The organism is Tatumella sp. JGM118 (genome assembly GCF_018257515.1).
Taxonomy (GTDB): Bacteria; Pseudomonadota; Gammaproteobacteria; order Enterobacterales; family Enterobacteriaceae; genus Tatumella; species Tatumella terrea.
This window is the reverse complement of sequence record NZ_JAERJR010000021.1, coordinates 1-48,556: the sequence shown is the minus strand read 5'-3', so window position 1 is coordinate 48,556 and position 48,556 is coordinate 1. Positions and strand designations below refer to the sequence as shown.

Sequence of the window (48,556 nt, the reverse complement as noted above, 5' to 3'; positions counted from 1 at the left end):
CGCTGCGCGGTACCTTCACTCACTCATTTGTCCTTGACGGACCGGTCATGATTCGCTCCTGCTCAGCATGACCTCTCGCCGCGTCCCTGCGGCTCGTCCTGGACGCATTCATTCGCTCAGCGGTGCGATGTCGCGGTAAGTCACCGGGTTGGTAGCACGGAGCAAACCGGAGGATTTTTTCTCAGGTTTGTGGGTAAGGAGTCTGGCTGTTGTTTTTTATTTCAGACAGGAAATATTCCGTTCGCTCAGCAGTGCGATGTCGCCCGACAAATGGTGCAAACATCCCTGGTAAAGCGGATTATGTTTTTTTTCAAAAGAGTAAACACAAATACAGGTGCCCGGATAGCAGGTTTCAGAGCGCTATCAACAGCGCAGGATGACTGGCAGTCAGCCCGGAGTAATAAATGAGGAAAGAACGAGGATCTGTGTCAGACGGAGGTATTAAGACCCGGGTCTTAAACTTTCTACAGGCGTAAAAAAACCCGCCGGAGCGGGTTTCTTCGAATATGGTCGGCGAGAGAGGATGATTCCCCTTCGGGCCGTTGCTACGCAACGTTGTCTCGCTTCGCTCGGCTCAAACCTCCTTCGGAGGTTCTCATCCTGTTAACTACAGGCGTAAAAAAACCCGCCGGAGCGGGTTTCTTCGAATATGGTCGGCGAGAGAGGATTCGAACCTCCGACCCACTGGTCCCAAACCAGTTGCGCTACCAAGCTGCGCTACTCGCCGATGGGGGCGAATATTACTGCTGGCCCCGGTCATCGTCAACCGCTTTTTCGTTACCGGCCATGCGTTTGACTAAAAAGCAACCGTCCGGCCGGTAAAATGACCGGTTCCCCTTTATCTGGCCTGCCCTGCACCGGCAGGCATCTGACACCAGTTATTCTTCGCGTTAATACCACCGTCGGGGGAGGTGTACCCCAGGCAACCTAGTATCGAATCATATAACTCCGTATGCCGGTGAATAACCCCGTCTTTTGCCTGCTGTTGCAGTTGAGCAAAACGTTGCCGGTTAGCTTCATCGGCCAGATATTTATCGGATGCCCACACCAGCAGAGGGACGCGAAATTGTTCCGGAGGTGCCATTTCACGTGGCGTCCCATGGAAATGAGTATTACTGCTGATAGATTCCCCGTGATCGGCCGCGTAAAAGACTATCGCTTTTTTGTCCCGTAACTGGTCCAGTACATTATCCAGCATGTAATCGACGTACAGCACAGAGTTATCATAAGCGTTAATCAGCTGATCTTTGGAACAGAAATCATCAACCCCGATACATTCCGGCGTAAACCGGGCAAAACTCCGTGGATACCGTTGAGAATAGAGGTAATGCGACCCTTTGGTATGAAGGATCACCAGATGCTTACCTCGCGGATGACGGTCCAGCGACTGCCGCAGTTTCGGGATCAGTAACATATCGTCGACCGGCTTCCCGTTATTCTGCGGTTCTGACCCTATCTGCTCACGAAACGCCATCGTGTCAACATTGGTCAGTCCGTAAAACCAGACCTCACTCTGCATGGCATATAAATCGGAACTGAAGCCCAACTCCTTCAGTACAGCAAACACATTCTGCTCTTTCAGCGTTCTGCCGGCATCATTTTCCGCGCCACCTTCACGGACAAACATACAACGTAAAGAGAGCTTGGTCGCGGTATCGCATGACTCCCCACGGAAAGCAACGAGGTTCTTCTCTTTCGACAATAAAGGCGTGGTGTCGCGCGAATACCCGAGGATCCCCATATGATCCCAGCGGGTCGTTTCACCAATCACAAACACGACATACGTATCGTCCAGACCCGCCGGCGGTACGTAAGTAAATTTACGGGCCGGGTCAAAGAGTTTTTTGCCGGTCATCTGCTCATCGAGTTTTGACCAGCCAAACAAACCGCTGGCAGTCAGCCAGTTCACAGGCAAATAAGAGTGAGCCACCATCCCGCCATAACTGGGTAAGTCGATGTTAGTGATGTGTTCACGGTTTTTATATTGTTTGTCCAGATACCGGAGGGGTAGCCACACCAGGGCAATACAGACCAGTAAACACATCACCGGTTGCAGGCGTTGCCCGCGCTGCGCCAGTTGTGCGCTCAGGCACCCGGCCAGCCGGCTGTACCAAATCAGAAACAACGGGAGCAGACTGCCGGCAATCAGCCAGAAATAGAAATAGTAACCGACGACCTCTTTTGAGAGATCGGTGTCCGTGGTCAGGACGGAGGCGACGATGCCGTAGCCGATAACGACGTTAAAGACCATCATATAATAGGCTGAAGCCACCGAGACCAGGACGATCAGCGAGGCACTCACCCTGAAAAACACTTTCCCGCCCAGCGATAACAGGCGAAAAATCACCACGCAAACCAGTACCGCAGCAACCACCTCTGTCACTGCGGAAATACCGGTCAGAAATTTAAAATTTTCTGTTAATCCCTGAAATCTTCGGGCAAAAACTGACCAGTTCAGAAAAAGACCGATATAAACTGCCAGGATCAGAGATAACTGCCCCTGGCTCAATTCTTTGATTTTATTCATTTAAAAAACCCGACCTCAATCACTATAAAATTGCTTACCTCCCTCAGAGTGCTGATCGCGCCAGGAGTTCGACATATTTTATAATATACAGTCACAGGCAGAATTTTCCTGAAAATAATAGAAAATTTAATTAATTAGCTTATTTAACGTTTAAACCTGTCAGCTGCGCTTGCAGAGGCCTTCCCGGGCATTCTATAGTCAGTAAGAGTATGATGATTTACAGGTGAACTATGCCCTATTCATTGGAAGAAAAAGCAAAGAGATTTGCCTGTCATGCCCACGCTCAGGCAAAACAACGACGCAAATACACCAATGCCCCCTATATTGTTCATCCGGGCGCGGTGGCTGACCTGGTCCGTACTGTGCGGGCGGATGAAACCATGCTGGCCGCAGCATGGTTACATGACACACTGGAAGATACACCGACCACGCGTCACCAGTTACAACAGCTGTTCGGTCACGAAGTCGCGCTGCTGGTCGATATGCTGACGAACCCGCCTTGCCGATCGCCGGACAGGGTGCAGCGTACCCAATCGTATCTGCAACATACCGCCAAAGCCTCTCCCCGGGCACAGACCATCAAAATTGCAGATATCATCGATAACACCCGGGATATCGTGGATAATGATCCTGAGTTTGCACCGGTCTATCTGGTTGAAAAACAGCTACAACTCAGGTTACTCCGTCACGGTGACCCCTTACTGTGGCAGCAGGCTGATCAACAGATACGGCAGGCGATCCTCCGGCTGAGTGCTCCCCCTTTCAATGTGCCCGCCCGGTGGTTTCGTCACCGTGCCAGTCAATACCTTTCCGCCCGGGCACCAGGGACACTGTCTGAGCAGGAAGAGCGAAGATAAAGAAAAAGCAGATAGCATGCTTTTTCTGCGATCTTCTCCGTTGGCGGGAGTGCTGCTTTGCACTATCCTTGTGGATCTCTCTGCTTGTAAATATACAAGCTGTCGAATAACAGGAGTCTGTTCCTTATGACGTCAGGTATTTTCCGTGTTACTAAGCAGGCCGGATTACTGCTTACAACATTGCTTATGGTTTTTCAGCTCAGTGGTTGCGGTGATAAAGAAGCCGAATCCCGCCAGGCCTTTAGTAATTTTCTGCAAAATACGGTGATGCGTAGTGGCACTCAGCTACCTACCCTGAGTGAGAGTCAGAAGAAAAGTTTCGGAAATTTTGCCGGTGATTACGCCATTCTTTACGGTTTTTCACAGCAACTGAACAGGGCGATTAATGACGGTATCCGTCCGGTCACCGATGAGCTCTCGGCTATCCGTGTTCCGGCAGATTATCAGTCACACCGGGATACGTTACGTCAGGCGGCGGGGGCATTAAATGTCGTCACCCAGCAGGTGCAGAATGCCCGAAATCTGGCCGACAGTAGCCGGACATCGATGAAATTACCCGCCGATCTGCAGAAAGTTTACGATGCGGCCTATGCCAAAGTCGTTACTCAGCCGGCGGAAAACGTCCTGCCTCTGCTGCCACAATTACAGACGCTGGCTCAGACGGTGGTGAACACCGGAGACTTCCTGCAGGCACAGAACAACAACGTCAGTTTTGCCGGTAACAGTGTTCAGTTTTCGTCTCAGGATCAGGTGAAGCAGTATAATGCGCTGATGAGCCAAATCACCGGGGCGGCTCCGGTACTGAACCAGCTGCAACCTCTTCTCAGCAATAATCAGTAATTCTGCCGGACGTCAGAAGTGGCGAAACTGACTTCTGGCGTCTGATATCCCGGACGTTCTGTCCTCCCGTTTCAACATCCTGCCCGCGATGCACTATCGGATTCGCCCGGAGGACCGACGGAGGCCGGCCAGGCATCCCCTTCCGTCCGCATATCGTGACCAGACCACCACTTTCAGTCCGGTTTGGCTGTGAGTCAGGACTCTCTCCGTTTATCACCGTTAGACTCTCAGTCAGACCGTCGTGGTCAGGTGCTCTGTTTGCTCTGGCGCAAGGCCGCACAGGTTTATCTGCGGCGGAAACGGCCGTATCAGGAGAGCCTTTCGCGGCCGGCAATATCGCCCCGAAAGCACCCGGCGGCCGGGGTCATCCTTATCGCACACGGCGATATTTACCCGGATAAAGAATATTCGCAGAATCCTGCATATCATTACTGTCATCAGATATTTTCGTGTATCCTTGCCCGCTGTACAGAAGGAGTCAATGATGAAAGAACCTGAAAAAGCCGAGATTAAGCGTCTGAGCGATCAGCTGGATGCCGTGAATCACAAATCCCAGCCATTACTCGAAGCGGGTGATATGGAGAAACTGGGAGAACTCCAGAAAGAAAAACAAAAACTGGAAGAAGAAATCGCCCGTTTGCGTAACGTTCGCGTGAAAAAGCTCAGTTCTGAAGCACAGAAGCTACAGAAACTCACCTTCAGCCGCGCCATTACTAAAAAAGAACAGGCGAATCTGGGGGCTCTGAAGAAATCAGTCCGTGGTATTGTCATTGTCCATCCGATGACGGCTCTGGGTCGTGAGATGGGTCTGACAGAAGTGACCGGCTTTGCCAAAAGCGCGTTCTGACCGGCCACTGCCACTCATCAAAGAGGGGCGGTAATTCCCAGCGCGTCCATAAATTGCTGTTCAAGTGCCTCCAGCAACTGATAGCGACGCCGGTATTCTGCCCTTTTCTTACTGGCAACCTCCTCCAGTGGCTTGCGTATCACCTTCATGGGTAACGTGTAGAGCCCCCCACTCTCCCGCACTCCTCCCAGACTTTCCCAGAAACTGCTGTAGCTGGAAAAAAATTTATCCTGCTTGCTGCGGCGATAACGCAGGCTTCGGAATACATGGCTATGTTCGCTGACGGCCATAATCGCGGATACACCACAGGCAGCGGCCAGCAGTGAAACAGCCTCGATCAGTAAACGTTTAGGGAAGATACCGCAGGCATCCCGGGTCGCCTGGCGAACCCGTTCTGCCGCACCTTCCCCCGGCGGTCCCTGTAATCCGCCGATAAAGAGTACCGGATGTTCCCCGTGGGAGATCAGTGAAAAAGTGACCATCGCTACGATCTGCTGCTGATAGTGCAGACAGAGCATCACCTCACCTTCGCGGTCAAACTGTGCGGGACCACAGTTCAGCATAAAGTGGTGACCCTTATCCGTCGTCCATTCAAGTAACGGGCGGGCTGTTCGTTGCAGCAGGAAGTTTTGCAGGCAGGGGTTTTCCAGAGAACACAATAATTCATAGTGACTCACGATCGCGGCCGCGCGGTGCCGGACATCCAGACCCGCCTGCAGATAAGGACGGTGGATCTTTGCCGGCAGCAGTCCCTGACGTTCCAGTAACTCAGGGAAACTGTCAAAGCCGGTCAGGGCACGCAGATAACGATAACTGACAACGGGATAACAACCGCAGCGCAGCAAAAACTTCAGGCAGAAGGATTGGCTTCTCCATGCCCGGTCCGGTTGGTATTTGCCGTTAATTACCGACCAGAGTAATGAAACATTCGATTTTTTTAGTGATTCGGTAACGAGGATTGACATAGGGGTGCCTGAAGTTCAGAAATCTCCGCGGAAGACTAGCTGACAGAGGCTCAACGATGTTGCAATCGACCGGAAGACGATCGGCGAGAATGGCAGAAATGAAGAATGTGTTGAGAAGCGGTTTAACTTGCGGGCTGAAATCAGCAAAAACTACCGGCAGTGAAGACTGCCGGCAGATAGCGGGCCGCTGATGCGGCCATCACTCATTAACAGGATTATTTTGCAGAAGCAAAACGGGCCGCAGCCTCGTCCCAGTTAACCACGTTCCAGAACGCTTTGATGTAGTCAGGGCGTTTATTCTGGAACTTCAGGTAATAAGCGTGCTCCCAGACATCCAGACCCAGGATTGGGAAACCGGAAGTGCCGGAAACCGCTTCACCCATCAGCGGGCTATCCTGGTTCGCAGTAGAGACGACCGCCAGCTTATCACCCTGTTTTACCAGCCATGCCCAGCCGGAACCAAAACGGGTCGCTGCGGCTTTCTCAAATTCAGCCTGGAAGTTTTCAACGCTACCGAAATCTTTCTCGATGGCCGCTTTCAGTTCGCCCTGCAGAGTCGTTCCGGTTTTCAGACCTTTCCAGAACAGGCTATGGTTAGCGTGGCCGCCGGCATTGTTACGCAGTGCGGTTTTCTTATCTGCCGGCACCTTGTCCAGTTGAGTGATCAGTTCTTCAACCGGCAGTGAGGCAAATTCGGTGCCTTCCAGCGCTGCATTGGCGTTGTTGACGTAAGCCTGGTGATGTTTAGTGTGATGGATTTCCATCGTTTCCTTATCGAAATGCGGCTCAAGCGCATCATAAGCGTAAGGCAGGGATGGCAGTGAATAACTCATGTTCAACCTCTCCATTCTAATGTAAGGACAGCACACCCGGGAGGATGCACTGCATAAGCACTGGCTTCCATTATAGTTAAATAATTGATCGGGAAAAGGAGAATCACGCCTCACCCGCAAGTAACGGATTGTTTTCAGTGCAAAAAAAACTGCCGAAACCTGACGATTTCAGCAGTTTTTGATAACAATCACGGATTTCAGTGCCCCAGAGCGGTCAGTGATTTGTCCAGCGCACCTACCAGCCAGTCAATGTCAGCCACCTGGAAAGCCAACGGCGGACGCAGTTTCAGCACATTCCCGTACGGTCCGGCGACCGAGGTCAGCACACGGTGTTCACGTAACTGTTCGATCAGATTCAGTGCCAGTGCTTTATCCGGAGTTTTACTTTCGCGGTCTTTCACCAGTTCAAAACCGATAAATAACCCGGCACCACGAATATCGCCGATGCATTCGTGTCTGTCCATTAGCTTACGCAATTCAGCCAGCAACTGTGCCCCGACGACACGACTATGTTCCTGTAACTTTTCTTCCTCAATCACCTGCAACACAGCCTGTGCTGCGGCCATCGCCACCGGATTTCCTCCGAAGGTATTAAAGTAAGGAATATCATCACTGAACGTCGCCAGCACTTCACTCCTGGCCAGTAAACCGGAGACCGGAATACCGTTCCCCATCGGTTTACCGGTCGTGATGATATCCGGCACCACATCATGACGACCGAAGCCCCAGAAACTGTCACCGGTTCTGGCGAAGCCAGGCTGAACCTCATCCGCAATAAAGATACCGCCGTTACGATGTACGACATCCACCGCCTGTTGTAAAAATCCACGCGGGTTAGGTAATACGCCATCCGAGGAGAAGATAGAATCGGCCAGGAAACCGGCAAATTTGATACCGTGCGCCGCCATGTCATCGATCTGACGCTGAATTTCGGCGGCAAACCAGGCCCCTAAATCCGGCGCATCGACACGGTAATCATCCGGCGGCGAGACCAGCCGTGTGGTCGCGGCCAGTGGTTGTCCGCTCCCCAGCGCCGGTGAGGCACCTGACGTCAGGTCACTGGTACCGTGGTAGGCTTCTTTGGTCACGATAATACCGGTGCCGCCACTAAATGAACGCGCTACGCGGATGGCCAGGTCATTGGCTTCAGAGCCGGTACACATGTACATGGCTTTGTTAATTTCTGCAGGCGCGGTCGCCAGTAAGGCTTCACTGTAATCCAGAATAGTTTCATGCAGATAGCGTGTATGGGTATTCAGCATTTTCATCTGCCGGGTCACGGCATCAATCACTGCCGGATGACAATGCCCGATACTGGCGACATTGTTATAGACATCCAGATATTTATCACCGTTCGCATCCCACAAATATTGCCCTTCCCCGCGCACCAGATGTACCGGTTTACGGTAGAACAAGCGGTAAGAGTCACCGAGGACTTTACTCCGCTTCTCTGTCAGGCTGCGGGTATCGGCATCAAGCCCGGCAGCATGTTCTGCACGGAAGCTGTTGGTATCCATGATGGTGGAACGAGTGGCCATAAAAACTCCTGTCACAATAATCAGCGGGAATACGAATGAATGAAATCTCAATAACCCCATCATGGCTGATTTTCAGAAAAATGCAACAAAATACACAAACGCAATAAAATACACACCAAAAGTGTGCAGGCTGCGCTACACTGGAACAACTGGTATTATCCGCCCCCGGTTTTATTGAGGATTTTTTATGTTGCAGGAAACGCGATTACACCGAATTCGTTCATTAATCAGTACCCATCATCAGGTCAGTACTGAGCGCATCATAAAAGAACTGGGAGTTTCCCGTGAAACCGCCCGGCGGGATATTATCGCGCTGGAAGAACAAGGCATCGCCCGCAGAGTGCATGGCGGTATTGTCGCCATTGATGCGCCGGCCGAAGCGCCGCTGACGCTTCGCTACGCTGCCCGGGAAAAAGAAAAACGCAGTATTGCCCGCTGTGCGGTACAGCAGCTACATGCCGGGCAAACTCTGTTTCTGGACTCCGGCAGTACCACCACCATGCTGGCTCAGGAACTCAGGACCATGTCAGGCCTGACCATTATTACCAACAGTCTGCAGGCGGCGCTGGCACTGACGGCCACAGAAAATGAAAATCAGCTGGATCATGAGGTGATCTTACTGGGCGGGACAATGTCTGCCGGAACGCAACAGACCCGGGGCGGGCACACGGTCAATGAGATCCACCGTTATCAGGCCGATGTGGCACTGCTGTCACCGGTCGGTGTGGATGCCGTGAACGGAGCCAGCAGCTTTTCCCCGGCGGAAGCGGCCATTGCCACCGCAATGACCCGACAGGCAAGACAACTGATCCTGCTGGCCGACCATAGTAAACTGGGCACCACTAGTCGCTATTGTTATGCCCGTCCGCAAGAGGTCCATCTGTTAATCTCTGACCCGGCAGCCGCCGTCAGCTCAGCATGGCCGGATCTCACCCGCACACTGCAACAGGTGATTTGCGCTTAGTACAACCGCTGCGGATGGGTGTACACGGTGGCCCGTCCCGGCTTACTGAATCCGACCAGTGTCAGTCCGCAGCGTTCGGCCACCTCAACGGCCAGTGTTGTAGCCGCAGAGACAGCAAACAGCAGTTCTGCACCACACATCGCCGTTTTCTGTACCATCTCATAACTGGCCCGGCTGGAAACAATGACCGCACCGTGATGCCACGACTGCTGGCTGCGATAACCCAGCAGTTTATCCAGTGCCACATGTCGCCCGATATCTTCACAGCCCTGTTGCAGCGAGCCATCTTCTGTCATCCAGGCCGCCACATGAGTACACCCCGTCTGCTGACCGATCGGCTGAAATGCGGACAACTGCGCCAGTCCCCGGTCCAGGGCCTGTAAATCAAAGCGCTGCGTAAACGGTAAAGGCGGAACCGGTTTGCCGATATGCTGTAACTGTTCCACACCGCAGACCCCGCATCCTGTCCGCCCGGCCATCGCCCTGCGCTGTTCTTTCAGCGCCATAAAGCGGCGGGCAGACAATTCAATCTGTACTTCAATGCCACCGCACACCGGGACAACGTCCATACCGTAGATCTCGGCGGGGGCGGAGATAATGCCTTCCGACAGGGAAAAACCCAGCGCGAATGCCTGCAGATCGAGGGGGGTTGCCATCATCACCACATGAGAAATGCCGTTATACACCAGAGCCACCGGCACTTCTTCCGCCAGAAGATCCCCGTGAGCCGCCGGGTGGGCACTCTGCTGAATAGCGTCACGGGTCCAGACCGGATGGCGTTTTAGCCCCTGTGCAGGAGGGAGACCGGGGTCAGAGGGCTCGGGAAGAGTGTGCATAAGATCTGTTCCGCAGATGAGTACTTTTTTATAAGAAGATTTACTGTATTTAGCACACAACTCCGGACGGGTGTTAGCCGTAAGAGCGGAAATCCGGCGTAAAAAAAAGCGAGCCAATGGCTCGCTTTTTCCTGTTTTCGCTGTAAAAACTTACTGTAACAGGGAGATGTCCGCTACCTGCAGGAACAGATCACGTAACTTCGCCAGTAACGTCAGACGGTTAATCCGTACGTCTTTCTCTTCAGCATTGACCATCACTTCACTGAAGAAGTTATCCACGGCTTCACGCAATTGGGCCAGCTCGATCAGGGCTTCCTGATAACGGCCTTCCGCAAAGTAAGGCTGCAGTTTGCTGGTCAGTGCGCTGACATAGGTCGCCAGGGTGATCTCGGCATTCTCTTTCAGCAGGGAGGCCTGCACGCTATCGTTCAGTGGCTCATCCGATTTTGCCAGGATATTAGAGACACGCTTATTCGCCGCGGCCAGAGCCGCAGACTGCTCCAGGGTACGGAAATGCGATACAGCACGCATACGGGCATCAAAGTCTGCCGGACGGGTTGGGCGACGCGCCAGTACCGCTTGCAGTGTATCAACACTGTGGCCTTCTTCCTGATACCAGGTGCGGAAACGACCCAGCATAAAGTCGATCACCTCATCCACCACATTGGCATTGGTCAGCTTATCGCCATACAAACGTACCGCTTCTTCTGTCAGTGTCTGCAGATCTAAGGGCAGGTTTTTCCCGACAATAATACGCAGTACACCCAGTGCCGCACGACGCAGAGCAAACGGATCTTTATCCCCTTTCGGATGCTGACCAATACCGAAAATACCGGCCAGCGTATCCATCTTGTCGGCAATCGCCAGCGCACAGGAAACCAGTCCCTGCGGCAACGCGTCGCCGGAGAAACGTGGCTGATATTGCTCATTCAGTGCCAGAGCGACATCTTCAGCTTCACCGTCATGGCGGGCATAGTGCATGCCCATCACACCCTGAGTATCGGTAAATTCAAAGACCATATTGGTCATCAGGTCACATTTCGACAGCAAACCTGCACGGGTCGCATGACTGACATCCGCCCCGATTTTTGCAGCAATCCAGCCAGCCAGTGCCTGAATGCGATCGGTCTTATCACGCAGCGTCCCCAGCTGTTTCTGGAACAATACCGTTTCCAGACGAGGTAACTGATCTTCCAGACGCAGTTTACGGTCGCTGTTAAAGAAGAACTCGGCATCGGCCAGACGCGGACGCACCACTTTTTCATTACCGGAGATAATCTGCTGAGGATCAGACGACTCAATATTGGTGACAAAGATAAAATTAGGCAGTAACTGGCCGTCAGTACCATAGACAGGGAAGTATTTCTGATCCCCTTTCATGGTGTACACCAGGGCTTCCGCCGGTACGGCCAGGAATTTTTCTTCAAAGGTCGCGGTCAGTACCACCGGCCATTCAACCAGAGAGGTCACTTCTTCAAGCAGGCTGTCATTCAGGTCTGCCGTGCCACCCAGTTTTTCCGCCGCGGCTTCTGCACCGGCCTTGATAGCCGCTTTACGGGCATCGTAGTCCGCCATCACCTTACCGCGTTCCAGCAGGATCTGCGGATACTGATCCGCACTCCCGATACTGAATTCAGCTTCACCCATAAAACGGTGACCACGGATGATCCGATCTGACGCAACCCCGAGGATCGTCGCCGGGATCAGTTCATCACCCAGCAACAGTGTCACGGTATGGACCGGACGTACAAACTGTACGTCACTGTCTGCCCAGCGCATCAGCTTCGGCACCGGTAATTTACTCAGCACACCGGCAACCATCGCTGGCAGCAGAGAAACCGCGCTCTCGCCTTTCACTGCCGCCCGGTAGAGTAGCCATTCGCCTTTATCGGTTTTCAGTCGTTCGGCCTGATCGACCGTAATGCCATTACCACGCGCCCAGCCTTCGGCCGCTTTGGTCGGTTTACCGTCCGCATCAAAGGCGGCCTGGATAGCCGGGCCGCGTTTTTCAACTTCACGATCGGCCTGTGCCGCGCTCAGCGCCGCCACTTTGACGGCCAGACGGCGCGGAGCCGCAAACCATTCAACCGCACCGTGTGACAGCCCTGCGCTGTCGAGTTCAGTCGTCAGTTGTGCGGCAAAGGATTCCGCCAGCTGACGTAAGGCTTTTGGTGGCAGCTCTTCGGTGCCGATTTCCACCAGAAAGGTTTTTTCTGTCATCGCTGCCTCTTATTTATTGTTATTGCACATCGGGAAGCCCAGGGCTTCACGGGAAGCATAATAGGCCTCAGCCACGGCTTTGGTCAGGGTACGGATGCGCAGGATATAACGCTGACGCTCTGTGACAGAGATGGCTTTACGTGCATCCAGCAGGTTAAAACTGTGCGCAGCTTTCAGAATACGTTCATAGGCCGGCAGAGGAAGCGGTTTTTCCAGTGCCAGTAAGGTCTGAGCTTCTTTCTCATACTGCTCAAAGCAACTGAACAGGAAAGGCACATCGGCGTACTCAAAGTTATAGGTCGACTGCTCCACTTCATTCTGGTGGAACACATCACCGTAGGTCGTTTTACCGAGCGCGCCATCACTCCATACCAGGTCGTAGACACTGTCGACACCCTGAATGTACATCGCCAGACGTTCCAGACCGTAGGTAATTTCTCCGGTGACCGGTTTACACTCAAGACCACCGACCTGCTGAAAATAGGTGAACTGCGTCACTTCCATACCGTTCAGCCACACTTCCCAGCCCAGTCCCCAGGCACCCAGAGTCGGGTTTTCCCAGTTATCTTCCACAAAGCGGATATCGTGCACGCCTGGGTCAATACCCAGGGCCTGTAACGAGCCGAGGTACAGTTCCTGCATATTTTCCGGAGATGGTTTAATCATCACCTGGAACTGATAGTAGTGTTGCAGACGGTTAGGGTTCTCGCCGTAACGTCCGTCCGTCGGACGACGTGAAGGCTGCACATATGCCGTCGCAATGGGTTCTGGCCCCAGAGCACGCAGACAGGTCATAGGATGCGAGGTACCCGCACCGACTTCCATATCCAGAGGCTGAACAATGGTGCAGCCTTGTTGCGCCCAGTAATCCTGCAAGGTCAGGATCAGGCCCTGAAAGGTCTTGGTATCAAACTTTTGCATGTTGAGTTCGCACACTATTTGGCCGGATGAAAAAAAGTGGGTCGTAGTATACCCTTTGACCGGCAGATGTGCAGCCGGAAATCAGCGCAAGGCAGGTCCCGCGCTGAATTGCCTCGTCACCGCTCTGCGCGCCAACGGCTCCCACGGCCCTCCGGGGACGACGCTATCCGGGGTTATCTGCGCTAAGGCGTAACGCCGTACGCCGGTAATGACGGGCCGATGAAAATCCCGCGGCCAGTGCGGCTTTCTCAATACCTTCCCCTTGCTGAATGCGCTGTTCTGCCACCGCGACCTGTAACTGTTGCTGATAGGTATGCACGGTGACCCCAAGATGCTGACGAAACAAGCGTGTCAGGTGACGACCGCTGACATGGGCCCGTTGCGCCAGTTGCATCAGAGACCAGTGTTGCTCCGGGTGCTGGCTGATAAGATCCTGGGCCCGATGGATCGCCGGGTGCAGATGATTACGATAGCGTAACCAGGGGGACAACTGCGGATCATTACCGGAACGACGAAACCACACCACCATTTCACGGGCGATGTCCAGAGCCTTCTGCGGACCGAATAACCGGTTAACCAGATGCAGAGCGAGATCAATTCCTGTGGTGATCCCTGCACTGGTCCAGATGCCGCCATCTTCCACAAAAATACGGTTATCCAGCACACGTGCGGCAGGGGCGCTTTCTCTCAGCTGCGACAGTAGCTGATGATGAGTGGTACACAGAACCCCGTCCAGTAAACCGGCGCGGGCAGCCAGTAAGGCCCCGGCGCAAATACAGACCAGCGTTATTTCCCTGCGCTGGATTGCGGCCCGCTGACGTCGCAACCAGAGACAGGCCTCCGTCGCCGCAGGCAACGTCAGCTGGTGCTGCGAATTTTCGAGCCCGGGAACGATCAGGATGCTGCCGGAGGGCAGACATTCCGGCAGGGGGAGAATATTGCCAAGAGTCATCCGGGTTGAGCTGAACACCGTCGCCTCAGGCCCCGTGTAATATAACCCGACATCCGGGCCCGCCAGCCGGAGTGTTTCAGCGGGTCCGGCCATATCGAGCGTCATCACTCCGGGCAACGTTAAAAACCAGACCGGGATTGTCACAGGCAATACCTTATCGTGATGGCGAATATTATTTCAGCAAAGTCCCTGCCGTTGCAGGCATTCCTCTACCGTCAGGACATCGGCAAAGCGCCCGTTCAGTACCATACCGGTGTGCTGCCTGATTTCATCAGCAGTATACGCCTGGCCCTGCCATTGCATAGCAAAGGTTAGCGTAGCTTCACTGATAAACTGTACGTCAAATCCCGAATCGCGCGCGGCTCTGGCCGTGGTTTCGCAACATTGCTCTGTCCGCATTCCACAGATAATCAGCCGGTCGATGGCTTCCTCTGTGAGCCAGTCAGATAAAGAAGCGGCGGCTAAAGCACTATGAACGTGCTTTTGTACCGTTTTTGCAGCGGTATGAGTTAAAAAGGACATTCGTTTCACATAACCGGAGTCCGGGGCAAACACCCCTTCGCTGACATGAAAGATATCCACGACAGGGATCCCCAGTCTCTCACAGCCTGAAATCAGCCGGCAGAGGCTGGCAGAAAATGCCGGAAAATCGTCGTCTGACCACTCATCGCGGTGTAAAAAAGAGTCCTGAACATCAATCACCAGTAACGCACTTTTCATCACTATCTCCCGTCAGCCATCATCCGGTTAGCAGTATCGGCCTGTAGTATCTCTCTGAATGGTGAGCCTGATAAGGTCGGATCAGGACAGGCTGATGCCAGCCAAAGACAAGACGATGCGACAGCGCGATTAGCCGCCTTCGGTAGCCAGTGGGTTCGCCACGGCCGGGGGTCAGTGTGGATAAAACTTGTTTTTGAGACAGACCCCGGGAGTGCTGCGACGATTTCTCTCTCCGGCGCGGCTGATCCCCCGGGGGGACCATGATAATGACGGCTCCTTCATACCGGCCAGCATTCCCGCCAGGGAATGCTGGCTCCGAAAAGTAACAGAGCCGCCGGCCATTCCTGCAGGCGCTCTGCATCACAAGAGTGATCCCCCGGGATACCGTGGCTCCCCTGTCGAAAACCCTTGACTCCGGTCAGTCCGGGGAATGGCTTTGCCGGGTAAAGTTGTTTCCGGATATATTATTTATCGTCCGGACGCTACCATCGGTGAAAGATCATTCCCGCCTCTGGCTTATCCGCGGATAAACCTGGCGGGCCAGAGGGCACTCCCCCGGCTAAAATAACACCGCAAACACAATTTAAAACAATAAGATAACCAACCATTAACCCGGAGTTCCCGGATAAATATTCTGACTTTCTGGCGACATCACAGTGGTTTCTGCTGGTTATTCGACAATCGGGTATCGCCTTCTATACTTAAATCGTTCTGAAGTTTAACGAGTGCGGTTAACAAACTTCTGCGGCATCAGGCTTCGGAATGCCGTTTTGTTAACCGTTCGATTAACATAACCGGAGGGAAATATGGTTCAGAAGATAACTATCCATGCTCAGTCACAAACTCTGCCCGGCAGCGATGAAAAACTGGAGCCTGCAGCGGTCTTTATACGGGATGATTATAAAGGCAGCGGAAAGCTGGCGGGTAAAGTTGCCCTGGTCACCGGGGGTGACAGCGGTATAGGACGTTCGGTTGTGCAGCATTTTGCCCGCGAAGGCGCGGACATTGCCCTGACCTATTTACCGGATAGTGAAGAAGAAGCGCAGGATGCAAAAATTGCACAGCAACTGGCGGAAAAGGAAGGCCGTAAATGTGTGACTTATCCGGTCGATCTGCGTAAAGCGGAAAACTGCCGTCAGCTGGTCGACAGCGTGGTCAAAGAGTTCGGTAAACTAAACATTCTGGTGAACAACGCAGGGACTCAGTATCCGAACGAAGATATTACCACCCTGAGTGACGAAAAATGGCTGGATACATTTGATGTGAATATTCACTCAGTCTTCTTCCTCACCAAAGCGGCTCTGCCACACCTGCAGGAAGATGACAGCATCATCAACACCACATCAGTCAATGCCTATGTTGGCCCGGAAATGCTGCTGGATTATACCGCCACTAAAGGGGCGATTGTCAGTTTCACGCGCGCGTTGTCAAACCAGATTGTCGCGAAGGGTATCCGTGTGAATGCTGTGGCCCCCGGCCCGGTCTGGACCCCGCTGCAACCCGCGACGCTCGGTGACTATAACAAGGATCTGCTGGAAGACTTTGGCCATGAAACCCCGATGGGCCGTGCCGGTCAGCCTTCTGAGCTTGGCCCGGTCTATGTATTCCTGGCAAGCCTTGATTCTTCCTTTATCAGTGGCCAGGTACTGCACCCTAACGGCGGTATCATGGTCGGCGGCTAAACCCTAAACCGTCCCCCTGTCAGCGCAGCGCAGTCCCACGGCTGCCTGCGCATCGAATAACGTTGTTTTTATAAGGACTGCCGCAGCCTGCCGGCGGCGGTCTGACGCCCTGAATACAGAGGATACTATGTTATTTAAACAATTAACTGACAGCTGGCTGAGCATGCCTTATCACCATGACTGGCTGGAAAAAGAGAGCCGTCGCCTGATGGCGTTTTACCGCAATTCAAAACATCCTAAGGGCGGGTTTGGTGCGCTGGATATCCATGGCAATCTGCCTGTGGATGCGCAACCGGAGAGCATGCTCACCGCCAGGATGACTCACTGTTTTTCCATCGCCTCCCTGCAGGGCGAACCGGGGGCCGGAGATCTGGCCAAATGGGGCATCGATGCATTACGTGGTGTGCTGCGTGATAAAGAGTTCGGCGGCTGGCTGGACGGGATCCCGGAGCAAACCCCTGACGGGCGTAAACAAGCCTACCTGCATGTCTTCGTCACCCTTGCGGCATTAAGTGCCACATTAGCCAATATCGAAGGCGCGCAGGAGCTTCTGGATGAAGCTAAAGACATTATGGATAACCGTTTCTGGTCAGATAAAGAAGGCAGGTTGCAGGAAAGTTTTGCCCGCGACTGGAAGGACCCGGAGGCTTATCGCGGGGGCAACAGTAATATGCACGCCACCGAGATGTTTGTGCAGCTTTCCGATGTCACCGGTGAAAGTAAATGGCGCCAGCGGGCACTGTCTATTGTTACCCATATCATTCATAAACATGCCAAAGATAACCACTACCTGCTGGCCGAACATTTCGACGAGAACTGGCAGGAATGGCACGACTACAACAAAGATAAACCGACCGATGACTTCCGTCCTTACGGTATCACCCCGGGGCATGCCTGTGAGTGGGCTCGTCTGTTGCTGCACCTGGAAGCGGCACTGTTGCGGAATAATGAACACACACCGGACTGGTTACTGACAGATTCAAAAGGCTTATTTGAAACCGGCCTCAGATACGGCTGGTATGTGGATGGTCAGCCAGGGCTGGTGTATACCCATGACTGGGACAAGAAACCCGTGACCCACAACCGTCTTCACTGGACCGTGGCGGAAAGCTGTTCTACCGCCGCCAGTCTGCTGAAGCGTACCGGTGACCTGACCTATGAGCGCTGGTATCGCACATTGTGGGATTATATTGCCAATTATCTGATCGATCAGAAAAACGGTAGCTGGTGGCACGAACTGGACGCCGAAAACAAACCCTCTTCCGTGGTCTGGTCCGGGAAACCCGATATCTACCACGCATGGCAGCTGACACTGAACAGCCGCTTACCGCTCGCACCGACACTGGGTACCGCGGTAAAACTGGGACTGGACAGGCTGTAGCCCCGGGAATATTCCCCCGCCTGACACCGACGGGGGAACCATTATTATTTTTTCGCTTTTCGAACCCGTTCGGCCAGGCCTTTCAGGATATAACGCAGTACCTGATCCCCGCACTCGCGATAATTTTTATGCCCTTCTTTACGGAAAAAGGCACTCAGCTCATTTTCTGACATCGCAAAATCCACAGATTTCAGAATGTCATGTAAATCTTCAGTTTTCAGCTCAAACGCCACGCGTAATTTTTTCAGCATGACATTATTGGTCACACGCTTCTCCACTTCAGGGGCAGGATAGCGCGGGTCACGACCACGGCGGTAGAAGATCAGGCCATTCAGAAAATGTGCCATGATCTTATCGTTACATGCCAGGTAGCCCGGCTCACCTTCTTTGGTCAGATAGCCACTCATTTCCTGCAGGCTGACTTCTGCCCCTCCGGAAATAAGAATTTCCAGCATTTTTTCATCACGAAGGTCGAGCATATAGCGAACACTACGCAAAACGTCATTGTGCATCATGGTATTAATTTCCTGAAATCATCGGACCGGTCTCCCGGTAACTGCCTGTTTAACTACTTCTGGCCAGGCATTATACAAGTCTCACCGTGCGGGTCGCCTGTTAGTTGATAAAAAAGCCGGATTAATACCCCGAAAGCCTAAAAATCGCGGCGACGGGGATCGCTATCGGGGCGCGAACGGCGCGCCGGGAATGTCTCCGGACAGTCTCAGTCGGCCACCGGTACCCTCTGGTCATTACCTCCCTGGCACGGCTCTGACTGCGGCGTCGCCCTCATTCCGCAATAAAGCGAAGCATTCATTTTATCCGGCAGGATTCAGCCGCCGGTCAGCCATTATTCCCTCTCTTTTCCGGCCCGTATTCCCTGACAGCAGCGTCTGATTTTTTGCATTTCAGGGCAGATGCCGGTATAACTTCGCCCATCTTACGTTAGACATCTAACCATTCAGAAGGCTATATGCAGACACCCTCCACCCCCGCGCCTCTGAAGCGCACCATGAAAGCCCGCCACCTGGTGATGTTGTCACTGGGCGGAGTGATCGGGACCGGGTTATTTTTTAATACCGGTTACATTATCTCTACCACAGGCGCGGCAGGCACACTCCTCGCTTATCTTATCGGTGCGTTGGTGGTCTGGCTGGTCATGCAATGTTTAGGGGAACTGTCGGTCGCCATGCCGGAAACCGGCGCATTTCATGTCTATGCCAATCGCTATCTCGGCCCTGCCACCGGCTATACGGTGGCCTGGCTCTACTGGCTGACCTGGACGGTCGCCCTCGGCTCCAGCTTTACGGCGGCCGGTTTCTGTATGCAGTACTGGTTTCCGCAGATCCCGGTCTGGATTTGGTGCCTGGTCTTCTGTGTGCTGATTTTCGGCCTGAATGTGGTCTCTACCCGCTTTTTTGCCGAAAGTGAATTCTGGTTCTCTCTGCTCAAAGTCTTCACTATCGTACTGTTCCTGATCCTGGGCGTCGCCGCCATGACCGGACTGCTACCGATGCATGACGGAACGCCGGCCCCCGGCCTGCATAACATCACGTCTCAGGGCTGGTTCCCGCATGGCGGACTGCCGATCCTGATGACGATGGTCGCGGTTAACTTCGCCTTTTCCGGAACCGAACTGATTGGTATTGCGGCCGGGGAAACCGAATCCCCGCATAAAGTGATCCCGATAGCTATCCGCACGACCGTGGTACGACTGATTATTTTCTTTATCGGCACCGTGTTTGTGCTGGCGGCCCTGATCCCTATGCAGCAGGCCGGCGTCGAAAAGAGTCCCTTTGTCCTGGTGTTCGAAAAAGTCGGTATTCCCTATGCCGCAGGGTTCTTTAATCTGGTGATCCTGACCGCTATTCTTTCGGCCGCCAATTCCGGCCTGTATGCTTCCGGCAGGATGTTATGGTCACTGGCAAATCAGAATACACTGCCGCAGTGCTTTGCCCGGGTGACAAAACGGGGAGTTCCTTTAACGGCGCTGTCGGTCAGTATGCTCGGCGGGATCCTGGCGCTGGCTTCCAGTGTTATCGCGCCGGATACTGTTTTTGTGGCCTTGTCCGCAATCTCCGGTTTCGCCGTCGTCGCCGTCTGGCTGAGTATCTGTGCCTCGCACTATGTTTTCCGCCGCCGTCATCTGCAGCAGGGTAAACCGCTGAGCGATTTGCGCTATCGTGCCCCCTGGTATCCTGTCGTACCGGTGCTGGGTTTTATTTTATGCCTGGTCGCCTGTGCAGGTCTGGCCTTTGACCCTGACCAGCGTATAGCATTATGGTGCGGCATTCCTTTTGTCGCCCTTTGCTATCTGGCTTATTTTATTACCCGCAAGCTGAGCCGCGCTAACGTCACTCAGCCTCAGGAGCAGTAACATGCGACCCAATGATCCTTTATCCTCAGTGCTCCGTGAGCAGCCTTTTTTACTGCTCGACGGCGCGATGGCTACGGAACTGGAACACCGTGGCTGTCAGCTGGCAGACAGCCTGTGGTCGGCCAAAGTCCTGCAGGAAAACCCGCAACTGATAGAACAGGTGCATTACGATTATTTTCAGGCGGGCGCCCGCTGTGCGATTACGGCGAGCTATCAGGCCAGTCTTCCCGGATTTGCCGCCCGGAATATCTCCGCGATAGATGCGCAGGCACTGATGCGTCTGAGTGTGACCCTGGCGGCTAATGCCCGTCACCGCTATTTATCTGAGCACCCGCAGGCCGGGCCGTTGCTGGTCGCCGGGTCTGTCGGCCCTTACGGGGCCTATCTGGCTGACGGTTCGGAATACCGCGGAGATTACCAGTGCAGCCTCCGGCAATATCAGGACTTCCACCGGCCGCGTATTGCCGCATTGATCGAAGCCGGGGCGGATCTGCTGGCCTGTGAAACGCTGCCCTCTTTTGACGAAATCCGGGCACTGGCAGAGCTGCTGAACGAGTATCCCCGCACCACTGCCTGGTTCTCGTTTACCCTGAAAGATGCACAGCATCTGAGTGACGGCACACCCCTGAGTGAGGTGGTCGCCTTTATCGAAGGCTTTCCCCGTATCGTCGCCATCGGTATCAATTGCATTGCCCTGGAGAATACGACCGACGCCCTACGCCATCTTCATGCCCTGACGCCACTGCCGCTGGTGGTGTATCCGAATTCCGGTGAACACTATGACCCGGTCAGTAAGACCTGGCATCATCCGCCTCATGGCTGTGCGACGCTGAGTGATTATCTGCCGGCATGGCGGGAGGCCGGCGCCCGGGTGATCGGCGGTTGCTGTCGCACCACGCCAGCCGATATTGCTGCATTACATCGTTTACAGACCGCCTCTGTGTAACGCTGACCCTGCCGCCGGCCAGGCTACCCCTGATGCCGGCGGAGAAAACGCTGACGGACGGGCCGCAATACCAGCAACGCCAGGAATGCGGTGATGATATCCAGAGCTATCGCACTCCCGAAAACCGGCAGCCAGCTATGGGTATGCTGATGAAGTAAGGCGGCCAGTGGCCCCCCTGCGACAGAACCAATCCCCTGAGACATATACAGGCAGCCATAATTCGTCGTGCTATGTCGGGTGCCGAAAGTATCCGTCAGCGTCGCCGGGAACAGGGAAAAGATTTCTCCCCAGCCCAGAAAAACCACGCCGGAGAGTAACACAAACAGCACAGCATCCTGCCGGCAGAGCAGCCAGAGCGTCATTGCCACCGCCTCAAGCGCAAAGGCGATAAACATCGTTTGTTCCCGGCCAAATTTATCAGAAATAAAGCCAAACAGCGGACGGGTCAGACCATTGGTAAACCTGTCGAGGGTCAGTGCGAGGGGCAGTGCTGCCATCCCGAAAACAACGACCTGACTGACACCGAAATCACGGGAGAAGATGGCCATCTGCGAGGTCACCATCAGGCCGGACGTCGCCATAAACGTCATCATGCAGAACATCAGCCAGAAAAGCGGCTGGCGCAGCATTTCCGGCGCCGTAAACTGTTTCTGCCCTTGCACGGCGGGGTGTGCGGCTTCGGTGCTATCGCTGGCCGGCGGATGTTTCAGGCCCTGACTGGCCAGAAAACCGACCATAGCAAACATCAGGCCAAACACGGTCAGGGTAAAATTAAGCCCCCGGGTATCCAGCAGATGCGAGACGGGAAACGTTGTGACAATCGCCCCCATCCCGTAGCCTGCCGCAACAATACCGGCCGCAAACCCCCGTTGCGACGGAAACCACTGTACCACCAGGCCAACGACACCCACATAGACAATGCCGGTCCCCAGGCCGCCCAGCCCTCCGTAGACCAGATAGAGCATAGCCAGTTGATGCACCTGCGCACTCAATACCCAGCTTAATCCGGATAACAGAGTACCGAGCGCAATCAGCCGTCTGGCACCAAAATAGTCGATCAGCTTGCCCTGAAAAGGGGAAAAGAAAGTCTGTAAGATGATCAGCAGCGAGAAAGTCACCTGCAACTCAGGCAGCCCGACCGAAAACTGCGCCATCATGGGTTTGGTCAGCAACGTCCAGACATACTGCGGGCTGGAAATCGCTGCCATACACAGCAGTCCGTAGCCCAGTTGCTTCCACTTTTCGTGGGTGGCCGCCCCCGCAACCCCGGCTAACTCAGAAGTATCAACGCTCATGGCACTCTCCGTCATTATTGTCATTATCCCCGTGAAATAAGCAATTTATGTGCCATCTGCTCTTGCTGAGGTGTCCGGCGGCAGAGAGATTCAGGCCCGCCAGAGAGACATCCGGGTGGCACGGACACAGGAAATGGCCCCCCCTCCTGCCCGACAGCGACAAACAGACCAGCCATCCGGTGTGCAGAGAGTGAAGGGAACAATTCAGGAGGAGATAACACAGAGTCAGACAGGAAAAGAATTGAGAGTGAGTCCTGAAGGCGGATAGCCGGTGGCTATCCGCAATAACGATTACAGGCCGCCGCTGACCAGGCCATCGATATGCACCTGGGGCACCCCCTGAGAACACAATTCGATGCGCCCGCGAACACCATAGACCTCGGCCAGGCTTTCCGGGGTAATCACCTCCGCCGGCGCACCGCTGGCCACAATCCGTCCGGACTTCATCATCACCACATGATCACTGTGACGCAGGGCAATATTAATATCATGCAGAACAACCACCGTAACCATATTACGCGCCCGGGTCTCTTTACTGACCAGACTCATCACATGGTACTGATAATTGAGATCCAGGGCGCTGAGCGGCTCATCGAGTAACAGCAGGGACGGATTACGTACCAGTGACTGGGCCAGCCCGACCATCTGTTTCTGGCCGCCGGATAACTCATCCATATATCTGAGTGCCAGCGACGCAATCCCGACCTGATCCAGTAACTGCAGGATACGTTCCGGCGAGACATCCGCCCCCTGCTGGCCCGTGGCTCTGGCCGATACCAGCACAGATTCCAGGACCTGCAAATGGACTCCGGAGGGCAGGCTCTGCGGCAGATAGACGACTTTTTCGCCGCGTTCTGCCAGGGATAACCGGTTGATATTTTGATTATCCAGCCAGATCTCACCCTGCGCCCGGTTTAAACCGGCCAGGGCGCGCAGCAAGGTAGACTTACCACAGCCATTCGGCCCCAGTAATACCGTCACCTTACCCCGGGGAATGGCGGCCAGTGACATCTCACTGATCACCGGATGCCGGCGATAACCGGTAGTTAACCCCTTGATACTGAGGGAATCACTCATAAGTTCCCCCGATGACGCAGAATGATAACGATAAAGAAAGGCACGCCCACCAGCGAGGTGATAATACCGATCGGGATAATGACGCCGGGAACAATATTTTTCGATACCACGGAGGCCAGGGATAACACCAGGGCACCAATCAGACCACTGGCGGGCAGATAAAAACGGTGATCCTCGCCGACCAGTTGCCGGGCGATATGCGGTGCCACCAGGCCGATAAAGCCGATAGGTCCGACAAAGGCCACAGCCAGCGCAGACGCCAGGCTGATGCGGATCAATGACGACATCCGCAGACGGGCAACATCAATACCAAAACTGGCCGCCCTGTCTTCACCCAGACGCAGCGCGGTCAGTTGCCAGGCACTCTTCAGGGCCCAGGGAAGCAATATCACTATGGCTGCAGCCAGGATCCCCAGTTTCGGCCAGGAAGCGCGTCCCAGGCTACCCATGGTCCAGAAGACCAGCGATTGCAGAGTATCTTCACTGGCGATAAATTGCATCATGGCGACCAGCGCATTAAAGGTAAACACCAGGGCAATCCCGAAGAGCACCACGGTAGTGCGTGTATTCACTGTGCGGCGGCTGACCAGATTCAGAATAAATGCTGTCAGAATGGCAAAAATAAACGCGTTTCCGGTCACCAGCCAGGTGCCGGGGATCCCGGGAATCCCCACCCCCAGCACCAGAGCCAGTGCAGCCCCGAACGAGGCGGCGGAGGAAACCCCCAGTGTAAAAGGACTGGCCAGCGGGTTATTGAGGATGGTCTGCATCTCACTTCCTGCCATTCCCAGGGCAAAACCAACCACCACGGCCATCAGGGTAAAAGGCAGACGGATATCCCAGACGATCACCCGGGTCGCCGCATCGACACCGGCAGGATGTACCAGTGCACGTAACAGTGTCATCAGGTCAAAGTGCGCCGGTCCGATAGTAAAGTCGAGGATGACACTGCAGCAGATTGCCATGACTAAAACCAACAACAACACGACACGTTTACGGATCAGTTTCCGATATTCGGCACCGATACCCCCACGTTCACGGGTAACAGATTCTGTCACTGTACTCATTAATCCTATTTCCACGTTCCGGAACTAACGACATTGTTTTGTGCGGCTTATTCATTCACCGTATCGGGATTACGGCGGTAAACCTGTAAAGCCTGGCAGTCAGCCTGCTCTGGACCACCCGCGACAAAATATAATAATAATCATTCCGAATGATACCGCGAAACCGAATGAATACAACGTCAAACAGTTTACACAACATGAATAGCCGCAATAAAAAACCTGTTTTTGCCGCCCGCCCGGGCCAGAAAAACCCGTACCGGAAACATCTCCCGGCAGATAGTTACTCCCGGTAACATACCGCAGATACCTGCCGCTAAAATTATAGTTAATAATTATTATGATATAGATTCTCATTCAATCACCTCCCCGGCCCTGTTATTTTCTGCGTACCCCATGGCAACGAGGGAGAAACAATTCAGGAAAGCTAATGAATAACGCGATCAAACGCCGTCATACTCTCATACGCTATGCCCGCCAGTGTGTCACCGCCGCGGTGTGTTTCTCCCCGCTGGCCGCGATGGCGACGGATTACCCGCTGACCGTACAGGATATGGATCACCAGACTGTGGTGATCAGTCATGAACCGAAACGCATTATTCTGCAGGATGGCCGCGATATTATGGCGCTGGCCCTGCTCGACCGGGCAGACCCGTTCGCGCGGGTCATTAGCTGGAATAATCTGATCAAAAAGCAGGATGGCCAGGAGTGGGCGGTTCTGAAAGGAAAGTGGCCTCAGGCGGCAGCTATCCCGGATATGGGGTTCTCAGACCAGGGGGAAGTGAATACTGAAACCGTGATCTCCAGCCACCCGGACCTGCTGATTGCCCAGTTGCGGGCCAAACCGGCACTGGAACAAACCGGGGTTCTGAAACGTTTCCGGGAATTGCATATCCCTGTGCTGTTCCTGGATTATGAACTCCACCCGATTCAGGATACGGTGCCCAGCATCACGTTACTGGGGAAAGTCCTCAACAAAGAGAGTAATGCCAAAGCCTTTACTGATTTTTATACCGAGCACCTGAACCGGATTGAGTCCGTGGTCAGCAAAGCACCGAAAAAGCCGCTGGTCTTCATCGAACCTATCGCCGGTAATTCAGATAACTGCTGCTTCACCCACGGCACCAATGGCTGGGGCGGATTAGTGGCTGCCGCAGGCGGGATTAATATCGGCTCAGAGTTGCTGAAAGGGGCATCAGGCTTTATTAATCCTGAAAAAATCATCGCGATGCGTCCTGACTGGTACCTGATGACCGGTTCAAAACGCGGCGCGGCAGGGAACCCGGTATTGCCGTTCGGTTACAATACCCAAATCACACAGATCAAAGCCAGCTTTGACAATCTGTTAAAACGTACCGCTGTCGCGACGATCCCTGCGGTCTCTGAAGGGCATGTCGGCGGGGTGTATCATCATTTCTACAACCATCCGTGGAATATTATCGGGGTTGAGATCCTGGCACACTGGTTCTATCCGCAGCAGTTTGCTTCGCTGGATCCGACCGCCGATTACCACTATATCGTGACCCATTTCACGCAGTTACCGAATGATCCGGTCAATCTGAGTTATTCACCGGTCAGTCAGTAATCCCTGCCACGGGAAGCCCGTATCGGGCTTCCCTGCCCGGACATCCGCCCGATGTTCCGCCACCAGCAAGGCTTCGGTATCTTTTTCCAGCGCACGGAAAATATGCGGCAGATCCCCCGGGTAACACAGGTAGTCACCTTCATTCAGCTCCACCGGATTATCCGCCAGTCCGACTAATGCCCGCCCGCGTACCAGAATAATATGTTCAACCGACCCCGGCAGATGTGGCTCTGACAGCCTGTCCTTGCCCGGCTGAACCTGCAGGGTATAAATATCGCGTCTGGCCCCGGGCGGACAATTGGCCAGCAGGATCGCCTGGTAACTTGCCTGCCCGGAATCGACGGCCATCCCTTCTCCCTTTCGCAATAACCGGATAGCCGTACCGCCGTCTTCCAGTAACCGGGCAAACGGCATATCCAGTGCCATGCATAAGGCCCAGAGTGTTTCCAGGCTGGGATTACCGGTGCCGGATTCCAGCTGAGACAGTGTGGACTTGGCAATTCCGGCTCTGCGGGCCACTTCAGCCAGTGACAGACCGGATCTCTGCCGTTCCTGGCACAGATTCCGCGAAATAATCGTGATAGGGGGTGTCATATCGCCTCACCGTTCGTTATAACGAACGAAACGTTCTTGTTGAAAAACACTGACCGTGTGTTCATTATAGTGTATTAACGTTCATTTTAACGGTATCCCTATGCTGACTCCACTCTATTCCGCCTTACCCCGTGATGTTGTTAAAGCTATTTTTCTGGTCTGTCTGGCTGATGGTGTGGTGGCAGTCTCTTATGGTTCACTGGCAGGCAGCCTCGGGTTCCCGGTATGGGTACCTTTAGCGCTTTCCATGATCGTCATGGCGGGCGCGTCTGAATTTATCTTTATCGGTATCGTGGCCGCCGGAGGGAGTCCTCTGGCGGCAGCGGCGGCCGGCTTGCTGGTGAATGCCCGCCATATTCCGTTTGGTATTGCCGTCAGTGATTTGACCGGACGCGGATGGCGGGGTATTGCCGGCAGCCATATGATGAATGATGAAAGTGTCGTATTCGGGTTATCGCGTCCGGATAAACGTCAGCAACGAGCCGCCTACTGGCTGTGTGGTACAGGTATCGCCCTCTGCTGGCCCGCAGGTGTACTGGGGGGATCCCTGATGGGCAAACTTCTGCCGGACCCGTCAGTGATCGGTTTAGACAGCGTCTTTCCGGCCATTATGCTGGCGTTGGTGATCCCATCGCTGAAGAAAAAAGTGACCCGGAAGCGTGCCGGTTCCGGTGCCCTGCTGGCGCTGGCCACGGTTCCCTGGCTGCCTGCCGGCTTACCGGTACTGGTCTCGCTCGCCGGGCTGATGATGGGAGGCAGAAAAAATGAACAGTAGTCCGGTGCTTTTGGGGAGCATTCTCTTACTTGGGGTGGGCACCTTTCTGATGCGCTATATCAGTAGCCGTCTTGGACACCGGTGGGTACTCCCGGAACCGTGGCAACAGCGCTTATCCGACGCCGCCACCACCTTATTGTTCTCTGTGGCGGTGATTGCCACCTTTTATCATGATAACCATTTCGCAGGCTTTGCCCGTACAGGCGGCGTCGCGGTGGCGCTGCTCCTCACACTGCGCCGGACCCCGCTAATTGTGGTTATCCTGTCGGCAGCAGCAGTGACCGCCCTTCTGCGTCTGGCGGGGATCCCCTGAGCTATGGTAACGGGGATGTGCAGGCAAGTTGACGGCAGAAATACCGGTTCCGACCGGTGAGATGTTGAACCGACGGTCATCACTGCACAGAATGCTGACACCGTGCCTGACCGAAGGCACAAAAAAGCAGCACATGGCCGCTGCACATCCGTCAGCGACCTGAGGTTTCTTTGTCCTGGTCAGACATTTCACTGAAATAGTTGCGTAATAACTGCCACAGATGATGTGCCGCCGGGGTAAAACGGCGATCTGAATTGCGCAGTAAGTGGCATTGCGTTTCATGCGCGACCGGGTTGTCTATCGGTATTGCGACCAGTTGTCCGGAGGAAATCATCGGCTCAGCCGCCCTGGCGGACATGCAAGCGATCCCCAGCCCCGCCGCACTAAGCTCCAGGGCGGTGGAAAAGAGATTACACCTGTAGGAGGGTGTAAATATCAGGCCACTGTTGCGGAACATGGTGTTCATATAGCGCTGTAACCCGAACTGATCCGTCAGGGCAATCAGCCGTTGTCCGGCAAGGGTTTCGATGGTCACACCAGGCTCACCGCTTAACGGATGATCCGGCGACATAACGGCACAGACCGGCCCCCAGCGAAAACTGTAGCGTTTAACCTCCGGGTTGCCGACAGGCCCGAAGGCCAGTGCCATATCGGTGTCACCATGGACCACAGCATTCAGCATCTCATGCATACTGGCCACGGTAATATCCACAAAAACCTGCGGATACGCCCCGGAAAAGGTCGTCATAATCTCACGGATAAAGGTGCTGACCAGCCCGCCACCGATGCGTACCGAAACACTTCCCCCTTTCATATGACGTAAGTCTTTCAGGTGCGCTTCCAGCTTATATCGCCGCTGGCGGCTCTCAAAGTAATCTTCGGCCAGTAAACGCCCCGCTTCGGTCAGAACGACAATCCGGCCACGCCGTTCCAGCAAGGGTAATTGTAATTCACGCTCAAGTTGCGAAATCTGGCGGCTGATCACCGAAGGATTCACTCCCAGGATATCGGCTGCGCGGCGGATCCCGCCCTGGACACCGACTTCGTACAAATAACTCATCGGTTTTTCATGAAACTTCTGCACCTCAAGCCCTGCCAACTGTTGACCAGAAAGCAACAATAACACCGATTACAGGACATTTATATTTTTATAATCCTTTACGATAATCGGATAAACCTGAGGTATCAGATATAAAAAAATAATTTTCTGAATATCCATTAGTAAAGCACCAGAAGAGTGCAACTGCACCAACATAAACAGTGAAAGATATTAATAACAGTGAATGTGTTCTGCTTTTTTATGTTATTTATAAATTCCATAAAGTTTAATAAACAGCAGGCCACCGGCGTTTTTATGTCGCAGGTTTCATTCCGGCATAAAAATTGTTAATTATCTATTTTGTGGACAGACAAAATATTCACTCAGGTTCTCCGGCACCAGGGAAACTCATCACTAAAATAACTACAGAGAATAATTATGAGCGATAACAACATCAGCAACCAAAGTCAGGATAAGGACGAACATGCCCTGAAAGTGACGCCAGGCGCATGGATAGCCCTGATCGCCGTATTACTGGTATTTTCAGGGCTGTTTTTTAAAGTCAAAGATATGGCCTGGCTGGGAGCCTTTGACTTTACGACGCTCGGCGGGGCCTTCGGGACCCTGAAAGACGGGGGCGGAGGAACCTTCGTCGGCAGCGGCGGGTTCGGGGCGAAAGCCGGCTTTCTGTTTGCCCTGTCCTTAGTACCGACCGTGATGCTGGCGCTGGGACTACTGGAGATTTTTACCCATTACGGTGCTATTCGTGCCGCCCACCGGCTGTTAACGCCGTTACTGAAACCGCTGCTGGGATTACCCGGTTATACCGGGCTTGCATTAATCACAGATTTACAGAGTACCGATGCCGGGGCTGCCCTGAGTAAAGAACTCTATGACAGTAAAAAAATCACCCGCAAACATGTCGTGATTATGGGTTCCTGGCAATATTCCGGCGCCGGACTGATTAATAACTATTTTGCTATCGGCTCGGCATTATTTGCCTCCCTGACCACTCCGTTAATTGTGCCGCTATTATTAATGTTTGTCCTGAAATTTGTCGGGGCAGGTCTGGTCAGAGTCGCATTAAATACGGTCTACAGGAAGGATTTCATCAATGAGTAATCAGCTTAAAACCAGCGCCAATCCGTTCGATATTTTTGTTATCGGTGCCCGTAAAGGGTTCAATATTGCCATTAATAATCTGATGCCCAATGTGGTGATGGCCTATGTGATTGCAGAAATCCTGAACCTGCTCGGTATTATGCAGATGATTGGCCACCTCTGTGCCCCGCTGATGGGGATATTCGGTCTGCCGGGCGAAGCAATCACCGTCTTACTCACCGCATGGCTCTCATCCTCTGCAGGGACCGGCGTTGCGGTCAGTCTGCTGACGAAAGGGACACTGGACCCCGCTCAGGTCACTATTCTTATCCCCGCGATCTTTCTGATGGGGGCTCAGTTGCAGTATATGGGACGTTTACTGGGGGTGGCCGATGTACCGAAGAAGTACTGGCCGCTACTGATGCTGACCAGCATCGTCAATGCCGTTATCTCTATGCTGGTGATGCGTTTTATCGCCTGACACGCCTCATTATCACCACCGGCAGTCCGGATACTGCCGGTCAGCGAATCTCCGGAGTAAAGTATGTCACGTACCTTAGACCATTTTAATGTATTACATGAGATCCCCGAACTGGGCTTTGAAGAATTTAAAACCTCGGCGTATATCGCGTCTGCACTGGAAGCCGCCGGCTTTACTGTCACCCGCCAGATTAACGGGACCACGGGGATCATTGCCGAGCTGGACAGTGGACAACCGGGGCCGGTATTAGCGTTGCGGGCAGATATGGATGCCCTGGGCCATATTATCGATGGCCAGCATGTGGCCCGCCATACCTGCGGCCATGACGGACATTCCTCTGTCGTGCTGACCGCCGCAGAAGAAACACGCCGTGAGGGCCTGGTGAAAAAAGGCAAACTCAGGATCCTGTTCCAGCCCGCAGAAGAATTAGGGACCGGCGCCATTGCCATGGTGGAGGGAGGGGCTCTGGATAATGTGGATATGCTGCTGGGCTTCCATCTGCGTCCGATAGAGGAATGCCCGATGGGCCAGGCCGTTGCCGCGATGAATTACTCCGCATCAGCCACCATTGAGGCCGTATTTACCGGAAAAGCGGCCCATGCCGCCCGCCCGCATTTAGGCGTCAATGCACTGGATGCTGCCGTTCAGGCGGTGCAGGCCGTGAATTCGATCCATCTTTCTCCGTCACTCACGTTCAGCGCTAAAGCCACCCGCTTTATTGCCGATGCCGGGGTCACTAATTCTATCCCTTCTGAAGCCCGTGTCTGCTGGGATCTCCGTTCGGCGGAAAATGCCCCGATGGAGGAACTGAAACAAAAAGTGACTGCGGCTCTGCAAGGGAGTGCCGCAGCGCTGGGTGCCTCCGTCGATATTAAAATCCTCAAAGAGATGCCGGCGGCGATCATTGATGAAGAAGCCACGGCGGTGATCAGCCACGCTATCTGTCAGCAACTGGGGGAAGATGCCCTGTTACCGTCGAAAACCACCCCTGGCAGCGAAGATTTTTTCCATTACTTACGCCTCTGTCCGCAGGTGAAAGGCGGATTCTGGGGCCTCGGCGCCAATCTGGTACCGGGCCTGCATCATCCGGAAATGCATTTCGACCGGGATGCGCTGGCCATCGGGGTACGCATCTTCAAATCCTGTGTCCAACAGGTGCTTGGCGAATAATCTTTGTGGCCCCCGCCCGGGGGCCACAGATGTGTCGGCCTGAAAAATCTTCGTACATTCAGATACGTTAATCCTTCCACGACAGGCATCTTCGCCGTTAAAGATTGTTATGGTTTCTTTTTTTCGATGAATTCAGGAATGCCGTATGACATGTACAAAACAGACCTCGCGTTTACGGGGCTTACTTTTTTCCGTTCCGGCGCTGCTTTGCTCAGCCAGTGTGCTGGCGACTGGTCATCAATGTGCCCTGTCGCTCAGCGCAGGACAGGCACCGGTCACCGGCGCGCTTCAGCAGGCCATCGATCGGTGCAGTACTCAGGGCGGCGGAACGGTGACCCTGCCGGCGGGGGTATGGGTAAGCGGACCACTGATGCTGAAGAGTCATGTCACACTGCATCTGGCCGCCGGCAGCCGGTTAACCTCGACCGGTAATCCGGCCGATTTTACCGCGGCTTTTATCAGCCAGCCTTTGCAGCCCCGTGAAGCGCTGATTATCGCCACACATGTCCGGGACGTGGCGATCACCGGGCCCGGTACGGTGGATGGTCGGGGACAGCATGGCTGGTGGCCGATGGCGACGGATGCCCGTAACCATCTGAAACGCGGCGACACCCAATGGTTTGCCCGCCACTGGAAAGACGTTCCCCCGGCCAACGGCATGCCCCGCCCCTGGCTGATTGAATTTGACCACGTTCGCGACGGGAAACTGCAGAATGTGAACATCATCAACTCACCGATGTGGAATGTGGTTTTACGCGACAGCCGGAATATCGTCATGAGCCACAGCACGGTCACTAATCCCCCGGATGCACCGAATACTGACGGAGTCGACGTGGTCTCCTCACAGAACGTTCAGCTGCGTGACCTGACGCTTTCTACGGGAGACGATGATATCTCGATAAAATCCGGACTGGCGACCACCGGAAAGGCCCCGGCCAGCCGGGATATCACCATTGAAGACTGTAATATCGGTAACGGCCACGGCATCTCCGTCGGCAGTGAGACGGCCAACGGTATCGGCGCTGTTACGGTAAGGAATATCCGCTTCCGGGGAACGGCTAACGGGATCCGTGTCAAATCCGGCCGTGATCGGGGTAGCGAGATCGGGCCACTGAGTGCAGAGAATATCGTGATGACCGGCGTCAAAGTGCCGCTGGTGATCACCGACAGCTATGGGGGTAATGGTGGCTACAGCCGGCAGAGTCTCAGTGCTATTTCGCCTGAGCCGGTCAGTCGTTACACCCCGTTTATCCACGATATTTCCGTTAACCACCTGAAAGCCAGCGGGGCCGGAATGGCAGGGATGATCAGCGGACTGCCGGAGGCACCGTTACAGAATATTTCCCTGAGGAATATCACTATTTCTTCTGTGCTCGGGATGCAAAGCCGTTATGTGCAGGGCACGCTGCACAATGTGAAAATTACCACAGATCAGCATCCGCTTACGTTGCAGCAGGGACCGGGAAGCCACTGGAAAAAGAGTTAAGACCGTCCGGGGCACATGCCCCCCCTGCCCCTGTGGCCCCGCAAGGGGCCGTTCACACAATCAGCCGGGGCTGTCCGATGACCGCCGGAAAAGGCCCCGTACAGAAGCGCGACCGGTATCGCTGGCCGCGGCTGAAATAATCCTATCGTGGCGGCGGCAACCTCTTTCCTGCAGGGCTCGCCACAGAATTATTGCTCCCCTGCCAGCACAGTGTTAACATCCAGCCAGACGTTTAGATGGCTAAAAATAACTTATCCGTAATAGAAAGGAACCTGTATGTGGCAACAACGACTGACACAATTAGTAACCGCCTGCCATTGGATTGGCAGTAAAGGCTGGGCACCGGCCACCGGCGGTAATATGTCAGTCCGCGAGGATGAGCAATGGTGCTGGCTGAGTGAATCCGGGCGCGATAAAGGCACCCTGACCACCGACGATTTTCTGAAAGTGAATATCGCTACCTTACAGGCACCTTCCGGCCGCACACCTTCGGCAGAAACCGGACTTCATACACTGATTTACCGCCTGTTTCCGGAGGCCAATGCGGTGCTGCATGTGCATACCGTGAATGCGACGGTACTCTCACGCATCGAAAAAAATGTACAGCTGGCCTTATCCGGCTATGAGATGCAGAAGTCGCTGACCGGCCAGCAGAGCCATCTGGACACCGTACCCATCGCTATTTTTGAGAATGACCAGGATATCGCTGCCTTATCTGCACGTATAGAAGCCTATGCGGAGCAGCATCCGCTTCACTATGGCTTCCTGCTGCGGGGTCATGGCCTGACCTGTTGGGGGAAGGATGTCAGTGAAGCCCGACGCCATTTAGAAGGCCTGGAATTCCTGTTCGAATGCGAACTGAAACGCCGGCTTTATACCACCGAATAAGTTCCCTGCCACGCTGACAACATCGCCAAGCCATTGGGTTAAGAAGATAATAATGAAAACTGAGCAGTTACTCACCTCCACCCATTGGGGGACTTACGAAGTCGAAACCTCCGGAGATAAGGTCACGGCGATGAAGCCCGTGCCCTGGGATAAAAACCCGTCGCGGATTGGTCAGTCGATGCCGGATGCCATTACCGGCAACACACGGATCCGTCGCCCGGCGGTCCGCCTCGGCTACCTGAAAAATGGCCCGGACTCCCGGGAAGGCCGGGGAAAAGAACCGTTCGTTGAAGTCAGCTGGGAAGAAGCCTTATCTCTGGTCGCCCGTGACATGCAGTCCGTGAAAACCCGTCATGGCAACGAAGCCATCTTCGGCGGCTCCTATGGCTGGGGAAGCGCCGGTCGTTTCCATCACGTACAGAGTCAGTTGCACCGTTTTCTGAAAGGTTTTGGCGGATATACTGCCAGCACCAATACCTATAGCAGTGCTGCCGGTGAGCGTATTCTGCCTCATATCATCGGCCCGCTCAGCCCGCTGCATAAAAAACATACCCATTTCTCCGTGCTGGCAGAGCATTGTGAAGTCTTTGTCGCCATCGGCGGACTGCCGGTCAGAAACTCTCAGGTGAATGTCGGCGGTGCCAGTGATCACATGCTGAAGCACTGGCTGGAAACGATGCAGAATAACGGGGTGAAATTTATTAATGTCAGCCCGGTAAAAAATGATCTGAGTGCCGTCAGTAACGCCGAATGGCTGCCGGTCAGACCGGGTACCGATACGGCCCTGCTGCTGGCACTGTGCCAGACCTTAGTCAGTGAAAACCTGCATGATCAGGCATTTATCGACAGCCACACCGTCGGTTTCGGTCCGCTGCGCCGCTACCTGAGCGGCGAAACAGACGGGGTGGTCAAAAATGCCGCCTGGGCAGCCCCCATTACCGGACTGAGCACAGAACAAATTACCGGGCTTGCACGGACGCTGGCCAGCCATCGCAGTATGGTAAATATCTCCTGGTCTCTGCAGCGTTCCCGCCAGGGTGAACAGGCCTACTGGGCGACGGTGGCATTGACGGCCCTGCTGGGACAAATAGGCACACCGGGCGGCGGCCTGGCGTTCGGTTATGCCTGTACCAACCTGGCCGGGGCGGATCGTGTTGGTTTTTCCGGCCCCCGTTTACCGGCCGGCGAAAATAAGGTCAAAACCGAAATCCCGGTGGCGCGTATTTCTGACCTGTTACTGAACCCGGGCGGGGAATATCAGTTCGATGGTCAGGACTGCCACTACCCGGATATTCGTCTGGTTTACTGGGCGGGAGGTAACGCCTTCCATCACCATCAGGATCTGAACCGTCTGGTCGACGCCTGGCGACGTCCGGAAACTGTTGTCGTGCACGAGCAGTACTGGACGGCGCAGGCGAAGTTTTCCGATATCGTGTTACCGGCCACCACCGTGCTGGAGCGTAATGATATCGGCAGCGGCAGTCATGATGGCTTTATGGTGGCCATGCGCCAGCATATTCCGCCGGTCAGTGAGGCGCGTGATGATTATGAGATTTTCAGCGGGCTGGCAGAGCGACTCGGGTTTGCGGAACAGTTTACAGAAAACCGCAATCCTGATCAGTGGCTGCGCCACATCTATGAAGAGTCCAGGCCCCGGGCAGAAGAAGATGGCATCACCCTGCCTGCATTTGATGATTTCTGGGAACAGGGAAAGCTGGAGTTTGATCGCCCATCTGAACCACAGATTTTCTTAGCTGATTTCCGTGCCGACCCTGAAAAACATCCGCTGTCGACGCCGTCAGGAAAGATCGAACTTTACTCCGACACTATCGCCGCGTTCGGTTATCGCGAATGCCCGGGACATCCTTTCTGGGACCCGCAGGAAGAGCAATTCCAGCGGGAACAGGCACAATGCTGGCCACTACATATGCTGTCCAGCCAGCCACGTTCCCGTCTGCACAGCCAGTATGATCACGGCAGCTTCAGCCGCAGTACCAAAGTCCGGGGACGTGAACCTCTCTGGATGCATCCGCAGGATGCCGCCGAACGCGGCATCACCGAAGGCTCGGTGGTCCGGGTCTTTAACCAGCGCGGTGCCATACTGGCCGGTGTCCATATCAGTGATCAGATCCTGGCGGGCGTGGTACAGATTTCCACCGGGGCCTGGTACGATCCGCAGGATCCGTCAACGCCTGGCTCACTCGATAAACACGGTAACCCGAATGTACTGACCGAAGACCGTGGCAGTTCACGCCTCGGTCAGGGCTGCAGCGCTCAGAGCTGTAAAGTCGAAATTGAACGCTGGGAACAACCGTTGCCGGAAATTACCGCGTTTTCACCTCCGCCATTTTGTGATCGAAGTGAATAACGGCTGACGTCAGGGTTCCGCTGCCACAGGCGGCAGCGGATTTCCCGCCTATCCGGCCGGTGTACTGAAGCGCAGATACATCAGGCTTTCCCGGGCCTCTTTCGCCCTGGATACCGTCAGTAGCCCTGTCCGGTGTGCTGAGCGCGTGGCAGGTATCGAATCAGGCCCCGGGGCATAAGCGGGTTATTTTTATTTTATCCGTGCCCGCCGTGGTCCTGCACCGTCCGGAACCGCGCCGGGAGGCGATGAACAGCGTCTGCGGTATTTCCTGCCAGCCGGGAAAAGGGGCGTGAACGTCGTCCGGGTCCGGCCGTTCTGACCATTATCCTCGGGCTGAGCGTGCCCGGTATTCTTTGAAATCAGTACCTTCAGCAGGAGTGACCAGGTGTCAGATAAATTATTGTCTCCGGATGAACCCGCCCCGTTTACGGTACGTAACCGTGAAGGAACCTCCCCTTTTCTGCTGATCTGTGATCATGCAGGAAAACGCATTCCGCGGCGGCTCGGTACACTGGGGTTACCCCCTGCAGAGATTGATCGCCATATCGGCTGGGATATCGGCGCTCTGCCGGTCGCAGAGCAGTTAAGTGAGTTACTGGACGCCACCTTAATCTCCCAGACCTGGTCGCGGCTGGTGATTGACTGTAACCGGCCCCCCTCCGTCGTGAGTTCCATCCCGCTGGTTTCTGAGGCCACCGACATCCCGGGTAACCAGGGATTATCCGCAGCACAGAAACTGGCACGTCAGCAGGAGATCTTTACCCCTTACCATGACGAGATACGTCGGCTCCTGACGCAGCGTCGTCAGTGCGGACAGGCAACCTGTATTATCTCTGTGCACAGTTTCACACCGGTGTATCTGGACATACCGCGTCCCTGGCATATTGGCCTGCTTTATCACCGCCTGAAGGCCTATCCACAGGCGTTTCTGTCACAGCTGCAGGCTCAGCATCGCTGGGAAGTGGGCGATAATCAGCCCTATTCCGTCTCCGATGAAACGGACTATGCAATACCGCAACATGCAGATAAAAATGGCTATCCGTCGGTCGGCATTGAGATCCGCCAGGACCTGATCACTGAGGCAGAGGGTCAGACGGCCTGGGCTAAGGCGCTTGCGCCATTGCTTCAGGCCGCCTGGCAGAACTACCGCACAGAACATGACGGACTGTCAGCCTGAAAGTCAGGCTGAGGTTACCGTCGGGGGCGTATTCAGGGCAGCCACCCCGCCGGCGAGCGCTACCCAGCCGATCAGATAAAATGCCTGCGGCCAGGCCGCAGGCAGGTCTCCTCCCCCGGTGATGACGTTGAGCATCGCTAATACGATAGCCCCGCCCGTGAACCGGCAGATAAGCATCACCCTGGCGGCCTGTTCCTGTGCGTTATCCGGGATCCCGCGGCCGCCGGTGCTGAATAACGCCGGACAGAGCAGGCCCTGGCCCAGGCTGCTGAGACATACGCCCGCGATAAACGTGACAGAAAGCGGCTGGTCGCAGGTCTCTCCGGCAAGAAAAAGTCCCGCGGCGCAGCAAAGGAATCCACCGGTCAGTAATGCGGAATGACGCATTCTGCCGGATAACAGGGTGTACACCTGACGGCCGGTGATGATCAGTAAGACAGCAATGCAGAGCAGGCCCGCTGAAGCACCGGGACTGAGACTTTGTTGTTGCCCGTAAAATGCCAGCAAATACCACTGGCTTCCTGCACTTCCCACGTAGCACAGGCGACTCAGCCATCCAACGCAAAAGGTAGCGTTATCGCGTAACGGACGGGGAAATAACGGGCGCGGTGACCATTTTTCGTGAACAAGGAAAAGCAGACAGAGAAGGGCCGTCATGCGGTTAATAATAAAATCAGGCTGGCCGGTGCGGGCAAACCCGGTGAACGCCAGAAAGAGGCTACCCGCTGCAACGCTTGCGATTAACGCTCCGGCGGGGAAAGTTCGCCCCGGGACCTTTTGCCACGGGTAATCATGACCCGCGGACCGGCAGATCACCCACAGGGCCGGCAGATTGAGGAGAAAGATAAGGCGCCAGTCGATTTCACTGAATACGGCACCCAGCACCAGGCCAGCCACCAGACCCGTCACTGCCCCGCTGTCCGCAGAGACAGGTGCCTTGCTCCCGCTTTCTCCCCCGGACTCTCCCCCCTTCAGCGCCTGATGGATCAGCGCCATTCCCGTCCCCTGTAAGGCCCGTGCCGCGAGCATCCACACGCCATTAGCGGCTAACGCCCCCATGACAGAAGCCAGCAGAAAGATCCCCCTGCCGACGATAAATACCCGCCGGCTGCCGGTTCGGGCGCAAAGCACACCACCGATCAGTGACAGAACAGCAAAACAGAACCCGTAAACGGCGAGTACTGCCGGGGTCTGCTGCGGGGTCAGTGACAGTTGCTGAGCGATATGCGGCAGGGCGATGCACATCGCCGCATAATCCAGCGATACCAGCCTACGACTCAGCGTAGCGGGACTTCGCATCATAAAATCATGTCTTTCAGGCTGACAGGTGAGCCTTTTACTTCTCATGGTCATCTCCGCACCACAACAGATGAATTCTGTTCATGTGATAAAATACTGGATGACACGTTATCTCTTTCCTATATTGGGTGACAAAATCATATAATTCACCGAAGGATGAGTTTAATTCACCTATGAAAACATCCCGTCTTCCGCCATTAACGTCACTCCGTGCTTTTGATGCCGTTGCCAGACACGAGAGTTTTAAACGTGCCGCGGAGGAAATCAGCGTGACACCGACCGCGATCAGCCACCAGATCCGCAGTCTTGAACAGTCACTGGAGTGCCGGTTATTTGAACGTTCAGCCAGAGGCGTCTCACTGACCCCGCAGGGCGTAACATTGTTCCGGGCTTCCGCCACCATCTTCAGCACATTACGCCAGGCAGTGAGTGAACTTACCCCGGCCTCTTCACCGGGAGCGCTCACGCTGAGTACCACCTCCAATTTTCTGACGCACTGGCTCATTCCCCGCTTACCGGAATTTCACCGGCAGTGCCCCGGCCTGAACCTGCATCTGCATACTGCCATTGATCTGGTCGATCCGGCCGGGGGGATCGCAGATTGCGCCATCCGTTATAGTCAGCAGGTCAATCCGGCACTGGACAACACTCTGCTCTGCAGGGACCGGTTTATCCTGGTGGCCAGCCCGCAACTGGCCATCCGTCGCGTGCAGGACCTGTTAACACACACATTATTTCATGTGGATAACCGGCATATTCCCCGTCCGTCACCCGACTGGCAGCACTGGAAAAATCGGTTCGGCCCTGAATCGCTGGATGTCTCCTCCGGCATTCATTTCAATGATGAGACCCATGCGATACAGGCAGCGATAGCCGGTCAGGGGGTACTGATCGCCAGTGAATTACTGGTCAGGGATGCCTTACAGAAGAAAATTCTGGTGTCACCAGCAGAACAGAGTCTGGAGGGAGGCTGCTATTATTTTGTGACCAGCGACAACAAAGCCGTCTGGCCGGAAGTCAGGCAACTCCGGCAATGGCTGCTCAGCCGGTTTGCGGCAACAGACTCCGGCAGCCGGGATAACATGACACCCTGTAATGACCTGCTATAGTTAATCAGGCGATCAGGATCACTCAGTTTTAGCAGGAATACGCCGCGTAAACGGATCGGGCTGGCTGCAGGCAGCACAGTTGTCCTGCACCGCCAGTTATATGGCAGTGATATATCCTTAATATTATCCATATGACGGTATATCACTCCATTCATGAAGAAATATTCAGCAATTCCGGTCAGAAACTTGATATATATAGCGTCATTATACTAAGGTAAATATATGTCAATAAGCATTGACCTGATTTAAGCCCGCATCACTGGCTTCTTATAGCTTTCATTCCCTTCACTTATTATCAGTTTTTTTAATGGCAACGAAAGCTATGCGACGCCCTCATTGATCACGTTTTGAGGACTCTATGACGAGCAATACAACAGAAAAACAGAAGAAGCCCTTCTGGAATAAAAAACAACCGAAAGAGCTGACGGTCGATGATATTACTATCGTCGATAACGATATGCTGAAGCGCGCCGTCGGCGCTGCTGCCCTGGGTAATGCCATGGAATGGTTCGACTTTGGTGTGTTCAGCTATCTGGCTGTCACCATCGGTAAAGTCTTTTTTGCAGATACCAGCGCAGCTGCCCAGCTTATCGCCACCTTCGGTACCTTCGCTGCCGCCTTCCTGGTGCGTCCTTTAGGCGGCATGGTCTTTGGCCCGCTGGGAGACCGCTATGGTCGCCAGAAAATTCTGGCGATCACCATGATTATGATGGCCATCGGGACCTTCTGTATCGGGCTGATCCCTTCCTATAACAGTATCGGCATCATGGCCCCTCTCCTGTTACTGGCCGCCCGTCTGCTGCAGGGCTTCTCTACCGGCGGGGAGTATGGGGGTGCTGCGACCTTTATTGCTGAATACTCCACCGATAAGCGCCGTGGATTTATGGGGAGTTTCCTGGAATTCGGTACCCTGGGCGGCTATCTGCTGGGTGCCGGTCTGGTGACAGGGCTGACTTCCGTGATGCCTGCTCAGACCATGCTGGACTGGGGATGGAGAATTCCGTTCTTTATTGCCGCACCGCTCGGCCTGTTCGGTTTGTATGTGCGTTTAAAACTGGAAGAAACGCCGGCATTCCAGCAACACATGGAAAAACAGGAAGCCCTTGAGCACAGCAAGCCTCGTCTGGGTCTGTTCCAGATGATGCACAAATACCGCGCCCAGATGCTGAAATGTATCGGTCTGGTATTGCTGTTCAATGTGTCCAACTACATGCTGACATCCTATATGCCAAGCTACCTGACCGGTATTCTGGGTCTGAGTGAGCTGAGCAGCCTGATCCTGGTGATGGTGGTGATGTTTGTAATGATGCCTCTGACCCTGTTCTGGGGCCACTGGACAGATAAAGTCGGTCGTCGTCCGGTGATTGCCGCGGGGGCACTGGGTCTGATTATTCTGTCCATTCCCTGCCTGATGCTGATCGGTTCCGGCAGCATGTGGGGCGTCTTTTTCGGTCTGATCATTCTTGGCTTCGTCCATACCTGTTTCAGCGGCACCATGCCTGCCACCTTGCCGGCATTATTTACCACCGATATTCGTTACAGTGCCCTGGCGATCGGTTTTAACCTGTCCGTCTCACTGTTCGGTGGTACGACACCGTTGCTGACCGCATGGCTGGTTGAGAAAACACATAACCTGATGATCCCGGCTTACTACCTGATGGCTGCCGGGGCAATTGGTCTGATCACCGTATTTACCCTGCGTGAAACAGCCCGTAAGCCTCTGCGTGGCTCAACCCCTGCGGTTGCCACCAAAGCAGAAGCGCTGAACCTGATCAAAAAGCTCCAGCGCCGCAATAAAAAAACTGACCCGAAAAACGCGACACCCCAGTAATTTTCGCGGTCATTCCCGCCGGGCATCTTGCCCGGCGTTTTTTTATCTGCTCTCCGGCCAGTATTGCTTCCCTCTGTCCCCTTTGTCGTTCTGACACCCGTGAACCGATCGCCTTTTTCTTTCTGCATCCCGCTACCGGCCCCGGAACTCCCTGCGGCGATATTTCCATGCGGTAAACGGGTATCACTCCTGCTCTCCGCCCGGGTCAGCTCAGGGCAGACATCAGGCTCTCCGGTTGGTAACCGCCTTTGCCGCAAACAGGGTTTCGCGGTATAGCAGCCCTGCACAATATGGTTAACCCTATGACGGGTGGTAAGGAACAGGCACTGACGTCAGAACACTATCGGGGGGTGGATGACAGGGGAAAAGAAAGTCGCAAGGGACGTATCGGCGGGAATAAGGCGTTAAACATGGTGCCGCTTTCCCCGGGATAAGCACTGACTTACCCCGGGGCGATGCCGGGCAATCAGACGGTATGGGACAGATGCCCGGCGTTCATCACCACGGAGCGATCACACATATGGTCAATCACATCCGGGTCATGACTGACCAGCACCATGGTCAGCTGACTGTTTTGTTTCAGGTCATTCAGCAGGTTCAGGATTTCCGCCTGCACTGACATATCCAGCGCCGAGGTTGGTTCATCCAGCAGCAGGATCTTTGGCTGCAGTAACAATGCGCGGACTATCGCCACCCGCTGACGTTGTCCGCCGGATAACTGATGCGGGTAACGGTCGATTAACGCCGTATCCAGCCCTACCTCGCGGAACCCCTGGCGGATCCGGTCATCGATGTTATCGAAACCGAACCGTTTCAGCGGTTCTGCCAGTGTACGGCGTAACCGGTGACGCGGGTGCAGCGAAGCATACGGGTCCTGGAAGACCATTTGGACATCACGACGCAGCTGCCCGGTAAATGCTTTACCCGGAACAACGTCAGTCCCCGCCAGAGTCATTTCACCCTGCCAGTGAGGATTTAATCCCGCCATCACCCAGAGAAGAGAAGATTTTCCGCAACCGGAAGGACCGACCAGGCCAAAACATTCGCCGGAAGCGACAGTAAGGCTGGCCCCTTCCACCACCTGGCGCAGGTGATAGCCCTCCGGGTGATAGACATTCACACCATTCAGCCGGATAACACTCATGGTAACGCCTCCAGTGCTGCACGATCTAAGGTAGGCAAGCGCTGACCTTTCGTCGCCAGGCCTGGCCGGCAGGCCCATAAGGTACGGGTATAAGGATGGGTGGCGTTAGCCAGCTCTGAGGCCGGCAGAGTATCCAGAATCCGCCCTTTATACATCACCATCACACGCTGACAATGGTCTGCGACCTGCTGTAAATCATGGCTGATCAGCAGCAGCCCCATATTCCGTTGTGATACCAGTTCGCGGATCAATGCCAGCACCTGGTCACGCATACGATGGTCTAACGCCGAAGTCGGTTCATCCGCAATCAGGAACTCCGGATCGGTGATCAGCGCTATCGCCAGCATAATACGCTGCCCCATCCCGCCGGACAGCTGATTAGGATAACGTTTAATCAGCTGTTGCGGATTCGGCAGCCCTACCGCATTCAGCATTTCGAGGACTTTTTCCCGGCGCTGGCGGCGGCTGAGTGACCGGTGCAGGATCAACGGTTCTTCCACCTGCCAGCCAATGGTGCGCGAGGGGTTCAGGGCATATTTCGGGTCCTGCATGACCATCGCGACCTTACCGCCACGTAAGCGGGTCCAGTCACGCGGGGTGAGAGTCAGGGCATTATTCCCGGCAATCGTCAGTTCCTGTGCATTCACTGTCAGCGTCGGGGCCAGCAGCCCCATCAGACTGCGTGCCGTCAGTGACTTCCCTGATCCCGACTCGCCCACCAGCGCCACACGTTCACGCCCCAGACGAAAAGAGATGTCGTCAACCAGAGCACGGCCTTGCGGCAGGCCGATGGATAACTGATTCGCAATAATAAAAGGTGTCGATTCAACTGTCATGACGGCTATCCAGTCGGTCTCGCAGACCGTCACCAATGAAATTAAAGGTCAGGCTGGCCAGCAAAATGGCCCCGCCCGGCGCAGCAGCTACCCACCACTGGTCGAAAATTACTTTCCCGCCTTCCGCGACCATGGATCCCCATTCCGCGGTCGGTGGACGAACCCCCATCCCCAGGAAGCCCAGGCCGGCGGCGGACAGAATAATCCCCCCGAGGCTCAGCGCAGCGCGCACGACGGCACTTGGTAAACAGAGCGGTAAAATGTGGCCCAGAATTAACGGCAAACCACGGATCCCCTGCATCCTGGCCGCCGCCAGATAATCACTGCGGCGCAACTGCTGGGTTTCTGCCCGGGCCTGACGGGCAAACGGCGGCCAGCTGGTCAGTGCCAGCGCTAAGGCGCCGTTCAGTAGCCCCGGGCCAAGTACCGCCACCATCGCCAGCGCAATCACCAGACTCGGCAGCGCCAGAAAAATATCGGTAATACGCATCAGGATGCGTTCTGTCCAGCCACCTAAATAGCCTGCCGCCATCCCGACCGCCATCCCGACCGGGACGGTTAATACCAGAATAAAGATGATCAGCACCAGGGTAGGACGGGTACCGTAAATCACGCGGGAAAGCAGATCCCGGCCAAAGCTATCGGTACCCAGCCAGTGGAGTTCTGACGGCGACAGTAACCGGCCAGCCATATTCTGTGCATTCGGGTCAAACGGTGCCAGCCAGGGAGCAAAAATCGCCGCCAGCACCAGCACGGTTAATAATCCGCAGCCAAGCGCCAGTAAAAACGGGATCCTGCGCCGGGATTGGGTCGCAGATGAACGGGAAGTTAATTCAGTCATCGTGTTCTCGGATCTGTGAGCCAGACCAGCGCATCAGTCAGCGCATTGATCAGGATAAAACAGGCACCCACTACTAAGGTTGTCCCCAGAATGGCAGGGAAATCAGCAGCAAACAGCGCATTCGTCAGATAACGTCCCATGCCGGGCCATGAAAAGACGCTTTCTGTTAAGACGGAGCCTTCCAGCAGAGAGACATAGGACAGCATCACCACCGTGATCAGAGTTCCGCGGGTATTCGGCAGTAAATGATGCCAGAGAATGCGCCAGCGGCTTGCCCCTTTCGCCAGGGCGAGGGTGACATATTCTTTACTGTTCTCTTCCAGTAAGGTCGCGCGTAACAGGCGGGTAATCGATGCAGTGGATAATAATCCCAGCGTCGCCACCGGTAGCCACAGATGGGCTAATGCATTGATAAACATGGCACGATCACCGGACAACCAGCTGTCGATCAGCACAATCCCTGTTTTCGGTTCCAGTGTATAGGTATACAAATCATCCAGTTGGCCGGGACCGGCGGACCAGTGCAGCACCGCATAAAACAGCAACAAGCCCAGCAGGCCGAACCAGAACACCGGGACAGAATAGCCCAGCAAAGAGACAATCCGCGCCAGGTGATCGATCCAGCTCTTCGGACGCCAGACCGAAATCAGCGCCAGGCTGATGCCGCAGATGGCACCGACAATCAGCGAACAGGTGGCCAGCGTGAATGTTGCCGGGAAAGTCCGCAGTAAATCACTGAGTACCGGCTGTCCGGTGCTCTGTGAAATCCCCAGATTACCGTGGGCCAGTTGCTTCAGGTAATCCCAGAACTGCCGGGGCAGTGACTGGTCTAACCCCAGCTGATGACGGACCTGCGCATACGTAGACGCACTCGCATGATCCCCCACCAGCTGTAACACCGGATCGACAGGTGAAAGATGAGACAGCGTGAAGGTAAACGCCAGCAGACCTAAAAGTGTCACCACCAGTGATAACAGGTTACCGGCGAGGCGCTGTACAAGCCGCCCCAAACCCGCAGCGCGACTCGAAGGTTGCGCTGTGGTTGCCATTACTTCGTCACCTGGTTGTAGAACACCATATCCGGGTTCATACCCTGCTGATAGCCTTTCAGGTTATCGCGCAATGCGGTCAGCTGACGCGCCTGCAAACCAATCACATAAGGCGAACTTTTCAGTACCTGACGCTGCAGTTTCTGATACATCGCAGCACGTTGCTGATTATCGCTTTCACCCACGGCCTGCTTCGTTTCTGCCGTTAATGCAGGGATATGCCAGCCGGCACGGGCTGCCAGCGTACTGCTGCCATCTTCAGGATTTGACGCAAAAGCGGCCGCATTGGAGTTCGGGTCAAAATAGTCAGGCCCCCAGGACGTGACTGTCGCATCGAATTTATGGCTGGAAATCTTCGCCGTAATTTCACTGCTGATCCCCGGGATCAACGTAACCTTCACGCCCGCTTTCGCAAAGCTCGCCTGCAATGCCTGGGCAATATCCAGATAAGGCGGCTGGTTATTAACGATCAGACTAAAGCTGATATTCTTCAGTCCGGCTTTCGCCAGAATCGCTTTCGCTTTTTCCGGGTTGTAAGTGTATGGCGTTTCTTTTAATGCACCTAAGTAACCGTCCGGTAAGAAGGTCTGATGCACAGAGAACTGACCTCTGAGCAGATCATTCGCAATACCATTATAATCAAACAGATAACGTGCAGCTTCCCAGAATGCCGGGTTAGCCATCACCGGAGAGGACTTCACGTTAAACAATAAATAGTAAAGCGATGCGATAGGGACGGCGACCGGTCTCACACCTGGTTTGTTTTTCAATGCACTGAACTGATCACTGCCCAGACTGCGGGCAATATCCGCATCGCCCTGCTCAACCAGTAAGAGACGGGTGGCGACTTCCGGGACATTTTTAATCAGGACATTTTTAAGCTTTGGTGCCCCTGCCGGAGAGTCCGGGTTGGCGGTCATCAGCAGAACTTCATGCGGGACATAGCGACGGATCTGATACGGGCCGCTGCCGGCGGAGTGGGTGTTCAGCCACTGGTGACCCAAATCACCCTGTACCTGGTGGCTATCGGCCTCTTTCTCATCGACAATCGAGGCCACCGGGGCAGAGAGCAGGCTCAGGACAAAGGACGGGCTGACATCGGCGGTCCAGTGGATAGCAACCTGATTATCACTCACTTTGGTCAGTTCGCTGTCAACGTTCTTCGCGTTCCAGCCTAACTGCGTCAGGATAAAGGAAGGCTCAAGATTCAGTTTCACCACACGTGACAGAGAGAAGATCACATCTTCCGGACGCACAGGGTTACCGCTGGCAAATTTAGCGCCGTCACGCAGCGTAAACACCAGGCTGCGATTATCCGCACCCGCCTTCCAGGAGGAAGCCAGCGTCGGACGCAGATCCACCGGATTGGACGGATCAGACTGCAACAGGCGCTGATAAAGACTGTTAAAAGCTTGTACGGTCGACAGCTCAAAACCCTGTGCCGGATCGAAGCTGATAGCATCATCCAGAGACTGGGCGACAACGAGCGTGTCTGGAGGAGTTGCACTGAACGCGGCCATGGACGTCGTCATCATAGCCAGCGCGAGACCTATCAATGTTTTTTTCATCTGAGTTCCTTGCTGAGAACTAACAACGCACCTGAACCGGAAGCCGTCGTCCGGAACGGGAAGTTAGTTTGTTATTCTTTATTGTTATATATAAACAATTACTTATCACTTCTGTAATTTATCGGATTTTATGAAGTTCGGCTAGGGTTGTCAGCGATAAAATCTGTCCCTTTACGTTAACTAACATCGGATTAAAGCCAGGATCCGCAAACCTGAAAAAGTCCTCCGGGCGGCTCGGTGCCCTTACTGCCCGCGCTTAATCATCAGAAACACTGTTATATATAAGGTAGTCTCCGGGCCGGAAGGCGGTTCATTGATAACGATATGTCATCCTTATCTTTACCCGTTAAGGCGCCATCCCGGTCACGCGACCGCAGTCTGCGGAGAGGCTGGCAGAAATATCCTCACCGCTCGTTTTTCCGGAAAACTCACCACGTCATACCCTGCTGCCGCTGAACGCCAGAGACGGCCTGAAAGAGGCGTCTTCATTTCATGGATAGGGCGAAGCCCGGAAAGTCCGGGCCATTTCATACAGCGGTGAGTTATCGGAATGCTAACAGAACAGCGATGACCTGCCGCCAGGATCATCGGACAGAAGGTTATCCGCAGCGACGTACGGGAATATTCAGCGCGATACGCCGTGTGACTTTCTGCTTTCCGGGCATCCTGCGGACCCGAATATCATGAGGGGTTCTTGTTTCGCAGTAATCTGGCTCCCCGGCAGGCCCCGGTGATCATCGGAATAACCGGCAGCTCCTCCGCAGAGCCTGTGAATTCAAATTAAATACAGGCTCCTCTTCTTTTTATCCACGCAGACCTTTTTTATTCGCTGATGTTATTCAGGTCCACAGGATATCTGTTATTTCATTCTCTGCCGGAAGATACCGGGGAGTTAATTAACGGAATAAAGGTTAAGGGTTGTTATAACTGTAATAATGCTCTGCCCCCCTTATTAACGGTCACGGCTTCCCGATAGCATTGGCAGTATTGGCAGTATTGGCAGTATTGGCAGTATTGGCAGTATTGGCAGTATTGGCAGTATTGGCAGTATTGGCAGTATTGG

General features: G+C 54.5%; 41 protein-coding genes, 1 tRNA gene, 1 other RNA gene and 1 pseudogene. 21 read left to right on the top strand and 23 right to left on the bottom strand.

Features of this window, described 5'->3' with window-relative positions; translation table 11 throughout:
• Positions 1–507 precede the first annotated feature (507 nt).
• From JK223_RS14740 to eptB, 3 genes are all read right to left on the bottom strand, one after another.
• A non-coding RNA gene (locus JK223_RS14740) (RtT sRNA) lies at positions 508–620 on the bottom strand.
• A 30-nt stretch (positions 621–650) separates the two neighbouring features.
• Positions 651–727, bottom strand: a tRNA-Pro gene (locus JK223_RS14735).
• A 111-nt stretch (positions 728–838) separates the two neighbouring features.
• Positions 839–2,527: a kdo(2)-lipid A phosphoethanolamine 7''-transferase gene (gene eptB, locus JK223_RS14730; RefSeq protein WP_212714918.1), complete on the bottom strand. Its 1,689-nt coding sequence runs from the start codon at positions 2,525–2,527 to the stop codon at positions 839–841.
• A 230-nt stretch (positions 2,528–2,757) separates the two neighbouring features.
• On the opposite strand from eptB, the gene JK223_RS14725 reads away from it, so the two are divergent.
• From JK223_RS14725 to JK223_RS14715, 3 genes are all read left to right on the top strand, one after another.
• Positions 2,758–3,384 carry an HD domain-containing protein gene (locus tag JK223_RS14725; protein WP_212714917.1) on the top strand — a complete coding sequence of 209 codons (627 nt, stop codon included), beginning with the start codon at positions 2,758–2,760 and terminating at the stop codon, positions 3,382–3,384.
• Between the two features lie 126 nt (positions 3,385–3,510).
• A complete protein-coding gene (locus JK223_RS14720; protein ID WP_212714916.1) occupies positions 3,511–4,224 on the top strand; it encodes a DUF3053 domain-containing protein in 714 nt (237 codons plus the stop codon).
• Between the two features lie 484 nt (positions 4,225–4,708).
• The gene (locus JK223_RS14715) at positions 4,709–5,071 is read left to right on the top strand and encodes a YibL family ribosome-associated protein (RefSeq protein WP_025904135.1); all 363 of its coding nucleotides are present in this window, start codon (positions 4,709–4,711) and stop codon (positions 5,069–5,071) included.
• A gap of 17 nt (positions 5,072–5,088) precedes the next feature.
• On the opposite strand, the gene JK223_RS14710 is transcribed toward JK223_RS14715, so the two are convergent.
• From JK223_RS14710 to JK223_RS14700, 3 genes are all read right to left on the bottom strand, one after another.
• Positions 5,089–6,036: a VirK/YbjX family protein gene (locus tag JK223_RS14710; protein ID WP_212714915.1), complete on the bottom strand. Its 948-nt coding sequence runs from the start codon at positions 6,034–6,036 to the stop codon at positions 5,089–5,091.
• Between the two features lie 215 nt (positions 6,037–6,251).
• A complete protein-coding gene (sodA, locus tag JK223_RS14705) occupies positions 6,252–6,869 on the bottom strand; it encodes a superoxide dismutase [Mn] (RefSeq protein ID WP_212714914.1) in 618 nt (205 codons plus the stop codon).
• 197 nt (positions 6,870–7,066) lie between these two features.
• Positions 7,067–8,407 (bottom strand): aspartate aminotransferase family protein, encoded by a 1,341-nt coding sequence (locus JK223_RS14700; protein ID WP_212714913.1) that lies wholly within the window; start codon positions 8,405–8,407, stop codon positions 7,067–7,069.
• A gap of 187 nt (positions 8,408–8,594) precedes the next feature.
• Between JK223_RS14700 and JK223_RS14695 the strand changes: the two genes are divergently transcribed.
• Positions 8,595–9,371 (top strand): DeoR/GlpR family DNA-binding transcription regulator, encoded by a 777-nt coding sequence (locus JK223_RS14695; RefSeq protein WP_212714912.1) that lies wholly within the window; start codon positions 8,595–8,597, stop codon positions 9,369–9,371.
• On the opposite strand, the gene fdhD is transcribed toward JK223_RS14695, so the two are convergent.
• The 5 genes from fdhD to JK223_RS14670 form a co-directional block, all read right to left on the bottom strand.
• Positions 9,368–10,207 (bottom strand): formate dehydrogenase accessory sulfurtransferase FdhD, encoded by an 840-nt coding sequence (fdhD, locus tag JK223_RS14690; RefSeq protein WP_212714911.1) that lies wholly within the window; start codon positions 10,205–10,207, stop codon positions 9,368–9,370. The genes JK223_RS14695 and fdhD overlap by 4 nt on opposite strands.
• 150 nt (positions 10,208–10,357) lie before the next feature.
• The gene (glyS, locus tag JK223_RS14685; protein ID WP_212714910.1) at positions 10,358–12,427 is read right to left on the bottom strand and encodes a glycine--tRNA ligase subunit beta; all 2,070 of its coding nucleotides are present in this window, start codon (positions 12,425–12,427) and stop codon (positions 10,358–10,360) included.
• 9 nt (positions 12,428–12,436) lie between these two features.
• The gene (gene glyQ / locus JK223_RS14680) at positions 12,437–13,348 is read right to left on the bottom strand and encodes a glycine--tRNA ligase subunit alpha (protein WP_025904129.1); all 912 of its coding nucleotides are present in this window, start codon (positions 13,346–13,348) and stop codon (positions 12,437–12,439) included.
• Between the two features lie 163 nt (positions 13,349–13,511).
• A complete protein-coding gene (locus JK223_RS14675; protein WP_212714909.1) occupies positions 13,512–14,444 on the bottom strand; it encodes a helix-turn-helix domain-containing protein in 933 nt (310 codons plus the stop codon).
• A 33-nt stretch (positions 14,445–14,477) separates the two neighbouring features.
• Complete coding sequence (locus JK223_RS14670) at positions 14,478–15,023, bottom strand: isochorismatase family protein (protein WP_212714908.1); 546 nt, start codon at positions 15,021–15,023, stop codon at positions 14,478–14,480.
• An 803-nt stretch (positions 15,024–15,826) separates the two neighbouring features.
• Here JK223_RS14670 and JK223_RS14665 point away from each other — a divergent pair.
• Together JK223_RS14665 and JK223_RS14660 are read left to right on the top strand one after the other, a co-directional pair.
• Complete coding sequence (locus JK223_RS14665; protein ID WP_212714907.1) at positions 15,827–16,702, top strand: SDR family oxidoreductase; 876 nt, start codon at positions 15,827–15,829, stop codon at positions 16,700–16,702.
• Between the two features lie 127 nt (positions 16,703–16,829).
• Positions 16,830–18,083: an AGE family epimerase/isomerase gene (locus tag JK223_RS14660; RefSeq protein WP_212714906.1), complete on the top strand. Its 1,254-nt coding sequence runs from the start codon at positions 16,830–16,832 to the stop codon at positions 18,081–18,083.
• 44 nt (positions 18,084–18,127) lie between these two features.
• Here JK223_RS14660 and JK223_RS14655 read toward each other — a convergent pair whose 3' ends face one another.
• The gene (locus JK223_RS14655) at positions 18,128–18,598 is read right to left on the bottom strand and encodes a DUF1456 family protein (RefSeq protein WP_212714905.1); all 471 of its coding nucleotides are present in this window, start codon (positions 18,596–18,598) and stop codon (positions 18,128–18,130) included.
• Between the two features lie 455 nt (positions 18,599–19,053).
• On the opposite strand from JK223_RS14655, the gene mmuP reads away from it, so the two are divergent.
• Complete coding sequence (mmuP, locus tag JK223_RS14650; RefSeq protein WP_212714904.1) at positions 19,054–20,457, top strand: S-methylmethionine permease; 1,404 nt, start codon at positions 19,054–19,056, stop codon at positions 20,455–20,457.
• A 1-nt stretch (position 20,458) separates the two neighbouring features.
• Positions 20,459–21,403 (top strand): homocysteine S-methyltransferase, encoded by a 945-nt coding sequence (gene mmuM / locus JK223_RS14645; RefSeq protein WP_212714903.1) that lies wholly within the window; start codon positions 20,459–20,461, stop codon positions 21,401–21,403.
• A 23-nt stretch (positions 21,404–21,426) separates the two neighbouring features.
• On the opposite strand, the gene oxlT is transcribed toward mmuM, so the two are convergent.
• From oxlT to JK223_RS14630, 3 genes are all read right to left on the bottom strand, one after another.
• Complete coding sequence (gene oxlT / locus JK223_RS14640; RefSeq protein ID WP_212714902.1) at positions 21,427–22,698, bottom strand: oxalate/formate MFS antiporter; 1,272 nt, start codon at positions 22,696–22,698, stop codon at positions 21,427–21,429.
• A 291-nt stretch (positions 22,699–22,989) separates the two neighbouring features.
• Positions 22,990–23,775 (bottom strand): ABC transporter ATP-binding protein, encoded by a 786-nt coding sequence (locus JK223_RS14635; RefSeq protein WP_212714901.1) that lies wholly within the window; start codon positions 23,773–23,775, stop codon positions 22,990–22,992.
• Positions 23,772–24,842, bottom strand: a complete 1,071-nt coding sequence (locus JK223_RS14630) for an iron ABC transporter permease (RefSeq protein ID WP_212714900.1) — start codon at positions 24,840–24,842, stop codon at positions 23,772–23,774. The genes JK223_RS14635 and JK223_RS14630 overlap by 4 nt, the downstream gene beginning before the upstream one ends.
• A 517-nt stretch (positions 24,843–25,359) precedes the next feature.
• Between JK223_RS14630 and JK223_RS14625 the strand changes: the two genes are divergently transcribed.
• Positions 25,360–26,424, top strand: a complete 1,065-nt coding sequence (locus JK223_RS14625) for an ABC transporter substrate-binding protein (RefSeq protein ID WP_249213643.1) — start codon at positions 25,360–25,362, stop codon at positions 26,422–26,424.
• A 54-nt stretch (positions 26,425–26,478) separates the two neighbouring features.
• Here JK223_RS14625 and JK223_RS14620 read toward each other — a convergent pair.
• Positions 26,479–27,018 (bottom strand): annotated as a pseudogene (locus JK223_RS14620) (helix-turn-helix domain-containing protein); the annotation flags it as partial.
• A gap of 100 nt (positions 27,019–27,118) precedes the next feature.
• Here JK223_RS14620 and JK223_RS14615 point away from each other — a divergent pair.
• Complete coding sequence (locus JK223_RS14615) at positions 27,119–27,793, top strand: AzlC family ABC transporter permease (RefSeq protein WP_212714897.1); 675 nt, start codon at positions 27,119–27,121, stop codon at positions 27,791–27,793.
• Positions 27,783–28,106, top strand: a complete 324-nt coding sequence (locus JK223_RS14610) for an AzlD domain-containing protein (RefSeq protein ID WP_212714896.1) — start codon at positions 27,783–27,785, stop codon at positions 28,104–28,106. Before JK223_RS14615 ends, JK223_RS14610 begins: the two co-directional genes overlap by 11 nt.
• A gap of 151 nt (positions 28,107–28,257) precedes the next feature.
• Here the strand turns inward: JK223_RS14610 and JK223_RS14605 are convergent, their stop codons facing one another.
• Entirely contained in the window at positions 28,258–29,166 is a 909-nt protein-coding gene (locus JK223_RS14605; RefSeq protein ID WP_212714895.1) for a LysR family transcriptional regulator, read from the bottom strand.
• Between the two features lie 417 nt (positions 29,167–29,583).
• Here JK223_RS14605 and JK223_RS14600 point away from each other — a divergent pair, with 417 nt between their 5' ends.
• The 7 genes from JK223_RS14600 to JK223_RS14570 all read left to right on the top strand — a co-directional run bounded on the left by JK223_RS14600 (position 29,584) and on the right by JK223_RS14570 (position 37,816).
• Entirely contained in the window at positions 29,584–30,267 is a 684-nt protein-coding gene (locus JK223_RS14600; protein ID WP_212714894.1) for a nucleoside recognition domain-containing protein, read from the top strand.
• Complete coding sequence (locus tag JK223_RS14595) at positions 30,260–30,727, top strand: YjiG family protein (protein ID WP_025904112.1); 468 nt, start codon at positions 30,260–30,262, stop codon at positions 30,725–30,727. Before JK223_RS14600 ends, JK223_RS14595 begins: the two co-directional genes overlap by 8 nt.
• Before the next feature lie 63 nt (positions 30,728–30,790).
• The gene (locus tag JK223_RS14590; protein WP_212714893.1) at positions 30,791–31,897 is read left to right on the top strand and encodes an amidohydrolase; all 1,107 of its coding nucleotides are present in this window, start codon (positions 30,791–30,793) and stop codon (positions 31,895–31,897) included.
• 145 nt (positions 31,898–32,042) lie between these two features.
• A complete protein-coding gene (locus JK223_RS14585) occupies positions 32,043–33,383 on the top strand; it encodes a glycoside hydrolase family 28 protein (protein WP_212714892.1) in 1,341 nt (446 codons plus the stop codon).
• Positions 33,384–33,659: 276 nt separating this feature from the next.
• Positions 33,660–34,271 carry a methylthioribulose 1-phosphate dehydratase gene (locus JK223_RS14580; RefSeq protein ID WP_212714891.1) on the top strand — a complete coding sequence of 204 codons (612 nt, stop codon included), beginning with the start codon at positions 33,660–33,662 and terminating at the stop codon, positions 34,269–34,271.
• A gap of 52 nt (positions 34,272–34,323) precedes the next feature.
• Complete coding sequence (locus JK223_RS14575; protein ID WP_212714890.1) at positions 34,324–36,639, top strand: molybdopterin-dependent oxidoreductase; 2,316 nt, start codon at positions 34,324–34,326, stop codon at positions 36,637–36,639.
• 385 nt (positions 36,640–37,024) lie between these two features.
• Positions 37,025–37,816 (top strand): N-formylglutamate amidohydrolase, encoded by a 792-nt coding sequence (locus JK223_RS14570; RefSeq protein WP_212714889.1) that lies wholly within the window; start codon positions 37,025–37,027, stop codon positions 37,814–37,816.
• A 3-nt stretch (positions 37,817–37,819) separates the two neighbouring features.
• On the opposite strand, the gene JK223_RS14565 is transcribed toward JK223_RS14570, so the two are convergent.
• On the bottom strand, positions 37,820–39,118 hold the full coding sequence (locus JK223_RS14565; protein WP_212714888.1) for an MFS transporter: 1,299 nt from the start codon (positions 39,116–39,118) through the stop codon (positions 37,820–37,822).
• Between the two features lie 170 nt (positions 39,119–39,288).
• Here JK223_RS14565 and JK223_RS14560 point away from each other — a divergent pair, with 170 nt between their 5' ends.
• The 3 genes from JK223_RS14560 (at position 39,289) to JK223_RS17080 (ending at position 42,489) form a co-directional block, all read left to right on the top strand.
• The gene (locus JK223_RS14560) at positions 39,289–40,224 is read left to right on the top strand and encodes a LysR substrate-binding domain-containing protein (protein ID WP_212714887.1); all 936 of its coding nucleotides are present in this window, start codon (positions 39,289–39,291) and stop codon (positions 40,222–40,224) included.
• 358 nt (positions 40,225–40,582) lie between these two features.
• Positions 40,583–42,055 (top strand): glycine betaine/L-proline transporter ProP, encoded by a 1,473-nt coding sequence (gene proP, locus JK223_RS14555; protein WP_212714886.1) that lies wholly within the window; start codon positions 40,583–40,585, stop codon positions 42,053–42,055.
• A gap of 302 nt (positions 42,056–42,357) precedes the next feature.
• Positions 42,358–42,489 carry a hypothetical protein gene (locus JK223_RS17080; RefSeq protein WP_256437206.1) on the top strand — a complete coding sequence of 44 codons (132 nt, stop codon included), beginning with the start codon at positions 42,358–42,360 and terminating at the stop codon, positions 42,487–42,489.
• Positions 42,490–42,521: 32 nt separating this feature from the next.
• On the opposite strand, the gene JK223_RS14550 is transcribed toward JK223_RS17080, so the two are convergent.
• Genes JK223_RS14550 through JK223_RS14530 form a run of 5 tightly spaced genes read right to left on the bottom strand, consistent with a single transcriptional unit; the run spans position 42,522 to position 47,493 of the window.
• The gene (locus tag JK223_RS14550) at positions 42,522–43,199 is read right to left on the bottom strand and encodes an ABC transporter ATP-binding protein (protein ID WP_212714885.1); all 678 of its coding nucleotides are present in this window, start codon (positions 43,197–43,199) and stop codon (positions 42,522–42,524) included.
• A complete protein-coding gene (locus JK223_RS14545) occupies positions 43,196–44,035 on the bottom strand; it encodes an ABC transporter ATP-binding protein (RefSeq protein WP_212714884.1) in 840 nt (279 codons plus the stop codon). Before JK223_RS14545 ends, JK223_RS14550 begins: the two co-directional genes overlap by 4 nt.
• Positions 44,025–44,876, bottom strand: a complete 852-nt coding sequence (locus tag JK223_RS14540) for an ABC transporter permease (RefSeq protein ID WP_212714883.1) — start codon at positions 44,874–44,876, stop codon at positions 44,025–44,027. Before JK223_RS14540 ends, JK223_RS14545 begins: the two co-directional genes overlap by 11 nt.
• Entirely contained in the window at positions 44,873–45,925 is a 1,053-nt protein-coding gene (locus JK223_RS14535) for an ABC transporter permease (RefSeq protein WP_212714882.1), read from the bottom strand. Before JK223_RS14535 ends, JK223_RS14540 begins: the two co-directional genes overlap by 4 nt.
• The gene (locus JK223_RS14530; RefSeq protein ID WP_212714881.1) at positions 45,925–47,493 is read right to left on the bottom strand and encodes an ABC transporter substrate-binding protein; all 1,569 of its coding nucleotides are present in this window, start codon (positions 47,491–47,493) and stop codon (positions 45,925–45,927) included. Before JK223_RS14530 ends, JK223_RS14535 begins: the two co-directional genes overlap by 1 nt.
• Positions 47,494–48,556 lie beyond the last annotated feature (1,063 nt).

Excerpts from the sequence above, each read along its gene's own strand:
- JK223_RS14580 (WP_212714891.1), top strand. The coding sequence starts at position 33,660 with ATGTGGCAACAACGACTGACACAATTAGTAACCGCCTGCCATTGGATT.
- JK223_RS14660 (WP_212714906.1), top strand. The coding sequence starts at position 16,830 with ATGTTATTTAAACAATTAACTGACAGCTGGCTGAGCATGCCTTATCAC.
- JK223_RS14720 (WP_212714916.1), top strand. The coding sequence starts at position 3,511 with ATGACGTCAGGTATTTTCCGTGTTACTAAGCAGGCCGGATTACTGCTT.
- proP (WP_212714886.1), top strand. The coding sequence starts at position 40,583 with ATGACGAGCAATACAACAGAAAAACAGAAGAAGCCCTTCTGGAATAAA.
- JK223_RS14715 (WP_025904135.1), top strand. The coding sequence starts at position 4,709 with ATGAAAGAACCTGAAAAAGCCGAGATTAAGCGTCTGAGCGATCAGCTG.
- JK223_RS14615 (WP_212714897.1), top strand. The coding sequence starts at position 27,119 with ATGCTGACTCCACTCTATTCCGCCTTACCCCGTGATGTTGTTAAAGCT.
- JK223_RS14665 (WP_212714907.1), top strand. The coding sequence starts at position 15,827 with ATGGTTCAGAAGATAACTATCCATGCTCAGTCACAAACTCTGCCCGGC.
- mmuM (WP_212714903.1), top strand. The coding sequence starts at position 20,459 with ATGCGACCCAATGATCCTTTATCCTCAGTGCTCCGTGAGCAGCCTTTT.
- JK223_RS14585 (WP_212714892.1), top strand. The coding sequence starts at position 32,043 with ATGACATGTACAAAACAGACCTCGCGTTTACGGGGCTTACTTTTTTCC.
- JK223_RS14635 (WP_212714901.1), bottom strand. The coding sequence starts at position 23,775 with ATGAGTGATTCCCTCAGTATCAAGGGGTTAACTACCGGTTATCGCCGG.
- JK223_RS14530 (WP_212714881.1), bottom strand. The coding sequence starts at position 47,493 with ATGAAAAAAACATTGATAGGTCTCGCGCTGGCTATGATGACGACGTCC.
- glyS (WP_212714910.1), bottom strand. The coding sequence starts at position 12,427 with ATGACAGAAAAAACCTTTCTGGTGGAAATCGGCACCGAAGAGCTGCCA.
- JK223_RS14725 (WP_212714917.1), top strand. The coding sequence starts at position 2,758 with ATGCCCTATTCATTGGAAGAAAAAGCAAAGAGATTTGCCTGTCATGCC.
- JK223_RS14655 (WP_212714905.1), bottom strand. The coding sequence starts at position 18,598 with ATGATGCACAATGACGTTTTGCGTAGTGTTCGCTATATGCTCGACCTT.
- JK223_RS14540 (WP_212714883.1), bottom strand. The coding sequence starts at position 44,876 with ATGACTGAATTAACTTCCCGTTCATCTGCGACCCAATCCCGGCGCAGG.
- mmuP (WP_212714904.1), top strand. The coding sequence starts at position 19,054 with ATGCAGACACCCTCCACCCCCGCGCCTCTGAAGCGCACCATGAAAGCC.
- JK223_RS14625 (WP_249213643.1), top strand. The coding sequence starts at position 25,360 with ATGGCGACGGATTACCCGCTGACCGTACAGGATATGGATCACCAGACT.
- JK223_RS14595 (WP_025904112.1), top strand. The coding sequence starts at position 30,260 with ATGAGTAATCAGCTTAAAACCAGCGCCAATCCGTTCGATATTTTTGTT.
- JK223_RS14575 (WP_212714890.1), top strand. The coding sequence starts at position 34,324 with ATGAAAACTGAGCAGTTACTCACCTCCACCCATTGGGGGACTTACGAA.
- JK223_RS14695 (WP_212714912.1), top strand. The coding sequence starts at position 8,595 with ATGTTGCAGGAAACGCGATTACACCGAATTCGTTCATTAATCAGTACC.
- JK223_RS14590 (WP_212714893.1), top strand. The coding sequence starts at position 30,791 with ATGTCACGTACCTTAGACCATTTTAATGTATTACATGAGATCCCCGAA.
- sodA (WP_212714914.1), bottom strand. The coding sequence starts at position 6,869 with ATGAGTTATTCACTGCCATCCCTGCCTTACGCTTATGATGCGCTTGAG.
- fdhD (WP_212714911.1), bottom strand. The coding sequence starts at position 10,207 with ATGCACACTCTTCCCGAGCCCTCTGACCCCGGTCTCCCTCCTGCACAG.
- JK223_RS14700 (WP_212714913.1), bottom strand. The coding sequence starts at position 8,407 with ATGGCCACTCGTTCCACCATCATGGATACCAACAGCTTCCGTGCAGAA.
- JK223_RS14545 (WP_212714884.1), bottom strand. The coding sequence starts at position 44,035 with ATGACAGTTGAATCGACACCTTTTATTATTGCGAATCAGTTATCCATC.
- JK223_RS17080 (WP_256437206.1), top strand. The coding sequence starts at position 42,358 with ATGACGGGTGGTAAGGAACAGGCACTGACGTCAGAACACTATCGGGGG.
- JK223_RS14610 (WP_212714896.1), top strand. The coding sequence starts at position 27,783 with ATGAACAGTAGTCCGGTGCTTTTGGGGAGCATTCTCTTACTTGGGGTG.
- JK223_RS14600 (WP_212714894.1), top strand. The coding sequence starts at position 29,584 with ATGAGCGATAACAACATCAGCAACCAAAGTCAGGATAAGGACGAACAT.
- JK223_RS14535 (WP_212714882.1), bottom strand. The coding sequence starts at position 45,925 with ATGGCAACCACAGCGCAACCTTCGAGTCGCGCTGCGGGTTTGGGGCGG.
- JK223_RS14550 (WP_212714885.1), bottom strand. The coding sequence starts at position 43,199 with ATGAGTGTTATCCGGCTGAATGGTGTGAATGTCTATCACCCGGAGGGC.
- JK223_RS14560 (WP_212714887.1), top strand. The coding sequence starts at position 39,289 with ATGAAAACATCCCGTCTTCCGCCATTAACGTCACTCCGTGCTTTTGAT.
- JK223_RS14630 (WP_212714900.1), bottom strand. The coding sequence starts at position 24,842 with ATGAGTACAGTGACAGAATCTGTTACCCGTGAACGTGGGGGTATCGGT.
- eptB (WP_212714918.1), bottom strand. The coding sequence starts at position 2,527 with ATGAATAAAATCAAAGAATTGAGCCAGGGGCAGTTATCTCTGATCCTG.
- JK223_RS14710 (WP_212714915.1), bottom strand. The coding sequence starts at position 6,036 with ATGTCAATCCTCGTTACCGAATCACTAAAAAAATCGAATGTTTCATTA.
- JK223_RS14565 (WP_212714888.1), bottom strand. The coding sequence starts at position 39,118 with ATGATGCGAAGTCCCGCTACGCTGAGTCGTAGGCTGGTATCGCTGGAT.
- oxlT (WP_212714902.1), bottom strand. The coding sequence starts at position 22,698 with ATGAGCGTTGATACTTCTGAGTTAGCCGGGGTTGCGGGGGCGGCCACC.
- JK223_RS14605 (WP_212714895.1), bottom strand. The coding sequence starts at position 29,166 with ATGAGTTATTTGTACGAAGTCGGTGTCCAGGGCGGGATCCGCCGCGCA.
- glyQ (WP_025904129.1), bottom strand. The coding sequence starts at position 13,348 with ATGCAAAAGTTTGATACCAAGACCTTTCAGGGCCTGATCCTGACCTTG.